This window comes from Corynebacterium sp. HMSC08D02, assembly GCF_001807505.1.
Classification (GTDB): Bacteria; Actinomycetota; Actinomycetes; order Mycobacteriales; family Mycobacteriaceae; genus Corynebacterium; species Corynebacterium pseudogenitalium.
In genome coordinates, this window is record NZ_KV789255.1 from 110,422 (window position 1) to 155,737 (window position 45,316).

General features: G+C 59.1%; 43 protein-coding genes and 1 tRNA gene (1 of these 44 cut by a window edge). 20 read left to right on the forward strand and 24 right to left on the reverse strand.

Annotated elements, in window-relative coordinates; genetic code table 11:
- The 4 genes from HMPREF3170_RS09480 to HMPREF3170_RS09495 form a co-directional block, all read right to left on the reverse strand.
- On the reverse strand, positions 1-930 hold the 5' portion of the coding sequence (locus HMPREF3170_RS09480; protein ID WP_070479314.1) for an amino acid permease. It extends 429 nt beyond the left edge of the window; only the first 930 of its 1,359 coding nucleotides appear in the window; its start codon is at positions 928-930; its stop codon lies off the left edge, out of view.
- Between the two features lie 163 nt (positions 931-1,093).
- Positions 1,094-2,071: a ribose-phosphate diphosphokinase gene (locus HMPREF3170_RS09485; protein WP_070362775.1), complete on the reverse strand. Its 978-nt coding sequence runs from the start codon at positions 2,069-2,071 to the stop codon at positions 1,094-1,096.
- A 9-nt stretch (positions 2,072-2,080) separates the two neighbouring features.
- Complete coding sequence (gene glmU / locus HMPREF3170_RS09490; protein ID WP_071573299.1) at positions 2,081-3,520, reverse strand: bifunctional UDP-N-acetylglucosamine diphosphorylase/glucosamine-1-phosphate N-acetyltransferase GlmU; 1,440 nt, start codon at positions 3,518-3,520, stop codon at positions 2,081-2,083.
- Between the two features lie 66 nt (positions 3,521-3,586).
- A complete protein-coding gene (locus tag HMPREF3170_RS09495) occupies positions 3,587-4,813 on the reverse strand; it encodes an MFS transporter (protein ID WP_070479316.1) in 1,227 nt (408 codons plus the stop codon).
- A 54-nt stretch (positions 4,814-4,867) separates the two neighbouring features.
- Between HMPREF3170_RS09495 and HMPREF3170_RS09500 the strand changes: the two genes are divergently transcribed.
- Entirely contained in the window at positions 4,868-6,400 is a 1,533-nt protein-coding gene (locus HMPREF3170_RS09500) for a multicopper oxidase family protein (RefSeq protein ID WP_070479318.1), read from the forward strand.
- A gap of 41 nt (positions 6,401-6,441) precedes the next feature.
- On the opposite strand, the gene HMPREF3170_RS09505 is transcribed toward HMPREF3170_RS09500, so the two are convergent.
- Positions 6,442-7,485, reverse strand: coding sequence for a DUF3800 domain-containing protein (locus tag HMPREF3170_RS09505; protein ID WP_070362772.1), 1,044 nt, complete (start codon positions 7,483-7,485; stop codon positions 6,442-6,444).
- Between the two features lie 355 nt (positions 7,486-7,840).
- On the opposite strand from HMPREF3170_RS09505, the gene HMPREF3170_RS09510 reads away from it, so the two are divergent.
- The 4 genes from HMPREF3170_RS09510 (at position 7,841) to HMPREF3170_RS09525 (ending at position 12,912) form a co-directional block, all read left to right on the forward strand.
- Positions 7,841-8,473, forward strand: coding sequence for a TetR/AcrR family transcriptional regulator (locus HMPREF3170_RS09510; protein ID WP_070362771.1), 633 nt, complete (start codon positions 7,841-7,843; stop codon positions 8,471-8,473).
- Between the two features lie 47 nt (positions 8,474-8,520).
- On the forward strand, positions 8,521-12,105 hold the full coding sequence (gene mfd / locus HMPREF3170_RS09515; RefSeq protein WP_083290968.1) for a transcription-repair coupling factor: 3,585 nt from the start codon (positions 8,521-8,523) through the stop codon (positions 12,103-12,105).
- Positions 12,106-12,179: 74 nt separating this feature from the next.
- A tRNA-Leu gene (locus HMPREF3170_RS09520) sits at positions 12,180-12,253 on the forward strand.
- A gap of 98 nt (positions 12,254-12,351) precedes the next feature.
- Positions 12,352-12,912 carry a hypothetical protein gene (locus HMPREF3170_RS09525; RefSeq protein WP_141742270.1) on the forward strand — a complete coding sequence of 187 codons (561 nt, stop codon included), beginning with the start codon at positions 12,352-12,354 and terminating at the stop codon, positions 12,910-12,912.
- An 18-nt stretch (positions 12,913-12,930) separates the two neighbouring features.
- On the opposite strand, the gene HMPREF3170_RS09530 is transcribed toward HMPREF3170_RS09525, so the two are convergent.
- Together HMPREF3170_RS09530 and HMPREF3170_RS09535 are read right to left on the reverse strand one after the other, a co-directional pair.
- Positions 12,931-13,557 (reverse strand): class I SAM-dependent methyltransferase, encoded by a 627-nt coding sequence (locus HMPREF3170_RS09530; RefSeq protein WP_070362768.1) that lies wholly within the window; start codon positions 13,555-13,557, stop codon positions 12,931-12,933.
- 8 nt (positions 13,558-13,565) lie between these two features.
- Positions 13,566-15,623, reverse strand: a complete 2,058-nt coding sequence (locus HMPREF3170_RS09535; protein WP_070479322.1) for an acyltransferase family protein — start codon at positions 15,621-15,623, stop codon at positions 13,566-13,568.
- Between the two features lie 205 nt (positions 15,624-15,828).
- Here HMPREF3170_RS09535 and HMPREF3170_RS09540 point away from each other — a divergent pair, with 205 nt between their 5' ends.
- Positions 15,829-16,659, forward strand: coding sequence for a Bax inhibitor-1/YccA family protein (locus HMPREF3170_RS09540; protein ID WP_070362766.1), 831 nt, complete (start codon positions 15,829-15,831; stop codon positions 16,657-16,659).
- Positions 16,660-16,795: 136 nt separating this feature from the next.
- On the opposite strand, the gene HMPREF3170_RS09545 is transcribed toward HMPREF3170_RS09540, so the two are convergent.
- The 3 genes from HMPREF3170_RS09545 to HMPREF3170_RS09555 all read right to left on the reverse strand — a co-directional run bounded on the left by HMPREF3170_RS09545 (position 16,796) and on the right by HMPREF3170_RS09555 (position 18,472).
- On the reverse strand, positions 16,796-17,326 hold the full coding sequence (locus HMPREF3170_RS09545) for a hypothetical protein (RefSeq protein ID WP_070362765.1): 531 nt from the start codon (positions 17,324-17,326) through the stop codon (positions 16,796-16,798).
- A gap of 52 nt (positions 17,327-17,378) precedes the next feature.
- Positions 17,379-17,900 carry a transcription elongation factor GreA gene (greA, locus tag HMPREF3170_RS09550; protein ID WP_070362764.1) on the reverse strand — a complete coding sequence of 174 codons (522 nt, stop codon included), beginning with the start codon at positions 17,898-17,900 and terminating at the stop codon, positions 17,379-17,381.
- A 107-nt stretch (positions 17,901-18,007) separates the two neighbouring features.
- Positions 18,008-18,472, reverse strand: a complete 465-nt coding sequence (locus HMPREF3170_RS09555) for a DUF4307 domain-containing protein (protein WP_070362763.1) — start codon at positions 18,470-18,472, stop codon at positions 18,008-18,010.
- Between the two features lie 115 nt (positions 18,473-18,587).
- Between HMPREF3170_RS09555 and mca the strand changes: the two genes are divergently transcribed.
- From mca to HMPREF3170_RS09570, 3 genes are read left to right on the forward strand one after another with little or no spacing between them, the layout of a single operon-like run.
- Entirely contained in the window at positions 18,588-19,496 is a 909-nt protein-coding gene (gene mca / locus HMPREF3170_RS09560; RefSeq protein ID WP_070362762.1) for a mycothiol conjugate amidase Mca, read from the forward strand.
- 30 nt (positions 19,497-19,526) lie between these two features.
- Complete coding sequence (locus tag HMPREF3170_RS09565) at positions 19,527-19,829, forward strand: hypothetical protein (protein ID WP_141742271.1); 303 nt, start codon at positions 19,527-19,529, stop codon at positions 19,827-19,829.
- Between the two features lie 45 nt (positions 19,830-19,874).
- Positions 19,875-20,645 carry an isoprenyl transferase gene (locus tag HMPREF3170_RS09570; protein WP_070363549.1) on the forward strand — a complete coding sequence of 257 codons (771 nt, stop codon included), beginning with the start codon at positions 19,875-19,877 and terminating at the stop codon, positions 20,643-20,645.
- A 14-nt stretch (positions 20,646-20,659) separates the two neighbouring features.
- On the opposite strand, the gene coaA is transcribed toward HMPREF3170_RS09570, so the two are convergent.
- Positions 20,660-21,595, reverse strand: a complete 936-nt coding sequence (gene coaA / locus HMPREF3170_RS09575; protein WP_070362761.1) for a type I pantothenate kinase — start codon at positions 21,593-21,595, stop codon at positions 20,660-20,662.
- A gap of 188 nt (positions 21,596-21,783) precedes the next feature.
- Between coaA and glyA the strand changes: the two genes are divergently transcribed.
- Positions 21,784-23,076: a serine hydroxymethyltransferase gene (gene glyA / locus HMPREF3170_RS09580; RefSeq protein WP_070479323.1), complete on the forward strand. Its 1,293-nt coding sequence runs from the start codon at positions 21,784-21,786 to the stop codon at positions 23,074-23,076.
- A gap of 3 nt (positions 23,077-23,079) precedes the next feature.
- Here the strand turns inward: glyA and HMPREF3170_RS09585 are convergent, their stop codons facing one another.
- Positions 23,080-23,439, reverse strand: coding sequence for a DUF5997 family protein (locus HMPREF3170_RS09585; protein ID WP_070362760.1), 360 nt, complete (start codon positions 23,437-23,439; stop codon positions 23,080-23,082).
- A 23-nt stretch (positions 23,440-23,462) separates the two neighbouring features.
- Between HMPREF3170_RS09585 and HMPREF3170_RS09590 the strand changes: the two genes are divergently transcribed.
- The 3 genes from HMPREF3170_RS09590 to HMPREF3170_RS09600 all read left to right on the forward strand — a co-directional run bounded on the left by HMPREF3170_RS09590 (position 23,463) and on the right by HMPREF3170_RS09600 (position 25,453).
- A complete protein-coding gene (locus tag HMPREF3170_RS09590; RefSeq protein ID WP_070362759.1) occupies positions 23,463-24,173 on the forward strand; it encodes a LysR family transcriptional regulator substrate-binding protein in 711 nt (236 codons plus the stop codon).
- Positions 24,174-24,222: 49 nt separating this feature from the next.
- Positions 24,223-24,831, forward strand: a complete 609-nt coding sequence (locus HMPREF3170_RS09595; protein ID WP_070362758.1) for an LGFP repeat-containing protein — start codon at positions 24,223-24,225, stop codon at positions 24,829-24,831.
- 70 nt (positions 24,832-24,901) lie between these two features.
- Positions 24,902-25,453 carry a GNAT family N-acetyltransferase gene (locus tag HMPREF3170_RS09600; RefSeq protein ID WP_070479325.1) on the forward strand — a complete coding sequence of 184 codons (552 nt, stop codon included), beginning with the start codon at positions 24,902-24,904 and terminating at the stop codon, positions 25,451-25,453.
- Between the two features lie 16 nt (positions 25,454-25,469).
- Here the strand turns inward: HMPREF3170_RS09600 and HMPREF3170_RS09605 are convergent, their stop codons facing one another.
- The 5 genes from HMPREF3170_RS09605 to glpX form a co-directional block, all read right to left on the reverse strand.
- Positions 25,470-27,008 carry an MDR family MFS transporter gene (locus HMPREF3170_RS09605; RefSeq protein ID WP_070479327.1) on the reverse strand — a complete coding sequence of 513 codons (1,539 nt, stop codon included), beginning with the start codon at positions 27,006-27,008 and terminating at the stop codon, positions 25,470-25,472.
- A complete protein-coding gene (locus tag HMPREF3170_RS09610) occupies positions 27,002-27,628 on the reverse strand; it encodes a TetR/AcrR family transcriptional regulator (RefSeq protein WP_168161642.1) in 627 nt (208 codons plus the stop codon). Before HMPREF3170_RS09610 ends, HMPREF3170_RS09605 begins: the two co-directional genes overlap by 7 nt.
- A gap of 41 nt (positions 27,629-27,669) precedes the next feature.
- Entirely contained in the window at positions 27,670-28,185 is a 516-nt protein-coding gene (locus HMPREF3170_RS11600; RefSeq protein ID WP_141742272.1) for a hypothetical protein, read from the reverse strand.
- Between the two features lie 61 nt (positions 28,186-28,246).
- The gene (locus HMPREF3170_RS09615) at positions 28,247-29,647 is read right to left on the reverse strand and encodes a class II fumarate hydratase (protein WP_070479330.1); all 1,401 of its coding nucleotides are present in this window, start codon (positions 29,645-29,647) and stop codon (positions 28,247-28,249) included.
- Positions 29,648-29,693: 46 nt separating this feature from the next.
- Positions 29,694-30,707 (reverse strand): class II fructose-bisphosphatase, encoded by a 1,014-nt coding sequence (gene glpX, locus HMPREF3170_RS09620; RefSeq protein WP_070479332.1) that lies wholly within the window; start codon positions 30,705-30,707, stop codon positions 29,694-29,696.
- Between the two features lie 260 nt (positions 30,708-30,967).
- Here glpX and HMPREF3170_RS09625 point away from each other — a divergent pair, with 260 nt between their 5' ends.
- Entirely contained in the window at positions 30,968-31,540 is a 573-nt protein-coding gene (locus HMPREF3170_RS09625) for a DUF4245 domain-containing protein (RefSeq protein WP_070479333.1), read from the forward strand.
- Between the two features lie 16 nt (positions 31,541-31,556).
- Here HMPREF3170_RS09625 and HMPREF3170_RS09630 read toward each other — a convergent pair whose 3' ends face one another.
- Together HMPREF3170_RS09630 and xseA are read right to left on the reverse strand one after the other, a co-directional pair.
- The gene (locus HMPREF3170_RS09630; RefSeq protein ID WP_070362751.1) at positions 31,557-31,829 is read right to left on the reverse strand and encodes an exodeoxyribonuclease VII small subunit; all 273 of its coding nucleotides are present in this window, start codon (positions 31,827-31,829) and stop codon (positions 31,557-31,559) included.
- Between the two features lie 46 nt (positions 31,830-31,875).
- Entirely contained in the window at positions 31,876-33,138 is a 1,263-nt protein-coding gene (xseA, locus tag HMPREF3170_RS09635) for an exodeoxyribonuclease VII large subunit (protein ID WP_070479335.1), read from the reverse strand.
- A 112-nt stretch (positions 33,139-33,250) separates the two neighbouring features.
- Between xseA and HMPREF3170_RS09640 the strand changes: the two genes are divergently transcribed.
- Entirely contained in the window at positions 33,251-34,210 is a 960-nt protein-coding gene (locus tag HMPREF3170_RS09640) for a 4-hydroxy-3-methylbut-2-enyl diphosphate reductase (protein WP_070362749.1), read from the forward strand.
- A gap of 18 nt (positions 34,211-34,228) precedes the next feature.
- Here HMPREF3170_RS09640 and HMPREF3170_RS09645 read toward each other — a convergent pair whose 3' ends face one another.
- The 3 genes from HMPREF3170_RS09645 to HMPREF3170_RS09655 are packed head-to-tail and all read right to left on the reverse strand — an operon-like array spanning position 34,229 to position 37,380.
- Positions 34,229-34,888, reverse strand: coding sequence for a DUF6542 domain-containing protein (locus HMPREF3170_RS09645; RefSeq protein WP_176754833.1), 660 nt, complete (start codon positions 34,886-34,888; stop codon positions 34,229-34,231).
- Positions 34,889-34,945: 57 nt separating this feature from the next.
- Positions 34,946-35,998: a DNA recombination protein RmuC gene (locus tag HMPREF3170_RS09650; protein ID WP_070479360.1), complete on the reverse strand. Its 1,053-nt coding sequence runs from the start codon at positions 35,996-35,998 to the stop codon at positions 34,946-34,948.
- Positions 35,999-36,030: 32 nt separating this feature from the next.
- A complete protein-coding gene (locus tag HMPREF3170_RS09655; RefSeq protein ID WP_070362747.1) occupies positions 36,031-37,380 on the reverse strand; it encodes an AI-2E family transporter in 1,350 nt (449 codons plus the stop codon).
- A 101-nt stretch (positions 37,381-37,481) separates the two neighbouring features.
- Between HMPREF3170_RS09655 and ychF the strand changes: the two genes are divergently transcribed.
- Entirely contained in the window at positions 37,482-38,570 is a 1,089-nt protein-coding gene (gene ychF / locus HMPREF3170_RS09660) for a redox-regulated ATPase YchF (protein WP_070479362.1), read from the forward strand.
- Positions 38,571-38,590: 20 nt separating this feature from the next.
- Positions 38,591-40,102, forward strand: a complete 1,512-nt coding sequence (locus tag HMPREF3170_RS09665; RefSeq protein WP_070479338.1) for a recombinase family protein — start codon at positions 38,591-38,593, stop codon at positions 40,100-40,102.
- Positions 40,103-40,642: 540 nt separating this feature from the next.
- On the opposite strand, the gene HMPREF3170_RS09670 is transcribed toward HMPREF3170_RS09665, so the two are convergent.
- On the reverse strand, positions 40,643-41,047 hold the full coding sequence (locus HMPREF3170_RS09670) for a MerR family transcriptional regulator (RefSeq protein ID WP_034986068.1): 405 nt from the start codon (positions 41,045-41,047) through the stop codon (positions 40,643-40,645).
- Positions 41,048-41,216: 169 nt separating this feature from the next.
- Here HMPREF3170_RS09670 and HMPREF3170_RS09675 point away from each other — a divergent pair, with 169 nt between their 5' ends.
- Positions 41,217-42,776: a SulP family inorganic anion transporter gene (locus tag HMPREF3170_RS09675; protein ID WP_070443139.1), complete on the forward strand. Its 1,560-nt coding sequence runs from the start codon at positions 41,217-41,219 to the stop codon at positions 42,774-42,776.
- 169 nt (positions 42,777-42,945) lie between these two features.
- Here HMPREF3170_RS09675 and HMPREF3170_RS09680 read toward each other — a convergent pair whose 3' ends face one another.
- Positions 42,946-43,422 carry a hypothetical protein gene (locus HMPREF3170_RS09680; protein ID WP_034664648.1) on the reverse strand — a complete coding sequence of 159 codons (477 nt, stop codon included), beginning with the start codon at positions 43,420-43,422 and terminating at the stop codon, positions 42,946-42,948.
- A gap of 95 nt (positions 43,423-43,517) precedes the next feature.
- Here HMPREF3170_RS09680 and HMPREF3170_RS09685 point away from each other — a divergent pair, with 95 nt between their 5' ends.
- Together HMPREF3170_RS09685 and HMPREF3170_RS09690 are read left to right on the forward strand one after the other, a co-directional pair.
- Positions 43,518-43,991 carry a recombinase family protein gene (locus tag HMPREF3170_RS09685; protein WP_083290965.1) on the forward strand — a complete coding sequence of 158 codons (474 nt, stop codon included), beginning with the start codon at positions 43,518-43,520 and terminating at the stop codon, positions 43,989-43,991.
- 170 nt (positions 43,992-44,161) lie between these two features.
- Positions 44,162-45,184, forward strand: coding sequence for a DUF4192 domain-containing protein (locus HMPREF3170_RS09690; protein WP_070479341.1), 1,023 nt, complete (start codon positions 44,162-44,164; stop codon positions 45,182-45,184).
- Positions 45,185-45,316: the final 132 nt, after the last annotated feature.

Genomic DNA, 45,316 nt, shown 5'->3' on the forward strand with positions numbered 1-45,316 from the left:
CGAGTACGTCATTGTGTTACACACTGACGCAACCGCTACCAAAATAACAAGGTTGAGCAAGTGGGCGGCGCTGTCGATTCCCACAGAGGAGAGCACCCTGACGAACGGGCTGGCGGAAATATCCTGTTCGTCCCACGGCGCGAGCAGCAAGATGACGCTCATGCCACCGATGTAGAAGACCAAAATGCGCCAAATAACAGAGTTCACTGCGCGTGGGATCGTCTTCTCCGGGTGCTCTGTCTCGCCAGCTGCCGTGCCGATCGACATGATGCCGCCGAATGTAAAGGTCACCGCTACCAGGGAGAACAGCACACCAGATGCACCATTCGGGAAGAATCCGCCGTGGACAAAGAGGTTGCCAAAACCGACTGCTGGTTCCGGCCCAAGACCAAGCACCAGCACAACGCCCAGAATGATCATCAGGATCAGCGCAATGACCTTAAACAGTGAGAGCCAGTACTCGGCCTCTGCGAACACGCTCACGCGTGCTGCGTTCACAAGCATCACAACGATAAGCGTGACAAGCGCAGTGAGCCAGTGCGGGATGTCAGGGAACCAGAAGTCGAGGAAAGTGCCCATCGCGGTGAGCTCAATCATGCCCACCACGATGGTGGTAAACCACCAATTCCATCCCGTGATAAACCCGGCGCGCGGGCCGATAAACTCGCGAGCATAGGCCGCGAACGAGCCTGAGACAGGATGCGCTACTGCCATCTCGCCGAGCATGCGCATCAGCAGATAGACGATGAACCCGACAACCAAAAACGTGAGCAGGACCGCTGGGCCCGCATAGCTAATGGATTCCGCAGAACCAAGAAACAGGCCAGTTCCGATACAGGAACCGAATGCGATCATCTGCAGCTGGCGGTTTTTCACCTTGCGCTGCAGGCCACCATCGCTGGTGGCTTGGTGTTGTTCATCGCCGCTCATTGGCGTACTCCTTGCGATAAAGGTTGCCGGATAGCCGGAGGTTTCTTCACACATTAATCAATTGCGTGTGTCAGACAACCGTTGGGTGTGTACAAAGAACCCCCTTGACGCCGCTTCGCGGGGAAGCGCGCAAGGGGGGAGATCCCGAAAGTGAGGCGTAAGGCTATGCCTGTCCCTCGAAGAGGGTTGTTACCGAGCCATTTTCGAAAATCTCGTGAATGGTCTTTGCCAGCAGCGGAGCGATGGAAAGCACGGTGAGGTTCTTCCAGCCTTCGGTGCTCTGCGGAAGCGTATCGGTCGTGATCACTTCCTCCGCGCCACAGTCGCTCAGACGCTCACGTGCCGGGTCAGAGAAGACACCGTGGGTACACGCGATGACGACCGACTTCGCGCCGGCCTTCTTCAGCACGCCGACCGCACCTGCGATGGTGCCGCCGGTATCAATCATGTCGTCCATCAGGATGCAGTCCTTGCCGTCGACGTCGCCGACAACGCGGTTGGAGACGACCTTGTTCGCGGCGTCGATGTCTCGAGTCTTGTGCACGAACGCCATCGGGGCATCACCCAACATATTGGCCCACTTCTCAGCCGACTTCACACGGCCAGCGTCAGGGGAGACCACCACGAGGTTGTCCATCGGGTACTTGGACTTGATGTAGTCCACCAGGATTGGTTGAGCGTGCATGTGGTCGACCGGGCCATCGAAAAAGCCCTGGATCTGATCCGTGTGCAGATCCACGGACACGATGCGGTCCGCGCCGGCAGCGGTGAGCAGGTCAGCAACCAGGCGGGCGGAGATAGGCTCGCGGCCGCGGTGCTTCTTGTCCTGGCGGGCGTACGGGTAGAACGGCAGAATCGCGGTGATGCGCTTTGCGGAACCACGCTTGAGTGCATCAATCATGATGAGCTGCTCCATCAGCCACTTGTTCAGTGGCTGTGCGTGCGACTGCATCACAAAGCAGTCCGAGCCACGCACGGACTCTTCGAAGCGGACAAAGATTTCACCATTCGCAAAATCGCGCGCGGTGGTCGGTACCAACTCGATGTTCAGACACTTTGCGACGGCCTCCGCAAGCTCAGGGTGGGCGCGTCCAGTAAATAGCTTGAGGTCTTTTTGGCTTTCCGTGGAATATCCAGTCATGGTGATCCTTTAGTTCTCGCGTGCTTTCTTTGCAGCATTCGCTGCGTCCGTACCCGGGCGGTTGGCCTCAACCCAACCTTCGATGTTGCGCTGATGGCCCTCCTTGATGGCCAGCGCACCCGCCGGCACATCCTTTGTTACCACCGTACCTGCGCCAGTGTACGCGCCATCGCCTACGGTTACTGGCGCTACGAACATCGTGTCCGAGCCAGTTCGGCAGTAGTCGCCAATCGTGGTGTGGTGCTTCTGGACGCCGTCGTAGTTGGCGAACACAGACGATGCGCCGATGTTGGACTCGCGGCCAACGGTGGCGTCGCCAATGTAGGTCAGGTGTGGCACCTTTGAGCCTTCACCAATCTTTGCGTTCTTGGCTTCGACGAAGCCGCCGAGCTTACCATTCGCGCCAAGTTCGGTGCCTGGGCGGATGAAGGTGAATGGGCCGACGTTCGCGTTCGCCCCGATGACGGAGAGGGAGCCCTGCGTGCGGACAACCTGTGCACCCTCGCCGACCTCCATGTCCGTCAAGGTGGTGTCTGGGCCGATGGTCGCGCCGTTGCCAATCACGGTTGAGCCCCACAGCTGCGTGTTTGGCTGAATGATGACGTCCTGGCCGATCTCAACATCCACGCCGATCCAGGTCGTAGCAGGGTCGACGACAGTGGCGCCGGCGCGCATGGCGCGCTCGACCAAGCGGCGGTTGAGTTCCTTGCCGGCCTCGGCGAGCTGCACGCGGTCGTTCACGCCGGCCAACTCGCGAGGGTCCTTCGCCACGTAGGCGCTGACGGCCTTGCCGTCGCCGCGCGCGATGCCGAGTACGTCGGTGATGTAGAGCTCTCCCTGCGCGTTGTTGGCGTCGATGCGGGTCAGCGCATCGCGCAGGACCGCGGCATCGAAGGCGAACACGCCGGAGTTGACCTCACGGACCTTCTTTTGCTCCTCGTTAGCGTCCTTTTCCTCCACGATTTCCAACACGTTGCCGGAAGCGTCGCGGATGATGCGGCCGTAGCCAGTTGGGTTGTCGAACTCGAGCGACAGCACGGTGACGGCGGCGCTGGTGGCCTTGTGGGCGTCGATAAGCTCGGTGATTGTTGATGGCTGCAACAGCGGCACATCACCGTTCGTAACAACGACAGTGCCCTCGAAGTCAGGGATGACCTCAAGCCCGCACTGTACCGCGTGGCCCGTGCCGTTTTGCTCCTCCTGCACTGCCTGCTTGATGCTGCGGCCCATCTCCTCGGCGATAGCATCGACGGCGGGGGAGACCTGGTCGCGCTGGTGGCCGACAACCGCGACGAGCTCCTGCGGGCCTACCGCGTTGGCTGCGTGCAGCGAGTGCGCGAGCAGACTGCGTCCGCCGATCTCGTGCAGTGTTTTCTGGATGCTGGACTTCATGCGCGTGCCCGCACCTGCGGCGAGGACTACGACGGCGCATTCAGGATGATTTACCACTGAACGGGTACTCCTTAATTCATCGGTGAATGAGGTATAAAACCAACTGCACAACAGCATAACGCGCTACGCGCGCGAGTTTGCAGACACATCCTTCAAACCTGCCGCGCGCCACACACCCACCGCGCCGACCGAGGCTAGGAACAGCAGCGTTGCCTCAGGTCCGAGGGTCGAAATCGCTGATGAGATCGCACCGACGATCAGCAGGACGATGCCCATCGCTGTGTTCGCTGCGCCCGTGATCATGGTGCGGCGATCGCCCTCCGCCATGTCCACGAGGTAGGTCTTTCGGCCCACGCGCACCGTCGTGTGTGCCAAGTTGACCAGGAAAAACCCGATTGGCATGATCCAGCGGTTGACCTCGGGAGTAAGCCAGTGCCCGGACATCACCAAGAGCACGAGCACGACTGATGCGGCGCCAGCGGCCCAGGCCATCGCGTTTTTCGACGACTTATCCGCCCACATACCGGAGACCTTTCCACCAACGAGTGCTGCGCCACCCGATGCCAGGATGAAGCCGCCGAGTGAGGAAAGGTTCGTGCCCTGTTGCTGGGCCAGCACGACAATAAATGGCGTCGATAAGGCGGTGACCAGCATGAGGGAGCGAACGATGAGGAACTTCTGCAGGTCCCTGTCGTCCTTAATCAGGTCCCACGTTTGGCGTGCCCACCCCTTGCTGGAGGCCTCCGAGGGTTCCTCTTCAGGCTCCTTAATGGTGCGGAAAACTAGGGAGGCGAACGCCCACGTGGAGGCGCCCGCCGCAAGGAGCGTCACGAGTACCCACCGAGGTAGGTCATTCGGGAGAATTGCGAACAGCACACCAATCGCGAGGGTGACGGCGCCAGACAGCGCGGTAGCCCGCCCCGTGATGAGACCACGGCGACCCTTCGATACGGTTCGTCCCTGCACATCTTTGCCTGAGATTGAACACAGCGCACGGAAGATCGAGAGCGCTGCAAGCAGGATGACAATCGCAACGCCTAAGGCAGCGCCACTGAGCAGCGCCGCAGAGAGCGCGATCAGCCCTGCTGATGCGGCCTGGCCCCACGAACCAACCAACCACACCCATTTTCGCGAACGCTGCGACGTGACCCAGGGGCTCAGCGCGGCTTGCGGCAGCATTGAGCCTGATTCGCGGATCGGTACCAAGAATGCCGTGAACAGGGCTGGTACCCCGGCAGCTGTGAACAGCCACGGTAATACTGTCTTTGCAGCAACGATTTGGTCACCGATTCCCTGCAAGCCGTTGGCCCACACGAATCTGCGTGCGTTGTACTCCTCGTGAGACGTCATACCAAAGATAGTAGGGTCGGCAGCAGAGTTTACGCATTCGAAAGAGGAGAACCCATGGCTTCGGCACGCGCTCACCGCAACGTCATCAGTAGAAGGACATTCTTTAAAGGCGCACTGTTTACGCAGGTTGCGCTGTTGGCGGCGTGCGCCGGGGAAGGCCCGGGAGGGGTACGCTCCGGCCAGGCGACGCCCGAAGGCGCTGAGGCCGAAGCCCGCCCGCTTCCTATCCCGCCGCTGGAGCAAGGCACACTCAATGGCACCACGCGCAGTTTTGAGCTGACCGCGCAGCAAGGCGAGTACGAGATCGTGCCAGGTACCAAGACGAAGACCTGGGGCTTCAATGGCCCCTGGCTTGGGCCCACGCTCTACATGCGGCAGGGTGAAACCATTGAGATGAAGGTGAACAACGCGCTCGACGAGCCCACGGTGGTGCACTGGCACGGCCTGCACTTGCCCGCGGCGGCGGACGGCGGTCCAGCGCTCATCTTCGATCCAGGCACGAGCTGGGAGCCGACATGGCAGGTCGAGCAGGCCGCATCCACCTGCTGGTACCACCCGCACCCGCACGAGATTTCCGCCCTGCACGCCTACCGCGGCCTCGCTGGAGGCATCGTTATCGCCGACGACGCATCCGATGCACTCGGCCTGCCGCAGGAGTACGGCGTCGACGACATCCCCGTCATCATCACCGATGCCAAGTTCACCGAGGACGGCCAACTCGACGAAACCATCGACCCAACTTATGGCCTCCTCGGGACAACGCCGCTGGTGAACGGTATCACGAAGCCGCGCTTTGAGGCGTCGACAAGCCGTGTTCGACTTCGCATCTTCAACGGTGCAACGATGCGCTTCCACCATCTCAGCCTCGGCGTGCCGTTCAACATCATCGCGACAGATCAGGGGCTTCTCGACGCCCCCATCGAAGCCGACGCGGTACTGCTGAGCCCTGGCGAGCGGGTAGAGATCATCGTCGACCTTGAGGAGGGCAAGGACCTGATGCTGCGCAGCGACGGCGTCCCCAATGGGGGAGGCCTGCCTGACGAGGAAGTCGCCAACGGGTTTGGCCTGCAAGACACCTTCGACCTGCTCGAGATCGCAGCGCCGGAACACGACACCGCACTCGACGCGCTACCGGCACAGCTCGTCCCCGTGGTGCGTCCTGATGTCAGCGGAGCACCGGAGCGCGAGTTCCGGCTTAACGGCTTCCAAATCAACGAGCAATCCATGGATATGGAACGCGTCGACTTTGTCATCGACCACAATGGCCCCGAAGTCTGGCACGTCACCAACGAGAACTCCGACTGGCCGCACAACTTCCACGTACACAATGCCAGGTTCCTGGTGGACAAGGTGGACAACGGCGAGGTTGCTTTCACCGAAGGCTGGCACGACACGATCTATGTACCGCCACTGTCAACCGTCACCCTCATTGTGGAGTTCGGCTGGCACCCGGATCCGACCTTGGCGTACATGTACCACTGCCACATGCTCTTCCACGAAGATGAAGGGATGATGGGGCAGTTCGTCATGGTTGAGCCTGGGCAGAAGGCGAACCTGCGGCCGATGCCGGAGGGGCATCACCACTAGGCTAAGTTCCAGGAAGACCACGACCTGAAAAGGTTTAAGAATTACTTGGAAGCTTTGCCTCCGCGAATGGCGTCTAACTTCCGTTGTAAGTCAGGGGAACCTGCCGAGACGATGCGCTGCAGCATTTGTTGGTTGCCTTGCATACGGCGTTTGTTTCTGGCTTCGTGCTCCGCAGCGATTTCCCAAAACTTTGTCGTGTTTATTAGATGCTTTGGAGAGCACTTCAATGAGTGATCGGTTGAATTGCTCCAAATAATCGAGTTGCTGGAGGGCGAACAGCGCTTGAACACATCTCTACAGAGGTCGACCGACCAAGCAAATTGTGACCGTTCTGCGAAGTGGTAGTCTGTGAGCCGTCCGAGCAACGCACACGTCCAGTCAGCAAACTGGATAGTTCCGTATAAGTGACTGTCGGCCTGAATCGGAACTTCAATGATGCTGCGGTTATCTTTGTTGGTTTTGCTGTAAATAGTTTTGCCAAGTGTTGCGACCGCACGTTCACGGTTGTCCGTATCAGTTGCATCCATGATGACCAGCAGCTCTTCATTGGCTTTCGTCGCTATCCTGCCAAGCCTATTGATGGCTTGGATCAAACAATGTTCCTCGCGCTCTTGAGAAGTCTCTTTAGTGACGCTGACTGGGCCAATTGGCTTCTCTTGTCCAAAGAAGAAGAGTTGACCACCAAGATTTCCCAGTTTTCGGTACAGCCTCTTAGTCGCTGGGTTGATTTCATCCTTGTACTCGCGGATATTCGCGGTGGTAAAGAGTGCTGATCCCTTCTTTTCCCACCGTCTTGGATGCGCATTAGCTTGCGTAATTTCCCAGTCAAGAAGCTGTTCTTTTACGTACTCAAAATAGCCACCAAATTGCCGAACGCTGTGCGACGGTATCAAATACCCGGCATAACCAAATACTGGGTGTGTATTAAACTTTTTATGGTCATGTCGGATGTAGGGGCCCTGGTGTCCGAATTCATCGAGGTAGGCTATGAGCATGGCGGTTCCTTCGAGATAGCTCAGCGGCCAGAACAATGCTTTGCTCTGGCCGCCGGAATTAGCGCGGTACGCGTGTTTCAGCGCCGCCACTGCAATTTCAATATAGCTTTTCCGGTAAACGGAGTCAATCGTGCAGTTTCGTGACTACATTTTGACTACATAAACCCCCACAAACGCCCTCAAACGCCCCACAGTTCACCCCGCTGGAAAACGAAAAACACCCCCAACCCAGGCAAAGCGCCAGGTAGCGGGGGCAATAAAAAGCTTCCCCACCAGGACTCGAACCTAGAATGACGGTACCAAAAACCGTAGTGTTGCCGATTACACCATGGGGAATTACTCGACCTAGTGTAACCGAAACCTCACGAAATGTTAAAAAGTGTGATGAGCTGGCAGTTTACGGGCTGTCGGGGTGATGCCCGGGGTGGGCTCTAAGCTAGAATGCATGGCTCGGCAGCGAATGACAAGAACGCAGCGCAGGGACCAGTTGCTCGCAATTGGTCGCGCTGCCTTTGCAGAACGTGGATTTGATGGAATCTCCATGGAGGAGATTGCGCTGCGTGCAGATGTGTCGAAGCCCGTCGTGTACGAACACTTTGGCAGTAAGACCGGGTTGTACGACGCCGTCGTTTCGCAGGAGATGGCGCGGTTCGAGCGCACGATTGTCGAAGTGATCCAGAACGGACGCTGGCGAGAGCGCATTGATAATGGCGTGTTGGCTCTGCTGACGTACATCGATGAGGAAACTGATGGGTTTATCATCCTGGTGCACGGTAGGATCCTCGGACGTGAACGAACGTACTCGACAGTGCTGAACCGCGTAACTGCGGAGGTGTCCTACCTGCTTGAGCGTGCGTTTGAGCACCGCGGCCTCGATGCTTCGGTGGCGGCACTGTACGGGCAGGCGCTGGTTGGGACCGTGTCGAATACGGCGTTGTGGTGGTTGGACCAACGGGGCGTCGATACGCGGTTGGATAAGGCGACGGTCGCGGCGCACATTTCGAACCTGTGCTGGAACGGGTTGAGCGGGTTGGAGGCACAGCCCCGCATCATGACGAACGAAGTGGAGGAACAGTAGTGGAAGAACAGACAGCTCAGGCGCCTGCGTTGGGTGGTTTGCTCACTATGGCGCTTACCGACCCGAAGCTTAAGGGCTTGGTGGGCAACATCGGCGTCGACTCGCTGCACGTGACTGGAATTGACCAGGTTCGTTCGTGGGCTACGGGTGCGCTGGCTCGCCAGGTTCCGGTGCTGTTGGTGACAGCAACGAGCCACGAGGCGGAGGATCTGACTGCTGAACTGCAGGCGATGCTCGGAAAGGGCAAGGTCGCCAACTTCCCCGCTTTTGAGACGCTGCCTCACGAGCGGTTGTCGCCGGCGCCTGATGTCGTGGGTGCCCGTGCGAAGGTGCTGTGGGAGATGCCCCAGGTCATCGTCGCCTCGGCGCGCGCCTTCTGCCAGCCAGTGTTGCCCGCGGTGGAGCCGATTACAGTGAAAGTCGATACCGAGTGGGACTTCACGGAGCTGACCGAACAAGCCGTCAACTTCGCCTACGAGCACGTCGACATGGTGGCAAAGCGCGGGGAGTTCGCCACGCGCGGTGGCATCATCGATATCTTTCCGACCACCGCCGAGTACCCAGTGCGCCTCGAGTTCTGGGGCGACGAAGTCACCGACATCCGAAGCTTCGCCGTCGCCGACCAGCGCACCATCGAGGAGCTCACATCCGTCGAGCTTTTTCCGGCGCGCCAGTTAATTATCGACGCCAGCGTGGCCAAACGCGCCGATGAGCTTGCCCGCACGAACCCGTCGAATACCACGCTGGTGCAGCTGCTCACGCGGATCTCTGAGCACACCCACGCCGATGGGGAAGAGGTACTCATCCCGGTGCTCAGCGACGCGAAGTACTCGGTGCTGCCGGAGCTCATGCCGAAGGGCAGCATTGTGTTCGTCTCTGGGCCTGAAAAGGTGCGCACCCGTATCGCGGACCTCGAAGCCACGGACCAGGAATTCTTGGAAGCTGGGTGGGAGGCCGCGGCGATGGGTGCGGAGGGCCCGCTTGCTGTGGAGGGGCTGGACGTATCGGCGTCCTCGTTCCGTTCGTTCGAGTCGTTGGAAGTGTCGGCACGCAACGCGGGCAACGCGTGGTGGACATTCGCACCTCCAGGCATGTTTGCCGCCGATGATGCGATGACGCTGCCGCTGGAATTCGAGGCTGCACCCGCACCGAAGGGCGAGCCCAAAGCAATTGAGCAGCTCTACGCGACGTTGAAACTGCACGTGCAAACCAACGGGGGCAAGGTAGCGTTCGTGGCGCCAGCGAAGGGCACCGTTGAGCGCATGGCGGAGCGACTGAGGGAGCACGGTATCTCGGCGCGCATCGCCACCCCTGGGTTGGAACCCGTCGATGGCGCGGTCACGGTCTACCAGTCCCTTTCACATGCAGGTCTCGTGTTCCCCGGACCCAACCTCGTGGTAGTGACAGAAACCGACGTGACCGGCAACCGCGTCGGCGACATCGCTGGCGCGAAGCGGCGCCGCCCGCGGCGCCGGAACCGGGTGGACCCACTCGCGCTGACTCCCGGTGATTTTGTTGTGCATGACACGCATGGCATCGGCAAGTTCATCAAGATGGCCGAGCGCACCATCAAAACCGGTGACGAAGCCTCCCGGCGCGAGTACATCGTGTTGGAATACCAACCAGCTAAGCGCGGCCAGCCCGGCGATCAGCTCTGGGTGCCGATGGAATCCCTCGACCTGCTGAGCAAATACACCGGCGGCGAGAAGCCTTCGCTGTCCAAGATGGGCGGCTCCGACTGGAAGAACACCAAGCGCAAGGCGCGCGCCGCCGTACGTGAGATCGCCGGCGAACTCATTGAGCTTTACGCTAAGCGTCAGGCCGCGCCGGGCCACGCTTTCGGCCCAGACACGCCGTGGCAACACGAGATGGAGGACGCGTTCCCGTTCGTAGAAACGGAGGACCAGCTCGCTGCCATTGAGGCGGTCAAGGAGGACATGGAGAAGCCGACACCGATGGACCGCGTGATCGTCGGTGACGTGGGATTCGGAAAGACCGAGGTTGCTGTTCGCGCCGCGTTCAAGGCAGTGCAAGACGGACAGCAGGTGGCGGTGCTTGTGCCGACGACGCTTCTTGCCCAGCAGCATTACTCCACGTTCAACGAGCGCATGGACGGCTTCGGGGTCACCGTTCGCGAGCTGTCGCGCTTTACTTCAGCGAAGGAAGCTAAGGAGATTATGGCAGGGGTGGCGGATGGTTCCGTCGACGTTGTGATCGGCACACACCGTCTGCTGCAGACGGGCGTGTTCTGGAAGCAGCTTGGCCTCATCATTGTGGATGAGGAGCAGCGCTTCGGCGTAGAGCACAAGGAGCACATCAAGGCCCTGAAGAGTCACGTCGACGTGCTCACGATGACCGCGACGCCAATCCCGCGGACCCTGGAGATGAGCCTGACGGGCATCCGCGAGATGACCTCGATCACGACTCCTCCGGAGGACCGCCACCCGGTGCTGACCTACGTTGGCCCGCAGGAAGAGAAGCAGGTTGCGGCAGCTATTCGACGCGAACTGCTCCGCGACGGCCAGGTGTTTTATATCCACAACCGCGTTTCCGATATTGAGAAGACGGCGCGCTCCCTGCGGCAACTCGTACCCGAGGCCCGCGTCGTGGTCGCGCATGGGCAGATGGGTGAGCAGCAGCTTGAGCAGACAGTCCAAGGGTTTTGGAACCGCGAATTCGACGTGCTTGTCTGCACCACCATCGTGGAGACCGGCCTGGACATCGCCAACGCTAACACCCTGATCGTGGAGAACGCGCAGAACATGGGTCTGAGCCAGCTGCACCAGCTGCGCGGGCGCGTCGGGCGTTCCCGCGAACGCGGCTACGCGTACTTCCTGTACCCGAAAGAGAAGACACTCACCGAAACGTCCTACGACCGACTTGCGACCATCGCACAGAACAACGACCTCGGCGCCGGCATTGCTGTCGCGCAGAAGGACCTGGAGATGCGCGGTGCCGGCAACGTGCTCGGCGCGGAGCAGTCCGGCCACATTGCAGGTGTTGGCTTCGACATGTACGTCCGGCTGGTCGGGGAGGCCGTCGAAACGTACAAGGCGCTCATGACCGGCGAAGTCGTCGACGCGACAGACCAGGGCCCGAAGGAGATCCGAGTGGATCTGCCTGTCGACGCCCACATCCCCGAAAGCTACATCAACGCCGAGCGCCTGCGCCTGGACGTGTACCGAAAACTTGCCGAGGCCCGCGATGAGCAGGACCTGCGCAAGGTTGCCGAGGAAATGATCGACCGCTTCGGACCACTTCCGACCGAGGTCTTGCGCCTCTTCGCGGTTGCACGCGTGCGCCACTTGGCTCGAACTGCTGGAATCTCGGATATCTTGACTCAAGGCACGAGGATCAAGTTCCACCCCGTGGAGTTGCCAGACTCGAAGCAAGTCAGGTTGAAGCGCCTGTACTCGGGAGCGAATTACCGTGCTGCGGCAAAGACACTGCAGGTACCAATGCCACGTGAAGGCAAAGGCATCAACCAGCCAAACCTGCGCGACATGGAGCTGCTGCAGTGGGTCGCCGACTTCATCGCGGACATTTTCGATGCCGAGAAGATCTCCGTTACTGGTGAGTCCGATGGCGACGGTGGCAGGAAAAAGAAACGCATCATCAGTGTGAGCCAGTAGCGGTTTCTACCGGGCTTTGTCCGGTGGTGCCTATTGGGAGTTTTCCCGGTGCTGCCTGTACTATGGGCCCGTGCGCCCCTATAGCCCAATCGGCAGAGGCAGTTGACTTAAAATCAATTCAGTGTGGGTTCGAGTCCCACTGGGGGCACAACGCAACGTCCCGCATACCTACAGGTAGCGGGACCTTTTGTGTTCCTATCGGCTATGCTGTGGGCACCCCTTTTCTCCGAAGACCTTGAGGAAGCAATGAAGCAATACGCAGCAGTCGGGATGATCGCAGTCGCTTGTTTGGGCGTTGTGGGTTGTTCCGGTGACAGTGGTTCGAGCTCCAGCAGCAACGATGCAGCCCCGGCCACGATCACCCAAACAATCACCACCACAGATTCACACGCGGAGGACACCGCCGCCCCAACCAGCGCCTCCGAGGATACCGAGACTCATACATTTTCAACGCGCCACTCCATCAACACTGGTCAAGTAGGAGGGGAGTGTGGCACCACTGAGTTCGGCGACCGAATCAAGGCGGGACCCGCAACATCGTGCGAATTTGCAGCTGAGATCTTCGACGTCGCCTACGCCGCAACCTGGCGCTACGTAGCGGCGAACCCCAACGTGAACGCGGTGCCGCGGGCTGATATCTCGGTGACGAGTCCCGTCACCGGCGAAACCTACCCGATGGTGTGCAAGATGGGCAGCGATGGCCGTGACATGTGGTGCGATCACCCCGAAGACGAGAACAACTCGGTGCACTTCTACACGTCTGGCGGTAGCCAACGGATGGCGAATCGCGTCAACCTTGTTCAGTAAGGTCGGGCCAGCGAACTATTAGAGTAGGTTCGTTAACGAGCGAACGGCCTGCTCATCAACCTTTGGCTTTTGCAACACAGCAACCAAGAACCCGGACTGCTCCGTGAACGGCTCCAAGTCCCAGCTCGCAAACTGGTGCTGTGGCTGGAACCCGACTTCGTGGCACATGGTGAGGAAGTCGTCGAACTCCCATCCGCGCCCACGCCCGAAGCCGACGACGAACCGTCCGCCCGGACGTAGCGTTCGGAAGATGTTCTCAAGCGCGGGCCTGCGACCGTCGACGGCGAGGAACCCCATCACGTTGCCTGCCGAGACCGCAATATCGATATCGCGGACCTCGATCGGATCGGCGGAAAGGTCGCCAACTACCCAAGTTGCTTCGGGGAAGTCTTGCTTCGCGTACCCGATCAGCACCGGGTCGATGTCCACACCGAAGACGATATGTCCACGCTTTGCCAGATAGCCGCCAAGGCGACCAGTCCCGCACCCTGCATCGAGGATGCGGGAGTGGCGGGCGGAGAGGGCGTCGATAAGCCGGGCCTCCCCGTCGATATCTTTGCCCTGTTGCACGAAGTTGCGCCACCGCTGGGCGTAATTCTCGGAGTGGTCAGGGTTTGCAGCGACAATTTCTTTCCAAGTGGCCATGCCCAAAACTATAGCTTCGGCCCCTTGGAAGTCACCTCCGCGTCCGTTGGGATGGCGTCTACCGGGATATCCTTCGGGAACGCGTGAGCAAGTGCGGCAGCAAAGTGCTTGCCACGGATGTCATTGCCGGTGGCGTTGTAGTGCACCTCGTCGTCTGCGAGGAACCAATCCAAGTTGGAGCGCGCCTCGCTCGCCCAGTCGTAGACGACTACGTCTCGACGCTCCTTCGCAACCTTGCGCAATGCAACATTGAACTCGTCCATGTTCTCGTTGGCGTAGTAGCCATTCGACGGGTTACCCGTTGCGGCTGTCGGCCACATCACGCGGTAGCCCTCCAACAGGTCAAGCATCTTGCGGATGTTTGCCTCCAACTCACCCGTGGGGTCGTAGCCGTAGGAGCGGGCAGCGTCTGCGTTGGCGGCGTCGTTCACGCCGGTGGCGATGACCCAGCAGGTGCCATCGTCAGCTGCACCCTGGGCGAGCAGTTGCTGCACGGACTCAATCGCAGACGGGTAGTTCTCTCCGTTGCCGTTGAATCCCTGATTCGTCGCGCGAGCGCCAAACACGCTCGTATCTACCTCGCTTGCGCCAGCGTCCAAGTATCGGTCAATCGCAGTGACCGCGCCTTCAGGAAGCTGGTTGATATCGAACATGCCAATCGAGGTGGAATCGCCGACGTGGATGACCTTCTCGCAGCTCATCTTCACGTCCGAAGGCTGGTCCTCCCATGAAGCTTTCTCAGAGGCGGACGTCGTCAAGCTTTCCTCAGTTTCCTTGGCTTTGTCCTTTCCCTCGCGATGGTCGCGCGTGCCTCCGCGTTGCGCATCCTGAGGCAGGGACATGGTGGTGTTCGGCTTCGAGGTATCCATGGCGAACACAGCCGGGATGCCTATTGCAATGATTGCGGCGAGCGTAATCGTCGAACCAAGCGTGATCGGGCGGAGTGCCTCCAACGGGTGTGCGCGGAATTGCTTCAGGGGCCCGAACACGCCATTGCGACGGATTGGGTTCTCAAACATGGTCCAGCTCAGCGCAGCAAGTGCAGTCGAAAGCACAAACACGAGGATGGAGGACCACACGCGGTGATCCTGCAACCACGCATCCGGCATGAAGTAAATCACCGGCATGTGCCACAGGTAAATACCGTAGGAGCGTTCGCCGATCCAGCGAAGCGGCTCCCAGCTGAAAATGGTCGTCCAGGGGCCGCGCGCCCCAATGACTGAGTAGATAGCAGCAACTGACGCAAGGTTCAGAAGCAGGATCCCACCCTTGTACAAGAACATGTTTTCCTGCGCGACGAGCATGCTCAGCGCGAAGATGCCGCCGAAGCCGAGGGTGCCAACAACGGTGCTCAGAACAGGGGAGGAACCAATGTTCTTACCGGCGTGCTTCCGTGAGGAAACCACGATTGCTAAGACCGCGCCGAGGAGCAGCCCGCCCGCGCGGGTATCGGTGCCCTCGTAGACGCGAGTCGCGTCGATAGAAGGATCAGCGAGCACCCACATCCAGATAAAGGAAGCTCCGGCGAGCACCGTGGTCACGACGGCGACAATCCACCCACGACGGAACACCCTCAGCAGCACCCACAGCAACAGCGGCCACAAGAGATAAAATTGTTCCTCGATCGCCAGTGACCACATATGGTCCAGCGGACCGGGGCCATTGAACTGATCGAAGTACGATGAACCGACGGCGATGTTATGCCAGTTGTTCACGTAGAAAATGGAGCTCAACGCTTCAAACGAGCGGTCACGAAGGTTGCCCGCATCGAACGCGACGGAAAGAATCACGACTGCCAACACTGTGGTCAGCATCGCAGGTATGAGACGGCGGAAACGCCTGACCCAAAACGTCTTCAGGTGCAGCGAGTTATCCCGGTAGTGCCCACGCATGAGGTTAAGCGTGATCAAGTACCCCGAGAGGGTGAAGAACACGCCCACGCCTAGCAGGCCACCGCTGAACCCAGGGAGGTTGAGGTGGTACGCGATAACCAGCATGACCGCTAGCGTTCGGATCCCGTCGAGGGCGGGGACATAGCGGTGAGAACCTGATATTGGGGGCGGCATGGGATGGCGACCTTCCTGGAGTGCGACAAACGTACAGAAGTATAGCGCTGCCAGAAAGATGGACATGAATTGTGGTGCAGATTGCTGCAGAGGCCACGCTCAGTGGCGTGATCCGGACAAATTCTTTGGGCGCATGGAACTAAAACAACACCCAGTGCGTTGGAGTAGGTGAACGATTGTTCTCAAAAGAAAGGATCAGGGGTCCGTGAGTAGCAACAACCCTGTATTGAAAACTCTGCAGGGAGTAGATTCCCAACGTGGCACTGGGTACCAGGGGTACGGTGCCGCGAACCCGTACGAGCAAGCACCCATGGGTGCATCGGCGGGCACCGTGTCTGAGGACCGTCCAATGACGGTTGACGACGTTGTCACTAAAACCGGCATTACCCTTGCCGTAATTGTCGCCTTTGCAGTAATTAACTTCGGACTGTACCTCGGTGGGTACGGCTCCATTGCCAGCATTCTGACGCTGGTCGGTGCCGTCGCCGGTTTCGTCCTCGTGATGATTCACGCATTTGGCAAAAAGTACGGTTCCCCAGTTATTACCCTGGCGTACGCGGCTGCTGAGGGCCTGTTCCTTGGTGGGTTCTCATTCGCCATCACCGGGCAGTTCAGTGTCGCCGGCGCGGACGCAGGCGCGTTAATCTTCCAGGCGATCTTGGGCACCTTCGGTGTCTTCGCGGGCATGCTTGTGGTCTATCGCACCGGTGCCATTCGCGTTACCCCGCGGTTTAATCGGATCCTCACCGCAGCCATTTTCGGCGTGCTCATCCTGGTTGTCGGCAACCTCTTGTTGAGCATCTTTACAGGCATGAATCCGCTTCGCGGTGGTGGCACCATCGCCATCGTGTTTAGCCTGGTCTGCATCGTGCTGGGCGCACTTGCGTTCCTGCAGGACTTTGACGTCGCCGATAAGTTGGTGCGCATGGGCGCCCCATCGCAGGCGGCCTGGGGCGTTGCACTTGGCCTGGCAGTGACTCTGGTGTGGCTCTACACCGAGATCCTGCGCCTGCTGTCTTACTTCCAACAGCGATAGCGCACGCGCTCACTGCAATAAATACCCGGCCCCACGACTGTGAGGCCGGGTATTTTTGTCTAGTTGCGCTCAAAAGCGCCCCGGCCAACAACATCGCTGGGCCGGGGCAGGGAGCTAATTGCTGTATTCAGCGTACTTAGCGTGCACCCTCAGGGTTGATAGACGTGCCGTCAACGGTGATGGTTTTAAACACGAGCACACCATCTACGATGTCTGGGTTGCCCAGGACAACCTGCACATCTTCGATTTCGCGGTTCGGATTGACCGTGGTGCGGGTAGCGGTGCCCTGCGCGAGCTGCTCAGACCAGGTATCCCACACGATGTCCTGGAGGAAATCGTTCTGGTCGCTGCAGTTGAGAGTCAGCGAAGCTGGACGCTCAAGGCCGACGCTGCCGCAGTTATTGACCAGTGGGGTCTTGTCCGAAGCACCCATAGCGGTGACAGTCTCGGTGACTGCAGCCTCAGAGGTAGCGCCTGCTGCATCGGTTACGTTCGTCGGGGTTGCCTTCGCGCGCTCACCAGGAAGCGAAGTTGGGTCCTGGCTTTGTGCCGTATCAACCTTCAGGTCCGACGGGTTTTGGTGTGGTGGGTGGCAGGCAGTCAAGCCCACAGCACCGAGTGCGACCACGCTGGTGAGTACTAGCTTGCGGGAAAAGAACTTATTCACAGGAATTCCTTCAATGTCAGCGATCACGGATAACGCCGATGGCGTAGACAGGCTACTTCGCCCGTGGCGTGGAAGCCTTAACAGAATCATACGGTTCTGCGGAGACGATTGTTACCGAAATCTCTCGGCCATTTGGGGCGTTGTAGGTGCGGGTTTCACCCTCGGAAGCACCGACTACGGCTGCGCCGAGCGGAGAGTTCTCCGAGTAGGTCTCCAGGTCCTCGTTGTCCGTCGAAGCCGCGCGGGTACCGATCAGGAACGTTTCCTTATCATTTTCGTCATTGTTGTAGTAGACGTGCACGACGGAACCTACGTGGGCTACACCCTCGACGATGCCGGAGCGCTCCGTGGTGGAGTTAGCCAGCAGTTCGGAAATCTGCTTAATGCGAGCTTCTTCCTGGTCCTGCTGCTCACGCGCGGCGTCGTAGCCAGCGTTTTCCTTGAGGTCGCCTTCTTCACGGCGTTCGTTAATTTCGGCTGCGATGACAGGGCGATTGTCGATGAGCTGCTGAAGCTCAGCTTCAAGCTTGGCCTTCATCTCCGGGGTGATGTACTGCTGCTGAGTTTGCGCCATCAGGTAAAAACCTTCCCTATATATGTCAAACGAGCCCGCCGGTTGGCGGGCAACTTTACCAGGCGGATAATAGCACAGCTGCCGCGCAGGTGGTGCACTGGTGAGGCTTAGCGGGCGTCGTAAAAGGTGCTGGTGGGGTCCATGTAGAACGGCAGATTGTCCGAGCAGCCGTAGACACGTCCTGAGACTGCCGGCTCGCGCACCGGTAGTTCGACGGCGACCCGCTCGAGCTCCTGCCCGCCTGCGGGGAGTACTACTTCTCGACGCCCAACTTCGGCATGCGCGTAGTTGACCGCAGTGACGATGCAGTACGAAGGGGCCTCGACGTCTTTGCGTGATACATCGATCCACATGCGTGTGGTGTTGTCGTCAACAGCTTCGAGCGAGATGAAATCCGCAGTGACGGTGCGGGACTCCTGCTTCTTGAAGTAGTCAAAGACACTGTAAAGCAGCACGACGACGAGGCCGATGGCGATCAGCGCGACGATCCGGCCAGCGGCGTTGCTGCGTTTCGTGGCTGTCGGGGTGGTGCTGGAGCCGTATCGGGATGTTGGGCGACTGGGAGAAGTCACGGTTACCTACCTCGCTGAATGACGCTGGATGACGCTGTAGCTGCAATCCGTTCCAATGGTACTAAGATGGCGCGAAGTTACGGAATCAGGCCCCGAAGAAGTTCTAGGAGGAATAGTGGCCGGCTTGCGCTTGATGGCGATCCACGCACACCCAGACGACGAGTCCTCTAAAGGTGCAGCAACGATGGCAAAATACGCATCGGAGGGGAACCGGGTGCTCGTCGTCACATGTACTGACGGGCGACGAGGCGACATCTTGAACCCTGCGATGGATCGGCCGGGCGTGCTGGAGAACATCCTCGAGGTCCGGGAGCAGGAGATGGCGGAGGCCGCGGCGGCCCTCGGCGTGGAACATCAGTGGATGGGGTACGAAGACTCGGGTCTGCCACAAGGCGACCCGCTGCCCCCGCTGCCGGAAGGCTCGTTCGCGACCCAAGACCCGGAGGCAGTGACGGCGCATCTCGTCGAGTCGATTCGAGAGTTCAGGCCGCATGTCATCATTACCTACGACGAAAACGGTGGCTACCCGCACCCCGACCACTTGATGGTCCACGAAATCTCGATGCTGGCCTGGGACAAGGCGGGAGATCCATCCTTTGCTCCTGAAGCAGGGCAGGCGTGGACGCCATTGAAGCTGTACTACAGCCATGGATTTATCCTGCAGCGGATGCGTCTTCTGCAGGACCGCTTGTACGCGCAGGGAAAGAAGAGCCCGTACGAGCTGATGATTCAGCGGTGGGAAGAAAACAAAGCGGATGTGATGAGTCGCGTGACCACAAGGGTGGAGTGCGCGGAGTACTTCCCCCAGCGTGCAGCAGCGCTGACGGCACATGCGACACAGATTGATCCGGCGGGCGCGTTTTTGGCGAGCCCAGTTGAGGACCAGCAGGAGGTATGGCCGACAGAAGAGTTTGAGTTGGCCAGAACTCGCGTAGCATCAACGTTGCCGGAAGATGATCTCTTCGCCGGTATTGACCCGAAGACCGCGGACGCGCTCGCTGAAGGTTTCGGGCAAGAGCGCTAACATTTTCAGCACAAGGAAGACGAAATACACATGATGACGACAGCACACGCAGCGATTATCAACACCTCTGCTTACTTGGTGGCGCAGGCGCCGAAGGAAAACCCGGTGGGGCCTGACTTTGGCAAGGCTTCGCCATTCGGCCTGTTGCTGTTGGTGATGCTGGCTGTGGTCATTTTGTCTCTGGGGTTTGCGTTCCATCGCCGGTACTCGCGGTTCCGCCGTCGCAGCCTCTTCGCTGAGAAGCACGGAATCGACCCGTTTGACCAGGAGGCGCTGGATAAGGCCATGGCGGAGGCGGGTGTGCTTGATCGCCGGAAGAAGCGTTGGATCTAAGGCATCTAACATACATACCGTTGATTGGTGAGTAAGGTTGGGTCCGTGAGTAGCCTCCAAAAAATTCTGTATCCGCTGTATGAAGCGCGCCTGAAGCGTGAGCTGAAGGGCAAGAAACGCCCGAAGCACATCGCGGTCATGGCGGACGGCAACCGACGGTGGGCCCGTGAGGCTGGGTTCACCGATGTTTCTCATGGCCACCGGGTGGGTGGGGCGAAGATCGGCGAACTTGTGCGGTGGTCGGCGGAAATGGACGTGGACGTCGTTACGATCTACCTGTTATCAACGGAGAATTTGCAACGGACTTCGGAAGAAGTTGAGCTGCTGTTCGACATTATTTCCGAGGTGATCGAGGACCTTGCGACGCAGTCTTACTCCTGCAAGGTTCGGCTCGTAGGGCACCTGGAGCTCTTGCCGGATGAGGTTGCAGAAAGGATGCGCCGATCTGCCGACACCACCACAGGCAAAGCTGGCCTGACCGTCAACATTGCGGTGGGGTACGGCGGCAGGCAAGAAATTGTCGACGCCGTTCGCAGCCTCATTAGCGACGCCGCTGCCAGCGGCTGCAGCGTGGACGAACTGGTCAACGCAGTGACCGTCGAGTCCGTGTCGCAGCACCTGTACACCTCAGGTCAGCCCGATCCAGACTTAGTGATCCGGACGTCGGGGGAGCAGCGCCTCTCCGGCTTCCTACTGTGGCAGGCGGCGTACTCCGAGATCTGGTTTACGGACACGTACTGGCCCGCGTTCCGCAAGATTGACTTCCTTCGCGCGTTGCGCGAGTACTCGCAGCGCTCCCGTCGCTTCGGCAAGTAGGCAGCTACCTGGCGCTACATTTTGCGCATGCGGACCCACTGCACTGAATGGTCGGCGCCTTTGCGTAGCACGAGCGAGGCACGGATACGGGTGGGGGCAATGTTTTCCACTAGGTTCGGCAGGTTGATGGACTGCCAAATATCGCGTGCCTTGTGACGGGCCTGCGCCTCATCGATGTCGGCATAGTGCGCAAAGTGCGCGCCGGGCTCTCGAAACGCGGTGTTGCGAAGCTTCATGAAGCGGTCGATGTACCAGCGTTCAATATCGGTGGTGAGGGCGTCGACATAAATTGAGAAGTCGAAGAGGTCGGACACCATGAGGGTCGGGCCGGTTTGGAGGACGTTGAGCCCTTCGAGAATGATGATGTCCGGCTGGCGGACCTCAATGAACTCGCCTGGGATGATGTCGTAGGCGAAGTGAGAATATATCGGCGCTTTGACCAGTGGTTGACCCGACTTGACCTCGGTGACAAAGCGCATGAGGTCGCGCCGGTTGTAGGATTCCGGGAATCCTTTGCGGTCCATCAGGTTGCGCTCTTTGAGCACTTTGCTGGGATAGAGGAACCCGTCGGTGGTGATGAGGTCCACTCGAGGATGAGAGTCCCAACGCTGTAGCAACACCTGCAGTACACGGGCAGTCGTTGACTTGCCGACGGCCACCGACCCCGCAATCCCGATAATGAATGGCACGTGGCCTGGGTCATCACCGATAAACGTCTCTGTAGCCTTCGTAAGTTTTTGTCTGGCCCGTACCTGGAGGTGAATCAGGCGAGAGATCGGAAGGTAAATGTCTTCAACTTCCTGCATATCGAGGTTCTCGCCGATACCACTGAGCTTGGCTACTTCGTCCTCCGTCAAGACTTGTGGCATTTGCGCACGTCGGTGCCGCCAATCGTCGCGGTGAAAGTCCAAATAAGGGCTCGAATCCGAAGTGCGGGGAGATTTCGCCATGCGTAACATTGTTACATTTGTTGTTTCGTGCCGGGGAACTCAGGTACAGATACTTCTGAAGTTCCTGAATAAAGTGGACTTCTTTCGTAGCGCTGATGCTTATACTGCATAGCAGTGCCAGGCGTAGGTGTGCCTGGGCATGAGCTATAACATGATTGACTGTCTGATCTTGAAAGGACCCGGTGCACGTGTCTGAAGACCTCCGCTACCAGGATCTCGCTACTTTTGACCCCGAAGTTCACGAAGCGATCGTTCAGGAGCTGTCGCGCCAGCGAAACACGCTGGAGATGATTGCCTCCGAGAACTTCGTTCCGCGAGCAGTGCTGCAAGCACAGGGTTCGGTGTTTACAAACAAATATGCCGAAGGCTACCCAGGTCGTCGCTACTACGGTGGCTGCGAGCACGCCGACGTCGTTGAAGACCTGGCGCGCGACCGCGCGAAGGAGCTCTTCGGCGCGAAATACGCGAACGTGCAACCACACTCCGGTGCGCAGGCGAATGCGGCTGTGTTGATGGCGCTGTGCGAGCCGGGCGACACCATCTTGGGCCTCAGCCTCGCTCACGGTGGCCACCTGACGCACGGTATGAAGATCAACTTCTCCGGCAAGCTGTACAACGTCGCTGCGTACGAGGTTGAAAAAGACACGTGCACCATCGACATGGAGAAGCTGCGTGAACAGGCGCGCGAGGTCAAGCCGAAGGTGATCATCGCGGGTTGGTCCGCGTACCCTCGCCACGAGGACTTTGCTGAGTTCCGCTCGATCGCAGACGAGGTTGGTGCGTACTTGTGGGTCGATATGGCGCACTTCGCTGGCTTGGTCGCTGCTGGTCTGCACCCGTCGCCGGTGACTCATGCACACGTTGTGTCCTCCACGGTGCACAAGACCATTGGTGGACCACGCTCCGGCTTCATCCTGACCAACGATCTCGAGCTGCACAAGAAACTCAACTCCGCAGTGTTCCCAGGCCAGCAGGGTGGCCCGCTGGTGCACGTGATCGCTGCGAAGGCTACCGCCTTCAAGCTCGCCGCGACGGAGGCTTTCCGTAACCGCCAGGAGCGCACGCTCGAGGGCGCAAAGATTCTCGCCGAGCGCTTGACCCAGCCAGACGCCAAGGAAGCCGGCATCGACGTCGTCTCCGGCGGCACCGATGTCCACCTTGTGCTAGTGGACCTGCGTAACTCCGCGATGGATGGCCAGCAGGCAGAGGATTTGCTGCATAAGGCTGGCATTACGGTGAACCGCAACGCCGTTCCTTTCGATCCGCGTCCGCCAGCCGTGACGTCGGGGCTGCGTATTGGCACCCCGGCGCTGGCGACCCGCGGCTTCGGCAAGGAAGAGTTCGAGGAAGTTGCGGAAATTATCGCCGAGGCGCTTATCCAGGGTGAGAACGCCGACGTCGACGCCCTGCACGCCCGCGTAGACGCGCTGGCGGAGCGGTTCCCGCTCTACCCGGGCCTCGAAGATTGGAAGATGCTCTAAGAGCTACTGCTGCTGCTCGGCCTGGCGCTGCTCTGAATGAGTGGTGCGGGCCGAGCTCAACCATTCCGGCTGGTTTTTCAACAGCTCGTTGATCTCCTCAGTGGTGAGCGGCTTGTCCATGTCGTTTGCTTTGAGTGCGGTGATTGAGATCCCGAGTTTGCGCGCCACCTCGGGGCGGGGGTGTGGCCCATTGCGGCGCAGTTCCTGCAGCCACTCTGGGGGATTGTTCTGTAATTCGCGCAGTTGCGCGTGCGTCACGGCATTGTCTTGGAACTCCTGCGGCGTCGCTGGCAGGTAGATCCCGAGTTTCTTCGCGGCGGTCGCGGCCTTCATCGCGGTTCCGGATGGCTTCTGTGTAGTCATACACCAAACGGTAGCATTGTGCCATGCTATCGCTTGCTTTCGTCACCGGCACAGAGCCAGGGAAGTGGTTTAAACGCTTCGCACAGTCCACACCGCACTCGCTCGATACGCAAGGTGTCGACGACCCCTTCGCTGATCTCCTGGACGAGACGACTTCTACATCGCTGGCGCTGATGCGCCTGCCCGATGACCGTATTACCGATGAATTTCACGTGGTCCGTCTCTATACCGAGGCTCCCGGCGTTGCCGTGCCCAAGGACTCTTTGTTTGCAGAGCTTGGGGAGCGCGTCGATTACGCGGACCTCGAAGGCGAAATCATCAACTGGGTCTACCAGCCGGAGGCGTCACTTGAAGAGCTTCGTGGTGCATTGCAGGTCGTTGCGGCAAACGTTGGCGTGGCATTGGCCCCGTTGCCGTTGTTGAAGGTGCTCTCGAAGAAACAGATCGCGTGTTTGGAAGTTTGGCACGCTCCGCTGGTTGAAACTGAGATTGCATTGGTGTGGCGGAAAGCCGACGACGGTGACGAGATCCAGGACTTTGTGGGCGTCGCAAAAGGGCGCACCGCTCGCTCGTCGAGGGGGAGTGAGCCGACTGCTGGGACGAGGCGGCGCAAACAGGTGTCAGACTCCCGTGCTGCGCAGGGCAAACGCTTATATACGAAACGTGGGAAAAAGCGCAAGGGTGCGGCCGGGAAAACACCCCGAACGGGGGTGAAACGGAGGCGGCGAAAGTGAAATTTGCATAATGGAAACCAGACAAATTCAACAACGAAAGGAAATTTTGATGAATTACAAGAAGGTTTTTACTTCCGCCGTTGCTGCTACCGCTCTGGCCGCAGGCTTGGTTGCTTGCTCTGACGGAGAGGGCGCCGATAGCACTGCTACCACCGCTGCGGATGGTGCTTCCGGCACCGCAACGGTGACCAACATCGAGACAGCTACAGAGGCAGCCGAGACGGAGACTGCTGCTGAGACCGCCACCGACGCTAATGGTGCAGAGGGCTCTACGGAGTCTGTCTCCTTGACTACCGCAGACGGTGAAGAGGTCAAGGTTCCAACCGGTCTGGTCCAGGCAATCGGCCAGTACGCTGACTCGGAGTGGGGCGAGCCGATGAAGGTTACGGAGCACGATGGCAGCTGGATCGTTGACTTTGACAATGACCACCACGTCGCCTGGAATGAAAACACCGGTGGCGCTCCGATCTGGGGCCAAATTGCTAACGTGTGGCTGACGAATGAAGGCGTTATGGACAAGGTTGGCTTCCCAACCGCAGCCGAGACCCCACTTCCAAATGAATCTGGCTGGTTCCAGGAGTTCGAGCACGGCACCATCGAGTGGACTCGTGAAAACAACGACACCGGCGCGTTCGCTGCAAACATCATCGAGAAGTAATTTGTAGCTCTACAACGGCTTTTGTCCCCGTTGGTTGCACGATGTGTGACCAATGGGGACAATGTTTTTTATGACCAAAAAAGGGTTTACCATTCGACCAATCCGGCCAGAAGACTACCCGCAGGTGCGTAGCATCTACGAGATGGGTCTGAGTACCGGAAACGCAACTTACGAGACGCGCGGCTTGACATGGGAGCAGTTTTCCAGGGCGAAGATCATGGAAACGGTGTTTGTTGCCGTTGATGAACACGATGACTCGCGTGTGCTCGGATGGGTAGCTGCGGCGAAGGCGTCGTCGAGAAGCGTGTTCCATGGAGTAGTTGAAGACTCCATCTACGTGCATCCGGATGCGCGCGGCATGGGGGTATCCGGTGCGCTGCTAGACAAGCTCATCGCGACGTGCATCGAACTTGATAAGTGGTCGATTCACTCGTGGATCTTCCCGGAAAACGAAGGATCGGCAGGGCTGCACAAGTCGCGCGGGTTTGAGAAAGTTGGCACCTTCCATCACATGGCGAAAATGTCCTACGGTGAGCGGGAAGGCCAGTGGCGTGACTCGGACATCTACGAGCTGCTGTTGCCGAAGCCGGGAGAAAAGAAACCAGGCAAAAGCCAGGTCTAGTCACGCCTCATCGTTCCTAGTCCAGCGTCTCTTTCAGCGGGTCCTCCCGGACCGGGAAGAGCAGCACCAACGCAACGGCGGCCAATGGGACCATCAGTAAGAACACTGGGGTCAGGCCGTCGTTGTAACTATTAAGGACGGCGTCGCGCAGTACGTCAGGCAGTTGTGCAACCGCGTGCGGGGTGAGGGAGTTGTGCCCACCGGCGCTCGAGAATTGCTCGGCGTAAGGGGCTGCCTCGCTAGGGGCCATCGAGGCCAATGCTTTTGGCAGGCGTTCCGCGAGCTCCTCCGTCATATTGTGAATGAACAGCGAACCAATAAGCGACGCACCGATCGCGGAGCCGATCTGTCGGAAGAAGTTGTTCGTCGCTGTTGCAGTACCGACCATTGCTAGTGGGAACGAGTTCTGGACAATAAGTACCAGTACCTGCATGACTAAGCCGAGTCCGAACCCAAAAATGAACATGTAGATACCCAGCGTGGTCAGCGGTGTGGACACTTCGAGCTGCGAGAAGAGGAAGAGTCCGACCGAAACGATGGCCATACCGATGATCGGGTAGACCTTGTAGCGGCCCGTTTTCGCGATAATGAACCCCACGGTAGTGCCAGTGCCCAAGATGCCGATGACCATTGGCAGCATCATCAGCCCCGCGTTCGTTGGCGTGAGTTCGTGCACCATCTGCAGGTAGGTAGGCAGGTAAGCAAGCGCACCGGTCATAGCCAGTCCCAGCACGGTGCCGGAGGCCGTCGTCAAGACCATGTTGCGATTGCGGAACAAGTGCATGGGGATGAGCGGGTTCGGTACGCGCAGCTCAACGAAGACGAACAGCGCTGCAGCGACAACCGCAAGCGAGGAAGTACCCAAAATGATAGGCGAGGACCACTCATACTGAGTGCCACCCCACGTTGTGGTCAAAATAAGAGAAGTCGTGGCAACCGCCATGAGCACGGTGCCCAGCCAGTCGATGCTCTGTGCTGACCGCGAACCCTTGCGTAGGTGGAGCACGATTGTGCAGACCGTCATCGCGAGAAGCCCCAGCGGGATGTTCATCCAAAGGCCCCAACGCCAGCCGGGTCCATCCGTAAACCATCCGCCCAGCACGGGGCCAAGCACGGAAGAAACACCGAATACTGCCCCCATCACACCCATGTACTTGCCGCGGCTACGAGCTGGAACCACCTCCGCGATGATTGCCTGGGAGTTGACCATCATGCCGCCAGCGCCAAAGCCTTGGACGGCGCGCCCGATAATGAGCAGCTGCATCGACTGTGCAAGCCCACCCAAGGTGGAACCAATGACGAACAGGCCAATCGAGCCAATATAAGGCCACTTGCGTCCGACCCTGTCACCGAGCTTGCCATTAATTGGCATCGCGATTGTCATCGTGACCAGGAACGACGAAATCACCCAGCTCATGTGATCTACGCCACCAAGCTCACCGACAATCGTCGGCAGGGCAGTGGAGAAAATCATCTGGCCCAATGAGCTCATCAGCATCGTGATGAGTAGCGCTCCAAAGATCAGGCCAACGTGTGGCTTAGTGTTGTTTACCACTGCAACTCCTTTGCATACTTCGTGACGACGGCAGCTACGCTACGAGCCTGCTCCTTCGGCGAACCCTCCTCTTGGAAATGAAGGCTTCGCGCATAAAGCACAAGCGTTGTCCGAAAAAGTTCCACAACGATTCGGGCTTCTGCCTCTATGGTGACATCTAGACGGCGGTCTTCGGGGTGGCTCGCAAAATGCTCACGCACAGCCTGCTCGAGGTGTCGTAGCGTATCGCGTTTGCGGGCCAGCATCGCGTTTGCCAACGATGGGTTGTCCTGCATGAGCCGCTGGATTCGGCAGGCATCCTCGGCTCGATCTTCGGCACCTGATTCTTCCATTGCATCGATTACCAGGGACAACATGTTCGTGGACGACTCATCAGCAATGCGTGCAAAGCTCTCGCTGGTGAACTCGAGAGGGAAGGGACCAAGCACAGCGTCATCTTTTGAGTCCATGTAGTTGAAGAACGTCCGCCGTGAAATGCCTGCACCTTGGCAGATCTCCTCGACTGTGACATTGTCATAGCCGTCGCGTGCCACAAGCGATGCAGCTGTATCGAAGATTCGCTGCCGTGTTTCGCGGCGCTTTCGCTGCCGGAGACCTTCTGACTGATCGGGAAAATTCACGGAGTGCAATCTTACACTCCGTGCAAAAATATCAAAGAAACCTATTCAACCAGGAGCGATAGTGAGCCTTCCACGTTTGGAGAGCTATCACCGCGGCGCTCGAAAAACTGTGCCTCAACGATTCCCGGCTCCGGGCTGGAGAAGCTCCAGAAACCATCATCAGTAGTTGGAGGGCACTGTTTCGTCAGAGCGGAAGCACTGCCATCATGCGCGATAAGCGCCACGCAACCGCTCAGAGGATAGCTGACCATCCCTTGTCCTTCATGGAGGGAGAACACCGCCGGCCACGCCGCTACGGCAGCATCAGGGCTGTGCGATTGGAGGGTGCCTTGGAATGTTCCGGAGGGGGCGTCGTCACGCACTTGCGGAGCTTCAGGAAACGCAGTCACCGTCACAACTGTAGGCACCCCGTTAGGCTCCGGCTTTGGCTGAGCGGACCAGTACGCTGCGGCGAGCGCTATCCCGATAAGCGAGACCACCAGAGCTAAGACACCGCCAATAACCCATGGCTTATTTGAGCCCCCAGCTGTACGAAGCTGCGAAAAAGAATCAGACATAAAAATCATCCCTGGTCGTGCTCATGAACATGGGCAGTAGCAGGGATGATTGTAGCGAAGACTAGTTGCGTTCGGTATGAGCCATCGACAGGACGTTCAAACGCTTGTCGAGCTCCTCCTCAGTCAACGTTTCGCCGTCCACGAAGCCGAGGTCAATCACAGCCTGGCGGATCGTGATGCCCTCCTTCACCGCATGCTTTGCCACTTTCGCAGCGTTCTCGTAGCCGATTGCACTGTTCAGAGGGGTGACGATTGATGGTGAAGACTCCGCGAGCTGCTTCATGCGGGCCTCGTTCGCCTCGATACCGTCAACCAAGCGGGTAGCGAACTGTCGAGAGACGTTCGCCAGCAGGCGAGCGGACTCCAGCACGTTGCGCGCCATCATCGGGATGAACACGTTGAGCTCGAACTGACCTTGCGAGCCGCCGAATGCCACTGCGGCATCGTTGCCGATCACCTGGGCTGAGACCTGGGTTGCCGCCTCGCACAGGACTGGGTTGACCTTGCCAGGCATGATCGACGAGCCTGGCTGCAGATCTGGGAGGTGAATCTCCGCGAACCCTGCGAGTGGGCCTGAACCCATCAGACGGATGTCATTTGCAATCTTGTACAACGAGACTGCAACAGTGCGCATCGCACCGGAGAATTCCACCAGAGCGTCGCGTGCGGCCTGGGCTTCGAAGTGGTTCTTTGCCTCCGACAGCTGTGTCAGTCCGGTGAGCTTCACCAGCTCTGCGGTCACCTTTGCGCCAAAGTCTGCTGGGGTGTTGATGCCGGTGCCAACCGCGGTGCCGCCAATGGCGAGCTCGCCGAGGCGGCCAACAGTTGCCTCAACGCGCTCGATGCCGAGCTCGATCTGACGCGCGTAGCCGGAGAACTCCTGACCAAGCGTCAGCGGGGTCGCGTCCATCAGGTGAGTGCGGCCCGACTTCACTACCTCGTGCCATTGCTCAGCCTTCGCAGCCAGTGACTTCTGCAGCACCTGCAGGGCCGGGACCAGCACTTCGACGGCAGCTTCGGTGGCAGCAATGTGCGTTGCAGTTGGGAAGGTGTCGTTCGAGGACTGTCCCATGTTGACGTGGTCGTTCGGGTGGACTTCCACGCCGTTTGCGTGCGCGATCGAAGCAATGACCTCATTAGTGTTCATGTTCGAGGAAGTGCCAGAACCCGTCTGGAAGACGTCAATTGGGAACTGGTCGTTGTGCTTGCCGTCTGCGATTTCCTTCGCCGCAGCGATGATCGCGTCAGCCTTTTCCGCATCGAGCTTGCCCGAATCCTTGTTGACCTGCGCACACGCGGCCTTGAGGAGCCCAAGGGCGCGGATCTGCTGGTTCTCGAGGCCCCGGCCAGAGATCGGGAAGTTCTCTACAGCACGTTGAGTTTGAGCACGCCACAGTGCATCAACAGGTACTTTGACCTCACCCATGGTGTCGTGCTCGATACGGTACTGCTTATCGGCCATTCAATCTTTCCTTTACTTGATACTTACAGAAAATCGACGCTTTGAATTACTTGATCGGGCCGGAGTAATCGATCACCGAGTACTCCTGAAGCTTCGGCAGCTGGTGGAGGGACTCCACGTAGCGGACGGTGCCAGACTTCGAGCGCATTACCAACGAACGGGTGGTAGCGCCATTCTTACGGTAGGAGACGCCGCGCAGCATGTCGCCGTTGGTGACACCGGTAGCCGCGAAGTAGCAGTTATCGGAGGCCACCAAGTCGTCGAGGCCAAGCACACGGTCGAGATCGTGGCCCGCTGCCAGCACGCGTTCGCGCTCTTCATCGGACTGCGGTGCGAGCTGGCCCTGGATCTCACCACCAAGGCACTTCAATGCACACGCCGTGATAACCCCCTCCGGTGTGCCACCGATGCCCATCGCCATGTCAATGGAGTTGGTGTTCTGGGCAGCAGCGATGGCACCAGCAACGTCTCCGTCCATAATGAAACGTACCTTGGCACCAGCCTTGCGAATCTCCTCAACCAGCTTGTTGTGACGTGGGCGGTCGAGTACCACCACAGTCACGTTACCAACGCCGACTCCCTTGGCTTCTGCCACTGCCTTAATGTTGAACTCGACGGACTTCGTAATATCGATGACCCCGACAGCCTCAGGGCCGACTGCAATCTTGTTCATGTAGAACGCGTCCTGCGGGTTGAACATGGAACCACGGTCGGCAGCCGCGATAACCGAAATAGCATTCGGGCGACCTTCCGCCATCAGGCGCGTGCCGTCGACTGGGTCAACCGCCAGATCAACCTGTGCGCCAAAACCGTTGCCGACACTTTCGCCGTTAAACAACATCGGCGCCTCGTCCTTTTCGCCCTCGCCAATGACGATGACGCCGTCCATCGTGACGGAGTTGATCATCTTGCGCATGGCGTCGACTGCGGCGCCGTCACCTTCATTTTTCATCCCGCGACCTACCCAGCGGCCAGAGGCAAGCGCAGCAGCCTCGGTAACGCGCACGAGCTCCATTGCAAGGTTACGGTCAGGGAAGTTTTCAGAAGTTTGTTCAGACATGAAACAGTGCCCTCCTGCGGCAAACTAGTTTTAGTTGTGACAACATCGACATCATGCCGCGTTGCAAAGCCATACCACTGCGGTCTGGCACACCTCTATCATGGCACTTTTGCCAGACATGAACCGTCGTTTCTACACCTAAAATAGGGCAATGCTGCGAATAGTGGTGTCTGAACTGGGGACTTCCTGCGTAAAAAGCCAACGCGCGGGGGTAAAAGACAAATTCGGGGGTATCAGGAATCCATGTCATACTGGAGCGCGTGGCTCAAGAAAACAAACCTCGCATTTTCCAAGACGGCAGAGACATGCTCATCAACGTCATCTTGATCGTGGTCGTCATGATCATTGCCGTTGGTGCGACCGGGCTGTGCACGTTCAATCCCGGTAAGCCCGAAAATGGGCCTGTGCAAGAAGTCGATGCGAAGACGTTCCTTGGCCTTGAGGCTCGCGGAGTCGATTTTCCGGTGCGCTACCCGGAAATGCCAACAGGGTGGGTGACGAACTCCGCGCGGCGAAGCATGATCGCTCAGCAGCCAGCTCCAGTCGTAGGGTGGGTCACGCCCGATGGTGGCTTCATCCAGCTGACGCAAACGGGTGCGGACAGCAAAACGGTCCAGTCCGAGGTCGACGGAAAGCAGCGCACTCTTGACCGCCAGGACACGATCGATGGCCACAGCATTGAGATATTCAAGGGTACCGAGGCGAAAACTCGCCCACTGTGGGTTATCGATGCTGGCGACGCACGATTCGCCGTCACAGGTGCCGGAACAGACGCCGAGTTTGAGGAACTGATACGTACTGCGCTCGCGACCGAGCCGCTGTCAGCGCAGTAGACGCCGTGGCAGCAGGCTATTCCGACTGTGGTGTTTGCTCAGTCGCGTCGCGCTGCTGAATAGCGGCCTCGACACGTTTTGAGGCTCCCTCGAGTAGCTGCTCGCAGCGCTTCGCGAGCCCCTCGCCGTACTCCCAATACTTCAGTGATTCGTCAAGGCTCATTTGCCCGAGCTCGAGGACCCTCACTGTTTCTACGAGTTGCTGCCTAGCTTGTTCGAACGAAAGCGTTGCGGGGTCGGGGAATGCGGCGTCGGTGGGTTGGCCATTGCCATACGTGTTTTCGGACATGGATTGTCTCCTTGATGCTAGATGCTAGTGAAATTGCTGTGTGGATTTAATCGGCGGGGGGGGTCCCCATTGCTGCTGCGGTGATGGAACCGTCCGCGACGCGGATGCGCAGCTGCGATCCGGGTGGTGATTGTTCGATGCTGGTGACAACCTCAGGATCGGAATGGTCGCGGGGGAGGACTTGTACTACGGAATATCCGCGCGCCAGAGTTGCTGCTGGCCCTAACGCCGAAACTTGTGAGCGGAGCGCAGCGACCTGCTGCGTTTCTCGTGCCAACAGGTGGCTGATCTCTCGTCGCATCGAAGCAACCTGCTGTGAGACCTCTTCGCTTCGACGCTCAATTGCCAGTAACGGGTTCTGCATCACCGGACGCGAGCGCCAGTACTGGATCTCTTCGGCTTTGGTGGAAACCCAGGTACGCAGCGCCTGCGCGCTGCGTGCGCGCGCCTCAGACAGAAACGCAAGCTCCTGGGCCGCGTCGATGACGACGCGCTTTGCCGCATCAGTTGGCGTCGCGGCACGGAGGTCTGCGACGTTATCAAGCACCGGGTTGTCTGGTTCGTGCCCAATGGCGGATACCACCGGCGTTCCCGCCGAAGCCACAGCGCGCTGCAGTGCCTCCTCAGAAAACGGAAGGAGGTCCTCGACCGAGCCTCCGCCACGGGCAATGATGATGACCTCAACATTGGGGTCCGCGTCAAGCGTCTGCAGGGCCTGAATGACCTCGGGTACCGCGTTCGGTCCCTGTACCGCGGTGTTGATCACGCGGATTTGGACCGCGGGCCAACGGCTCTGCGCCACGGAAAGCACGTCGCGCTCGGCGGCTGAGCCGCGACCAGTAATGAGGCCAATCGTGTTCGGGAGCAGGGGAATCGGCCGTTTGCGGGCGCGGTCAAAGAGACCCTCACTTGCAAGCTGTTTCCGAAGCTGCTCAATCTTCGCGAGCAATTCACCGATACCGACGTGGCGAATCTGCGTCGTCCACATCGAAAAGGAGCCGCGGCCCTCGTAGAAGGCCGGCTTGCCGTAGATGACGACGCGGTCACCGTCCTTTGGTGGCGTCGGCAAGCTCCTTAAGTAGTCCGAGGAAACCGTAAGCTGCACGCTCGTTTCCTGCTGCGTGTCGCGGAGGGTGAGATAGGAGAATTTCCAGCTCGGCTTGTAATTCACCTGCGTGAGCTGGCCTTCAACCCACAAGTGGCCGAGGCGATTAATCCACCCCTTGACCGACTTATTCAACTTTGCCACTGGCCATGGCTGTTCAGGGCTACTTGGTGAGGCTGAACGCTCACCTTGTGCTTGTGTCAACACCGCTCCTTTCCCAGCGTGTCGATGGAATACGCTGTCATTGTTTCATAGATAGATCACCACAAGAATGTGTACCTACTGTTTTAGACGTTGATTCGGTAGGGTCGGTTCCATGACAAATCAGGGTAAAAAAGTTCTTCTGGCAGCACCTCGCGGTTACTGCGCAGGTGTGGATCGTGCAGTTGTCACTGTAGAAAAGGCGCTGGAAAAATACGGAGCCCCAATTTATGTGCGAAAAGAGATCGTCCACAACAAGTACGTAGTGGAAACACTAGAGAAGCGCGGCGTCATATTTGTTGACGAAACCGACGAGGTCCCCGAAGGCTCGCACCTTGTCTTTTCCGCGCACGGAGTTTCCCCCGCGGTCCGCGAAGCAGCGGACGGGCGCAACTTGCTGGCGCTCGACGCCTCGTGCCCGCTCGTGACCAAGGTGCACAACGAGGTGAAGCGGTTTGCCAAGCACGGATACCAGATCTTGCTTGTCGGCCACGAGGGCCACGAGGAAGTCGAAGGTACCGCAGGTGAGGCCCCGGAGGTCACCCACCTCGTTGACGGGGTCGAGGGTGTCGACGCCCTTCCCGACTTCCCAGAGGGGACGAAGCTAGTGTGGCTATCCCAGACCACCCTGTCTGTTGATGAAACGATGCTGATCGTTGAAAAGCTGCGCGAGCGCTACCCAGATCTAGAAAACCCGCCTAGCGACGACATCTGCTACGCAACGCAAAACCGTCAGGTAGCAGTGAAGAAGATCGCACCGCAGACGGAACTCGTTATTGTGGTCGGCTCGCAAAATTCTTCCAATTCGAAGCGCCTGGTGGAAGTAGCGCTCGACGCTGGTGCCAACAACGCATACCTCATCGACTACGCCCACCAAGTACAAGACGAATGGTTCGAGGGCGTCAACACCGTTGGCGTAACATCGGGAGCTTCGGTGCCGGAAATTCTGGTTCAGGAGCTGCTCGCGGAGCTTGCGACGCGCGGTTACACCGATGTAGAGGAAGTCACCACTACGGTAGAGACGATCACGTTCGCGCTGCCGCGGGATCTGCGTCAGCCGCGCCGTAGCAGCTAGTGCTCGTCTAGCCTTCGCCTAGCGATCTTCGTTTTTGTACAGGTCCTCGCCAAGGCGAGAGGCAACTCGCCGGGCCCGCTCCCCACGGGGGCGGGCCTGACTGCGTTCTGCCTTCGTTCGCTTCAACAGCTCATCGACCGTGATGCCACCCTGGCTGCGCTCACGGGCCCGACGGCCCTCGCTATTGGTCCTGCGGTTCGACTGGCTCATGCGGCGGCGCTGCGCTCGCTCCCGGCGCAGGACTTCATCGTTATGGCGTTGGATCAGCCAGTAGCGCACGATGGCGATCACCAGGGCACCAGCAGTCACCGTGAAGAGAATAGGGAAGTGCTCGATTACTGGGTAAAGCACCATAAGGATAGCGGTTTTCCCGCCTGCACCAGCGGCCCCGAGCTGATTGCGTGCTGAAATCAGTCCAAATCCAAGCAGCGCAATGACGAACAAAAGCGGGGTAGCCGCGACGGTAAGGAACAAACCCCGCGGGTCTACCAGCGTCGTCACGGCGATGACCGCGACGCTGAACAGTACGAGCAGAGGCCATCCGATGTATCCCGCCGACGTTGCGATGACGACGCCGGTCAGCAGCGCAGCAAAGATAATGCCGATGCTGGAAACGGTAGGCAAACCGTGGAAGGTGGCGGTACCAGAGCGCGGGGATCGGAGAGAGTTTTGAGACACGCTGGGCATTCTACCCGGCCTACCCCCGAGTCTTGCCAGTTTGACCCGCTCCAGGGGCTAACAATTCGACGAATCTGAGTCGCGGAGTCTCGGTCGCGCATCGATAGGGTGAAGCTCCGGCGCGCTCGACGAGTGCCCAGCTGCACCTAGTTCCTCGAGCTTACGAGCGGTGACCATCACCCGACTGTCGAGCGACGCCAGTGTTGCGTTGTACGACTCGACCGCCTTCTCAAGACTGCTCCCGACGCGGTTGTAGTGCTCTGTCAGCGTGCCGAGACGCCGGTACAGCTCTTCGCCAAGACGCTGGATGGTCTGCGCCTCCCGATTCATGGAATCTTGCCTCCACCCAAGTTCAACCGTGCGCAGCAGTGCGAACAGCGTCGTGGGGGTCGCGATGACGACGTTGTGGGCAAAAGCGTAGTCGAGCAGCTCCGGGTCGATAGCGAGACCGGCGTCCAAGAATGGGTCAGCTGGGACAAACATCACGACGAATTCCGGGCTGGGCTGAAATGCCTTTATGTATGACTTTGAGGACAGCGTATCGACGTGGCTTCGCAGCAGGTGCGCGTGTCTACGCAGGTAGCCTTGCTTTTCTTCCGGGTCTTCCGTGTTGAGCGCATCGAGGTATGAAGAAAACGGAACCTTGGCGTCGACGATTATGTTTCGATCCTGGGTGAGCCGGATAACCATGTCCGGGCGTAGCGAGGCGCCGTCGAAACGCATGTACGCCTGAGCGTCAAAGTCGACGTGCTCTACCATCCCACCCAGCTCTACCACGCGCTGCAGCTGCACCTCGCCCCATCTGCCTCGGACCTGCGGTGAGCGCAGTGCAGTGATGAGCTGATCAGTCCGGTCCCCGAGCCTGGATGAGGTGCGCGCAATTGCTTGTACTTGGCCTGCCAAGGCAGACTGCGCTACTGCTTGCTCTTTATCGATGTCTTCGAGACGAACCTGTAGGTCACGAAGTGCCTGTGCCAGCGGGCGTAGATCAGTAGGCGGGTGCTGTTGGGGGTTGGTACGCTGCATCCAAAACGTGCCGCCAAAAAAGCCCAGGATGGCCCCAACGAGGAGGCCCGTAAAGATCAATAGCAGTGCGGTCGATGCGTCCATGTGCATTAGTAGAGCACATGAGCGGGACAAAACTAGGCGTTAGGACGCAGTCGATCGAACACCTGTTTTAACTTGTCGGGCTTGTACCGTGGACGGAAGCGGCGATCGGGTTGATCAAGATCCTCCTCCGCGGACTCTCCCTGTGCAGCCTCCGAGGGGACAGTGGCTGCCCATTCATCTTCCTCGCGCAGCGCATCGCGCTTGTGCTGGCTTTCGATGCTTTCCAGCTCAGCAATCGCACGACCTTCCTCGGTGATGAAAGAAAGATCTTCCGGGCGTACTTCCCCTGAGTGGATGCGCACAATATCGAGCGCGTAGCGGTAGCAAACCGCGATCATCGCAGCTACGGGGACTGCCAAGAAGGCACCAATCAGGTTGAAGAGTCCACCACCTACGGTCACGGAGACCAGCACGATCACTGGATGCAAGTTCATTGCACGGGACTGCAGCATCGGGGAGAGCACATTGCCTTCCAGCTGTTGGACAACAATGACGATGGCAAACACAATCAACGCTTGGGTTACGCCAAGCGACACCAACGCGACCAAAATGGCAAGCGCGCCTGCCACAACCGCACCCACAATCGGGATGAACCCCGCGATGAACGTCAGCACAGCGAGCGTGAACGCCATCGGGACGCCCACGAAGTAAATGCCGAGTCCGATGAAGATGGCGTCGACAAGCGAGACAACAGCTTGGGCGCGAATAAAACCACCAAGCGTGTCCCACGCTCGAGTGAAGAGCTCAGTGAAATGAAGGCCTGCGCGACCCCCGGTAGCACTGCGAAGCCATGGCAGGAACTTGTGTCCGTCTTTGAGGAAAAAGAAAGTCAAGACGAGCACGACGAACAGAGTGACAATCAGGCCTGCGGCAGTGCCAATACCCGTGAATACACCACCAGCGATTGCCCCGGCCTGCTTCTGGAGCCACTGCGCAATCTCGTTCACGCCCTCATCAAGATCATCGGGGTTGACATTGAGCGGTGGACCCTGCAGCCAGAGCTGCAACCGCTGCACACCTTCGAGCGCTTGCAGATAGAGCAACCTCGAGTGCGCCGCAATGTCCGGGGCAATCAACGAGACGAGAAAGCCGAGAAATCCAAAGAAGCCAAGCAACGTCAAGAGCGCCGCAAATCCAGCTGGTATGCCATGCTGGCGCAGCCAGCCCGCAACGGGCGCGAGCACAGTGCAGATGATGAGCGCAAGAACAACCGGAAGAATGCCTGCCCAAAACATCCCGATCACTTTGCCAAGCGCGGCCAAAAACACTGCGACAATGAGGACTCGCAGCGTCAGCGTCGCGGCGGACTTGATCCACGCGCGGTAGACAATGCCGCGATCAATCGGATTGGCGTCGTAGTCGAGAGGTTTCTGAGTGCTCACGCGACCTATTGTGCCCCATCCGAGGGAGAAAGAAACGTAACCCGACCGCGAGCTGCAAACTTTTCGACGGCAACGCGATGGGTGGGCTAGGATTGGCCAGCGTGAGTCTTACACTTGGAATCGTCGGTTTGCCCAATGTCGGAAAGTCAACCCTTTTTAATGCGTTGACGCGAAATGATGTGCTCGCTGCGAACTACCCGTTCGCAACCATCGAGCCGAACGTGGGGTTGGTTGAACTGCCAGACCCGCGCCTGAAGCGCTTAGCTGAGATCTTTGAATCCGAACGCATCCTGCCCGCGACGGTGTCGTTCGTTGACATCGCTGGCATCGTCAAGGGGGCGTCCGAGGGCGAAGGTATGGGCAACGCCTTCCTTGCCAACATTCGTGAAGCAGACGCCATTTGCCAAGTCGTTCGCGCCTTCGCTGACGACAATGTCATTCACGTCGACGGGAAAGTCGACCCCGCATCTGACATCGCAGTCATTAACACCGAGCTGATCCTGGCTGACCTGCAGACGATCGAGAAAGCGTTGCCGCGCCTGGAGAAGGAAGGCCGCAAGAGCAAGGACGTGGCAGCAGAGGCCGAGGAGGCCAAGAAGGCGCAGGCAGTGCTTGAAGACGACCGCACCCTTTTCGCCGCCGCAAAGGCAGGAGACATCGACCTCGATTTGCTCCACCACCTGCACCTCATGACGGCGAAACCATTCCTCTACGTATTCAACTCCGACGAAGCCGTGCTCACCGACGAAGGCCGGAAACAAGAGCTGCGAGAACTTGTCGCACCGGCAGAGGCAGTCTTCCTGGACGCGCAAACAGAGACCGAGCTGCTCGAACTAGACGAAGAGGACGCGTCGGAACTCCTCGCCTCCGTTGGACAGGACGAACCTGGACTGGAAACGCTCGCGAAGGCAGGCTTCGCAACCCTCGGCTTGCAGACCTACCTTACTGCTGGGCCGAAGGAGGCCCGAGCCTGGACGATCCACCAGGGCGATACCGCACCGAAGGCTGCGGGCGTCATCCACACCGACTTTGAGAAAGGCTTCATCAAGGCCGAAATCGTCAGCTTCGAAGACCTCGACAAGTTTGGGTCCATGGCCGAAGCACGCGCCAACGGCAAGGTGCGTCAAGAAGGTAAGGACTATGTCATGGAAGACGGAGACGTGGTGGAGTTTCGTTTCAATGTAACCTGAGGCGCGCTAGTGTTAGCGGCATGACAACACGTGCTGCTATTTACCTCCGTATCTCGCTCGATGCTGCCATGGACGGCCTCGCCATCGACCGGCAGCGTCAGGACTGCGAAGCCCTTGCCGAGCAACGTGGCTGGGACGTCGTGCATACCTACGTCGATCAGTCGATCTCCGCGTCGAAGAAGGACGTGGACCGCCCCGACTACGACGCCATGGTGGCGTCCTTTGAGCGCGGCGAGATCGACGCAATCATTTGCTGGGACCTCGACCGCCTCACGCGGCAGCCCTGGCAGCTCGAAGAGTGGATCGACAGGGCAGAGGAGCAGGGGCTGAAACTCGTCACCGCGAACGGTGATGCTGACCTTGCCACCGACGGCGGCAGAATGTACGCGCGTATTAAAGCAGCCGTGGCGCGCGGCGAGATCGAGCGAAAGAGCATGCGCCAATCCCGTGCGCAACAGCAGCGCGCCGAGCAGGGCCGCTGGTACTCCGGCGGTGTCCGCCCAATCGGCTACACCTCCACCGGCGAGATCATCCCCTCCGAAGCCGAGGCCGTGCTCGGGATGTTCCGCGCTGTCGAGCGGGGCAACTCCATGCGCGACATTGCACGCGCTTTATCTGGGGTCGATCAGCCGGGCTTGCCGGATATTCCGACCACGCCGCGCCATATGCACACCGTGGTTACAGAGCGCAACGCACGCCGCCGCGCTGCTGGCCAGGAAGAAAAGCCGGTTCCCGACGCGCAGCCGTGGGCCTATACGTCGTTGCACTCGATTCTGCGCAACCCCGTGTATGCCGGCTACTCCACGTATAAGAAGGCCAAGCGCAAAGGCGTGAAGAACAAATACCGCCGTGTCACGCATATCGTCCGCGACCCCAATACCGGCGAGCCTGTGAAAGGGCAGTGGGAGCCGATCGTCACACCCGATTTGTGGTGGCGTGTGCAGAACGTGCTCGATGATCCCGACCGGCTGACCAACAAGGAGCGCCGGAACACTCGCCGCCATCTCGGCTCGGGTCTGTATGTCTGCGACGAGTGTGGCAACCCCGTGCGCACACATGCCGACCGCTACCGCTGCGCCGCCTGTGGCTTAGTGCGCACGCATAGCGTCGATGATTTTGTGCTCGCCGTGATCCGCGCCCGCCTTGGCCGTGACGACCTGGCGGACCTGCTGCCAACTGCGGACGACGACGAGGTCAACGCCATCGACGACGAACTCGCTGAGCTTCGCGCAAAGCTTGCCCGCGTCCAGGCTGACTACGACGAGGAGCTTATCGAGGCCCGTGACCTCAAGCGCGCGCGAAACCGTTATGAGCCGCAGATCGAGAAACTCGAAACGCGCCGTGTCCGCCTTGCTGGCGCATCGGCGCTGCTCGATACAACCGCTTACGCCTCGCCCGTGGACGCCTTCGACAACGCAGAGCTTGCCGTGCAGCGCCGAGTCATCAACACCCTGTGCCAGGTGCGCCTGCGCCGTGGCGTGCGTGGTAGCAAGACTTTTAACCCCGAATCGGTCCAGATCGTGTGGAACTAGGTTGCAGTGTGTGACACGTCAACAATCGCGCGCATGCGCTGCGGCGCGCAAAGCTCTTACGAAGGAACGCCACGGGAGCCGGCAGTTCGGGGGAGATCTGCCTTCGTGTATCGGGGGCGACACTGCTCAACCGTGGCGTTCGCAGGAAGTATGACACGGCTCTTGTTACCCCAGAGGTCGTAGGTTCGAATCCTGCCCCCGCTACCAACTTCCAAGCCCCTACCAGGAGAAACACTGGTAGGGGCTTTAGTTATTTCTCTTAAGGCGCACGTCCTGGGACTCAAATCGGGACTTTAGCGATGGCATTTTGTCACTTAAGCCGGTTTGGAAGTGATGGGGTTAAGTGACAATTTTCGATTTTGTGACCTTGGATGACTGTGTCGTTTTGAGGAGTCGTCTGCACGGATTTCAGAAGTCCTCTGTACTATCGCCATCCACTCCGGAGAGGCCGCGGGCGTTCGTCCACTTCATCTGGAACGCGATTCGACAGAGCGCATTCAATACGATGGTCTTTTTCTCCCTGCGAAGGATGGGGGCGGTTTAGGGTGCCAGGGTGTTGACCAGATCGAGGAATTCCTCAGCGTAGGCAATTTGCTTGCGTAGCTTTTCGTAGCGGGTGCGCGTCTCCTCACGAATGTCGGCAAGGGTGGCCTTGGCATTACTCCGTGCCTGCTGTGCGGTATCACTGTCCTGCCCGCCATCTGAACTATGAAGAATCTCCGCAGCTTCCAGGAACTCCCGCATCTGATCCAGAGTAAACCCCAGCGGTTTCATCCGTCGCACCAGCAAAACACGACGTACATCAGCCTCACTATAAAGCCTGAACCCACCAGGGCTACGCCCCGATGGGGTAATCAGGCCGACGTTGTCATAATAACGCAAGGTGGGAATCGACAACCCCGTCCGGTCAACGACCTCGCCGATCTTGAAATTACTGTTTTGCATTGCCTGTTCTCCTTCACGGTGATGTTGCCCACGGGTTCCTGTGCCTGGGTTGGCGGTTGAGTAAAACTCCCGCTACCATGACCACCATCACCAAACCTAAAGTTACTAGAGGGTTGGATTCCTTTCGGGCGTTCGCCCAGTTACCTATCCCCTCAAAGATTGGACATCTATGACTGAAACTAGCACGGCGGCCCCCCGCCCCCTCCTGAGTCCAGACGGCGCTGATGCCCCTACCGGGATCATCGCATCCTTCCGTTACGCATTTTCTTCCCCCGCCCGTATCCGTATAGAGATTCTGGCCGGACTGGCGGTATCCCTGGCGCTGATCCCTGAGGCCATTGCCTTTTCCATCCTTGCCGGTGTTGACCCAGCCATGGGTCTGTTTTCCTCGGTAGTCATGGCCATTGCGATCGCCTTTACCGGTGGCCGCCCGGCAATGATCACCGGCGCCACCGGGGCTATTGCCCTAGTCATTGCTCCTGTGGCGCGTGGTTACGGGATGGATTATTTCATCGCCACCGTCCTGTTGGGCGGTGTCCTACAAATCGTGCTCGGCGCCCTCGGTGTGGCGAAACTTCAGCGTTTTATCCCCCGATCGGTGATGCTGGGTTTCGTCAATGCACTGGGCATTATGATTTTCACCGCCCAACTCGAACACCTCATTGATGTGCCTTGGATAGTCTACCCACTCGTCGGCTTGGGTGTGGTGATCATGATTTTCTTCCCCAAGCTCACCAGTGTGATCCCCGCCCCGCTGGTCACGATTATCGTGCTCACCGGTTTGGTCATTGCCGCCGGTTTGACTGTCCCGACGGTCTCGGACATGGGCAAGATGCCGGAGACCTTACCGTCCCTGTTTATTCCGAACGTGCCGTGGACGTTGGAGACCCTGCAGATCATCGCGCCTTATGCCCTGGCCATGGCCGTGGTCGGTCTCATGGAATCGTTGATGACCGCCAAGCTCGTCGATGACATCACCGACACTCATTCCGATAAAACTCGTGAATCCTGGGGACAGGGGGTGGCTAATATTGCCTCCGGTCTCTTCGGCGGCATGGGTGGCTGCGCGATGATCGGTCAAACCATGATCAACGTCCGCGAATCCGGGGCACGTACCCGCCTATCCACCCTGTTAGCCGGTGTGTTCCTGCTGGTCCTGGTCCTGGCACTGGGCGACATCGTTGGCATGATCCCGATGGCTGCGCTGGTGGCAATCATGATCATGGTCTCGGTCGGCACCATCGACTGGCACTCGGTGCATCCACGCACCCTTAAACTCATGCCGGTCTCTGAGACCATTGTTATGGCCGTGACGATTATTGCCACCCTAGCCACCAGCAACCTGGCCATTGGTGTGGTGTTGGGTGTGGTCACCGCGATGATCATGTTCGCCCGTCGGATGGCACATATCGCTTCCATTGAAAAGGTCTCCGAGATCGACGGCGACGGCGATGGCGAGATTGATACTCGTACCTACCGGGTGCATGGCCAGTTGTTTTGGGCATCAAGCAATGACCTGGTTTATCGCTTTGATTACACCGATTCTGCCCGTCATATCACTATTGATCTCACTGAGGCGGAGATCTGGGATGCCTCCACGGTCGCGACCTTTGACGCGATTACGCAGAAGTTCCAGGACAGAGGCAAAACCGTGTCCATTATCGGGCTCGACGGTCCCAGTCAGGACCGGCTGAACCGCCTGTCTGGCCGGCTTGGCACCGGCCACTAACATCCCCCGACTCGAGCACATCGACTTGGCGCCCCAACTTATAACCGGGGCGCCAGTTTATTGGTGCTGTTGCAAAGTTGGGGCATAGGAAGAGCATAAAAGAAGCGTAGCGGTTAACCGCTACGCTGTGTTGTGGGGATTTTTACTTTTTACGGTGCACGTGTTCTAGTTAGTGGTTCGTTTCTTTCCTCGGGTGATTGCGACGGTATTCCTCGACTAAGTGAGCAATACCCGGCGCAGCCTGGGACAACATCCAGGTCATAAGCGCTATAAGAACCCCTATGACGATAAGTGTTAACGCCAACCAGCCCAGTGTTGGGCCGATGCCGTTGGCCTCCTGGACGTGACCCCACAAGGCAGACACGCCGTCGGGTATGCCGAGCATACTTAGCAGCCCGTTCCCCAAGGCTCCGACAGCAACGAGTGCGATAGCAACGAAGAGAACACTGGCTGCAATCCACGAGGCAGACATGCAGGCCTTAATAAAGTTCGTGTTCGACTTTTCCATATCGTCGTTATACTGCTTGCGTTCTGCGCGTATCTCCTCCAGCAGCTTTTCGTTGGACTCCTTCTCCTGGAGCAGAGCGCTGCGAGCCTTCTTAGAGGCTTCTGCTGCCTCGTGCAGGCTCTTAGGCTCTTTCGACATTGCCTCAGATACAGCTACTTCTACCAGCGGTTCCAGGCTAGAAGTCAGGCTCGAAGTCATCTGAGCGTTCAGGCTCTGGCTGCGACCCGGACCACATCTACTCAGACACCATCTCCGGCACCAACTGGCAACGGCCTGGCCTTGATGACGCGCTGGCGTACATGCGCCCCGACGACACGCTCGTTGTCACGCGCTTGGACAGGCTCGGCCGCAGCCTCGCGGACACCGTGAACACCATCGCTGACCTTGCCGAGCGCGACATCAACGTCAAGGTGTTGGAGCCAGCGCTGGACACGTCGAAGCCCACCGACAAGGTGGTTATCAACGTCATGGCAAGTTTGGCCGAGTGGGAGCGTGACCTGCTTGTCCAGCGCACCCGTGAAGGCGTGGCGCACGCCCGCGCTCAAGGCAGGGTCGCCGGCCCTAAGCCGAAGCTCAGCGCTGAGCAGGCGCAGATGGCCAAGGAACTCGTCGACGGCGGTAAGTCCATCAGCGCAGTAGCTAGGACATTCAACGTCTCGCGGCCGACGATCTATCGCGCTCTCAAGCGCATCGACACCGACGCTTAAGCACAGGCTGCGTCGCTAGCGCTCGCACCCGGCGAGAAGGCATCAGGCTGCGCTAGCGACGCCCAGCGCACATAGGCACTGCACTGCGGGGATACGCCTGCGACCGGCAGAGCCGGACCGAATACGGGATTGGCCACGTACACCCCGTATTCGTGCAAAGGAGCACTGCCATGTCCACTCATTCCCACACGCTTGCATCCCACGGCGAGATCCTCGCGAACCTCCCCGGCATCCTCGGGTTTTACCCGAACAACTCGCTGATCCTCGCGTTCTTCGTCGACGACGAGGGCGCTGACACCATCCGCCTCGGTCCGATCGCACGGTTCGACCTGGACGAGGCCGTGGAGAAGCTCACCGAGAGCCGCGAGCGGTTCGCAGCGTGGGTCCACCACCTCGAACTCGACGCTGTTATCGCGTACATGATCAGCGATGACATTGCGCAACCGATCTTCGACGAGACGGCCACGTACCTCACCAGCGGGGCAGTGCACCTACCACCGCTGCTCGGGGTGGTGCAGGTGCCCGAGATCGTCACCGGGGCTGCCTGGTGGTCTGTGTACCAGCATCCGCTCATCAACGAGCCGCGCCACGGTGTTGTCGGCGAGGTCGCCGCATCGGCGGCGCTGCGGCAGATGCTAGAGCACACCGGCGAGCTGCCGGAGCCGAGCAAAGACGACATCGAGGCACGGTTGAACAGCACCGACCACGGCATCGACGCTGCCGAGCACGCCGACATCATCGAAGACGCGCTGGCGTACGTTCCGCCCATGTTCTCCGACATGCTGCAGCGTGAATACGAGCAGGCGGCGGCAGGGATCACCCAGCCGAGCACTCGTGCTGTTCGGTCTGCGCTGAAATGCTTCACCACGCCGCGCTTGCGGGACACACTGCTTGCGGCACTGCTCGATGAGCCGCAGGCTGGCCTTGCGTTCATAGAGAAGGTTATGCGTGCTGTCCCGACCAGCTGGCCGGGGATGCGCGCCCAGCTCACCGCCACCGTTGCCGTGCTCGCCCACGCCACAGGCCAGCCGGGGCTAGCTGGCGTGGCTGCGCAGCGAGCCACCGAGATCGGGCCGAAGGAGAACCTCGCCTCGCTGGTCGCGAAGCTGACCGACATCGGCCAAGGCGAGCGGATGGTCGAACTCGTCCGCGAGGGCGCCGAGAAGACCCGCACGATCTTGTTCGCCGAGTAATCCCACACACCCCGTTGCAGCGATGCAACGGGGTTTCTTTTTCTCGTCGGCCGTGGCTTGCGACGACAGACACCGCAACGAGGCAGGGGAGTGACCTTTAGACAGCAGAGCTGTCTCCAACAGACGGATTGA

Excerpts from the sequence above, each read along its gene's own strand:
- HMPREF3170_RS09530 (WP_070362768.1), bottom strand. The coding sequence starts at position 13,557 with ATGGCCACTTGGAAAGAAATTGTCGCTGCAAACCCTGACCACTCCGAG.
- HMPREF3170_RS09585 (WP_070362760.1), bottom strand. The coding sequence starts at position 23,439 with ATGACTACACAGAAGCCATCCGGAACCGCGATGAAGGCCGCGACCGCC.
- HMPREF3170_RS09670 (WP_034986068.1), bottom strand. The coding sequence starts at position 41,047 with ATGCAAAACAGTAATTTCAAGATCGGCGAGGTCGTTGACCGGACGGGG.
- HMPREF3170_RS09485 (WP_070362775.1), bottom strand. The coding sequence starts at position 2,071 with ATGACTGGATATTCCACGGAAAGCCAAAAAGACCTCAAGCTATTTACT.
- HMPREF3170_RS09510 (WP_070362771.1), top strand. The coding sequence starts at position 7,841 with ATGGCTCGGCAGCGAATGACAAGAACGCAGCGCAGGGACCAGTTGCTC.
- HMPREF3170_RS09690 (WP_070479341.1), top strand. The coding sequence starts at position 44,162 with ATGTCCACTCATTCCCACACGCTTGCATCCCACGGCGAGATCCTCGCG.
- HMPREF3170_RS09640 (WP_070362749.1), top strand. The coding sequence starts at position 33,251 with ATGACAAATCAGGGTAAAAAAGTTCTTCTGGCAGCACCTCGCGGTTAC.
- HMPREF3170_RS09525 (WP_141742270.1), top strand. The coding sequence starts at position 12,352 with ATGAAGCAATACGCAGCAGTCGGGATGATCGCAGTCGCTTGTTTGGGC.
- HMPREF3170_RS09590 (WP_070362759.1), top strand. The coding sequence starts at position 23,463 with ATGCTATCGCTTGCTTTCGTCACCGGCACAGAGCCAGGGAAGTGGTTT.
- coaA (WP_070362761.1), bottom strand. The coding sequence starts at position 21,595 with ATGGCGAAATCTCCCCGCACTTCGGATTCGAGCCCTTATTTGGACTTT.
- HMPREF3170_RS09615 (WP_070479330.1), bottom strand. The coding sequence starts at position 29,647 with ATGGCCGATAAGCAGTACCGTATCGAGCACGACACCATGGGTGAGGTC.
- greA (WP_070362764.1), bottom strand. The coding sequence starts at position 17,900 with ATGGCGCAAACTCAGCAGCAGTACATCACCCCGGAGATGAAGGCCAAG.
- glpX (WP_070479332.1), bottom strand. The coding sequence starts at position 30,707 with ATGTCTGAACAAACTTCTGAAAACTTCCCTGACCGTAACCTTGCAATG.
- HMPREF3170_RS09565 (WP_141742271.1), top strand. The coding sequence starts at position 19,527 with ATGATGACGACAGCACACGCAGCGATTATCAACACCTCTGCTTACTTG.
- mfd (WP_083290968.1), top strand. The coding sequence starts at position 8,521 with ATGGCGCTTACCGACCCGAAGCTTAAGGGCTTGGTGGGCAACATCGGC.
- HMPREF3170_RS11600 (WP_141742272.1), bottom strand. The coding sequence starts at position 28,185 with ATGTCTGATTCTTTTTCGCAGCTTCGTACAGCTGGGGGCTCAAATAAG.
- HMPREF3170_RS09630 (WP_070362751.1), bottom strand. The coding sequence starts at position 31,829 with ATGTCCGAAAACACGTATGGCAATGGCCAACCCACCGACGCCGCATTC.
- HMPREF3170_RS09495 (WP_070479316.1), bottom strand. The coding sequence starts at position 4,813 with ATGACGTCTCACGAGGAGTACAACGCACGCAGATTCGTGTGGGCCAAC.
- HMPREF3170_RS09680 (WP_034664648.1), bottom strand. The coding sequence starts at position 43,422 with ATGTCGAAAGAGCCTAAGAGCCTGCACGAGGCAGCAGAAGCCTCTAAG.
- HMPREF3170_RS09500 (WP_070479318.1), top strand. The coding sequence starts at position 4,868 with ATGGCTTCGGCACGCGCTCACCGCAACGTCATCAGTAGAAGGACATTC.
- HMPREF3170_RS09665 (WP_070479338.1), top strand. The coding sequence starts at position 38,591 with ATGACAACACGTGCTGCTATTTACCTCCGTATCTCGCTCGATGCTGCC.
- HMPREF3170_RS09535 (WP_070479322.1), bottom strand. The coding sequence starts at position 15,623 with ATGCCGCCCCCAATATCAGGTTCTCACCGCTATGTCCCCGCCCTCGAC.
- HMPREF3170_RS09675 (WP_070443139.1), top strand. The coding sequence starts at position 41,217 with ATGACTGAAACTAGCACGGCGGCCCCCCGCCCCCTCCTGAGTCCAGAC.
- HMPREF3170_RS09595 (WP_070362758.1), top strand. The coding sequence starts at position 24,223 with ATGAATTACAAGAAGGTTTTTACTTCCGCCGTTGCTGCTACCGCTCTG.
- HMPREF3170_RS09650 (WP_070479360.1), bottom strand. The coding sequence starts at position 35,998 with ATGGACGCATCGACCGCACTGCTATTGATCTTTACGGGCCTCCTCGTT.
- HMPREF3170_RS09600 (WP_070479325.1), top strand. The coding sequence starts at position 24,902 with ATGACCAAAAAAGGGTTTACCATTCGACCAATCCGGCCAGAAGACTAC.